The 57,671-nt window shown below is 61.9% G+C and carries 44 protein-coding genes and 1 pseudogene (2 of these 45 only partly in view); 20 read left to right on the top strand and 25 right to left on the bottom strand.

Features of this window, described 5'->3' with window-relative positions; all coding sequences use genetic code 11:
* The 4 genes from V474_RS09930 to V474_RS09915 form a co-directional block, all read right to left on the bottom strand.
* A protein-coding gene (locus V474_RS09930; RefSeq protein WP_236711092.1) for a polysaccharide deacetylase family protein crosses the window boundary here: on the bottom strand, nt 1–200 show its beginning. 703 nt of this gene lie to the left of the window's left edge; 200 of the gene's 903 nt are visible here — the first part of the coding sequence; the start codon lies at nt 198–200; the stop codon falls past the left edge of the window.
* On the bottom strand, nt 200–880 hold the full coding sequence (locus V474_RS09925) for an isochorismatase family protein (protein WP_201786019.1): 681 nt from the start codon (nt 878–880) through the stop codon (nt 200–202). The genes V474_RS09930 and V474_RS09925 overlap by 1 nt, the downstream gene beginning before the upstream one ends.
* Before the next feature lie 123 nt (nt 881–1,003).
* Entirely contained in the window at nt 1,004–3,226 is a 2,223-nt protein-coding gene (locus V474_RS09920) for a TonB-dependent receptor (RefSeq protein ID WP_059151329.1), read from the bottom strand.
* Between the two features lie 93 nt (nt 3,227–3,319).
* Entirely contained in the window at nt 3,320–4,585 is a 1,266-nt protein-coding gene (locus tag V474_RS09915) for an MFS transporter (RefSeq protein WP_059151328.1), read from the bottom strand.
* Between the two features lie 172 nt (nt 4,586–4,757).
* Here V474_RS09915 and V474_RS09910 point away from each other — a divergent pair, with 172 nt between their 5' ends.
* Nucleotides 4,758–5,051 carry a DUF1330 domain-containing protein gene (locus V474_RS09910; protein ID WP_059151327.1) on the top strand — a complete coding sequence of 98 codons (294 nt, stop codon included), beginning with the start codon at nt 4,758–4,760 and terminating at the stop codon, nt 5,049–5,051.
* Nucleotides 5,052–5,099: 48 nt separating this feature from the next.
* Here V474_RS09910 and V474_RS09905 read toward each other — a convergent pair whose 3' ends face one another.
* From V474_RS09905 to V474_RS09870, 8 genes are all read right to left on the bottom strand, one after another.
* Entirely contained in the window at nt 5,100–5,624 is a 525-nt protein-coding gene (locus tag V474_RS09905; protein ID WP_059151326.1) for a hypothetical protein, read from the bottom strand.
* 138 nt (nt 5,625–5,762) lie between these two features.
* Nucleotides 5,763–6,530, bottom strand: a complete 768-nt coding sequence (locus V474_RS09900) for an SDR family NAD(P)-dependent oxidoreductase (protein ID WP_059151325.1) — start codon at nt 6,528–6,530, stop codon at nt 5,763–5,765.
* Nucleotides 6,531–6,606: 76 nt separating this feature from the next.
* A complete protein-coding gene (locus tag V474_RS09895; RefSeq protein ID WP_059151324.1) occupies nt 6,607–8,736 on the bottom strand; it encodes a TonB-dependent receptor in 2,130 nt (709 codons plus the stop codon).
* Nucleotides 8,737–9,237: 501 nt separating this feature from the next.
* On the bottom strand, nt 9,238–11,688 hold the full coding sequence (locus V474_RS09890; protein ID WP_059151495.1) for a glycoside hydrolase family 3 protein: 2,451 nt from the start codon (nt 11,686–11,688) through the stop codon (nt 9,238–9,240).
* A gap of 53 nt (nt 11,689–11,741) precedes the next feature.
* Nucleotides 11,742–13,052, bottom strand: coding sequence for a cation:proton antiporter (locus V474_RS09885; RefSeq protein ID WP_059151323.1), 1,311 nt, complete (start codon nt 13,050–13,052; stop codon nt 11,742–11,744).
* Between the two features lie 19 nt (nt 13,053–13,071).
* Nucleotides 13,072–15,348 carry a beta-glucosidase gene (locus V474_RS09880; RefSeq protein ID WP_059151322.1) on the bottom strand — a complete coding sequence of 759 codons (2,277 nt, stop codon included), beginning with the start codon at nt 15,346–15,348 and terminating at the stop codon, nt 13,072–13,074.
* Nucleotides 15,345–16,907, bottom strand: coding sequence for a tryptophan halogenase family protein (locus tag V474_RS09875; protein WP_059151321.1), 1,563 nt, complete (start codon nt 16,905–16,907; stop codon nt 15,345–15,347). Before V474_RS09875 ends, V474_RS09880 begins: the two co-directional genes overlap by 4 nt.
* A gap of 24 nt (nt 16,908–16,931) precedes the next feature.
* Nucleotides 16,932–19,391, bottom strand: coding sequence for a TonB-dependent receptor (locus tag V474_RS09870; protein WP_059151494.1), 2,460 nt, complete (start codon nt 19,389–19,391; stop codon nt 16,932–16,934).
* Between the two features lie 150 nt (nt 19,392–19,541).
* Between V474_RS09870 and V474_RS09865 the strand changes: the two genes are divergently transcribed.
* From V474_RS09865 to V474_RS09850, 4 genes are all read left to right on the top strand, one after another.
* The gene (locus V474_RS09865) at nt 19,542–20,795 is read left to right on the top strand and encodes an MFS transporter (RefSeq protein WP_059151320.1); all 1,254 of its coding nucleotides are present in this window, start codon (nt 19,542–19,544) and stop codon (nt 20,793–20,795) included.
* On the top strand, nt 20,792–21,817 hold the full coding sequence (locus V474_RS09860; RefSeq protein ID WP_059151319.1) for a LacI family DNA-binding transcriptional regulator: 1,026 nt from the start codon (nt 20,792–20,794) through the stop codon (nt 21,815–21,817). The genes V474_RS09865 and V474_RS09860 overlap by 4 nt, the downstream gene beginning before the upstream one ends.
* Before the next feature lie 349 nt (nt 21,818–22,166).
* Complete coding sequence (locus V474_RS09855) at nt 22,167–24,521, top strand: mechanosensitive ion channel domain-containing protein (protein ID WP_169795055.1); 2,355 nt, start codon at nt 22,167–22,169, stop codon at nt 24,519–24,521.
* A gap of 54 nt (nt 24,522–24,575) precedes the next feature.
* Nucleotides 24,576–26,141 (top strand): EAL domain-containing protein, encoded by a 1,566-nt coding sequence (locus V474_RS09850; RefSeq protein WP_082699710.1) that lies wholly within the window; start codon nt 24,576–24,578, stop codon nt 26,139–26,141.
* A 73-nt stretch (nt 26,142–26,214) separates the two neighbouring features.
* On the opposite strand, the gene V474_RS09845 is transcribed toward V474_RS09850, so the two are convergent.
* From V474_RS09845 to V474_RS09835, 3 genes are all read right to left on the bottom strand, one after another.
* The gene (locus tag V474_RS09845) at nt 26,215–26,970 is read right to left on the bottom strand and encodes a CPBP family intramembrane glutamic endopeptidase (RefSeq protein ID WP_059151317.1); all 756 of its coding nucleotides are present in this window, start codon (nt 26,968–26,970) and stop codon (nt 26,215–26,217) included.
* Between the two features lie 127 nt (nt 26,971–27,097).
* The gene (gene proP / locus V474_RS09840; RefSeq protein WP_059151316.1) at nt 27,098–28,603 is read right to left on the bottom strand and encodes a glycine betaine/L-proline transporter ProP; all 1,506 of its coding nucleotides are present in this window, start codon (nt 28,601–28,603) and stop codon (nt 27,098–27,100) included.
* A 426-nt stretch (nt 28,604–29,029) separates the two neighbouring features.
* Complete coding sequence (locus V474_RS09835) at nt 29,030–29,905, bottom strand: LytTR family DNA-binding domain-containing protein (RefSeq protein ID WP_059151315.1); 876 nt, start codon at nt 29,903–29,905, stop codon at nt 29,030–29,032.
* A gap of 318 nt (nt 29,906–30,223) precedes the next feature.
* On the opposite strand from V474_RS09835, the gene V474_RS09830 reads away from it, so the two are divergent.
* On the top strand, nt 30,224–32,653 hold the full coding sequence (locus tag V474_RS09830) for a TonB-dependent receptor (RefSeq protein WP_059151314.1): 2,430 nt from the start codon (nt 30,224–30,226) through the stop codon (nt 32,651–32,653).
* Nucleotides 32,654–32,727: 74 nt separating this feature from the next.
* Entirely contained in the window at nt 32,728–34,215 is a 1,488-nt protein-coding gene (locus tag V474_RS09825; protein WP_059151313.1) for a flavin monoamine oxidase family protein, read from the top strand.
* Between the two features lie 762 nt (nt 34,216–34,977).
* On the opposite strand, the gene V474_RS09820 is transcribed toward V474_RS09825, so the two are convergent.
* Nucleotides 34,978–36,693, bottom strand: coding sequence for a chloride channel protein (locus tag V474_RS09820; protein WP_082699737.1), 1,716 nt, complete (start codon nt 36,691–36,693; stop codon nt 34,978–34,980).
* Between the two features lie 160 nt (nt 36,694–36,853).
* Between V474_RS09820 and V474_RS09815 the strand changes: the two genes are divergently transcribed.
* Together V474_RS09815 and V474_RS09810 are read left to right on the top strand one after the other, a co-directional pair.
* Nucleotides 36,854–37,261, top strand: coding sequence for a MarR family winged helix-turn-helix transcriptional regulator (locus tag V474_RS09815; protein WP_059151311.1), 408 nt, complete (start codon nt 36,854–36,856; stop codon nt 37,259–37,261).
* 419 nt (nt 37,262–37,680) lie between these two features.
* Complete coding sequence (locus V474_RS09810) at nt 37,681–38,034, top strand: DUF3060 domain-containing protein (RefSeq protein ID WP_082699709.1); 354 nt, start codon at nt 37,681–37,683, stop codon at nt 38,032–38,034.
* 529 nt (nt 38,035–38,563) lie between these two features.
* Here the strand turns inward: V474_RS09810 and V474_RS09805 are convergent.
* Both V474_RS09805 and V474_RS09800 read right to left on the bottom strand, forming a co-directional pair.
* Nucleotides 38,564–39,532 (bottom strand): magnesium and cobalt transport protein CorA, encoded by a 969-nt coding sequence (locus V474_RS09805; RefSeq protein WP_059151309.1) that lies wholly within the window; start codon nt 39,530–39,532, stop codon nt 38,564–38,566.
* 275 nt (nt 39,533–39,807) lie between these two features.
* On the bottom strand, nt 39,808–39,993 hold the full coding sequence (locus V474_RS09800) for a hypothetical protein (RefSeq protein WP_059151308.1): 186 nt from the start codon (nt 39,991–39,993) through the stop codon (nt 39,808–39,810).
* Between the two features lie 125 nt (nt 39,994–40,118).
* On the opposite strand from V474_RS09800, the gene V474_RS09795 reads away from it, so the two are divergent.
* Genes V474_RS09795 through V474_RS09785 form a run of 3 tightly spaced genes read left to right on the top strand, consistent with a single transcriptional unit; the run spans nt 40,119 to nt 43,213 of the window.
* A complete protein-coding gene (locus V474_RS09795) occupies nt 40,119–41,597 on the top strand; it encodes a tetratricopeptide repeat protein (protein WP_059151307.1) in 1,479 nt (492 codons plus the stop codon).
* Nucleotides 41,598–41,639: 42 nt separating this feature from the next.
* Nucleotides 41,640–42,227: a hypothetical protein gene (locus V474_RS09790; protein ID WP_059151306.1), complete on the top strand. Its 588-nt coding sequence runs from the start codon at nt 41,640–41,642 to the stop codon at nt 42,225–42,227.
* Complete coding sequence (locus V474_RS09785; protein WP_059151305.1) at nt 42,224–43,213, top strand: DUF4424 domain-containing protein; 990 nt, start codon at nt 42,224–42,226, stop codon at nt 43,211–43,213. The genes V474_RS09790 and V474_RS09785 overlap by 4 nt, the downstream gene beginning before the upstream one ends.
* A gap of 427 nt (nt 43,214–43,640) precedes the next feature.
* On the opposite strand, the gene V474_RS24910 is transcribed toward V474_RS09785, so the two are convergent.
* Nucleotides 43,641–43,961 carry a hypothetical protein gene (locus tag V474_RS24910; RefSeq protein WP_082699708.1) on the bottom strand — a complete coding sequence of 107 codons (321 nt, stop codon included), beginning with the start codon at nt 43,959–43,961 and terminating at the stop codon, nt 43,641–43,643.
* 195 nt (nt 43,962–44,156) lie between these two features.
* Nucleotides 44,157–44,987, bottom strand: a complete 831-nt coding sequence (locus V474_RS09780; RefSeq protein ID WP_059151304.1) for a 23S rRNA (adenine(2030)-N(6))-methyltransferase RlmJ — start codon at nt 44,985–44,987, stop codon at nt 44,157–44,159.
* 322 nt (nt 44,988–45,309) lie between these two features.
* Here V474_RS09780 and V474_RS24905 point away from each other — a divergent pair, with 322 nt between their 5' ends.
* Both V474_RS24905 and V474_RS09775 read left to right on the top strand, forming a co-directional pair.
* Nucleotides 45,310–45,459, top strand: coding sequence for a DUF2256 domain-containing protein (locus V474_RS24905; protein ID WP_082699707.1), 150 nt, complete (start codon nt 45,310–45,312; stop codon nt 45,457–45,459).
* Complete coding sequence (locus tag V474_RS09775) at nt 45,456–47,000, top strand: cryptochrome/photolyase family protein (protein WP_059151303.1); 1,545 nt, start codon at nt 45,456–45,458, stop codon at nt 46,998–47,000. The genes V474_RS24905 and V474_RS09775 overlap by 4 nt, the downstream gene beginning before the upstream one ends.
* 91 nt (nt 47,001–47,091) lie before the next feature.
* Here the strand turns inward: V474_RS09775 and V474_RS26805 are convergent, their stop codons facing one another.
* From V474_RS26805 to istA (V474_RS09755), 3 genes are all read right to left on the bottom strand, one after another.
* Nucleotides 47,092–47,217, bottom strand: coding sequence for a hypothetical protein (locus V474_RS26805; RefSeq protein ID WP_269085135.1), 126 nt, complete (start codon nt 47,215–47,217; stop codon nt 47,092–47,094).
* Nucleotides 47,218–47,842: 625 nt separating this feature from the next.
* Nucleotides 47,843–48,688 carry an IS21-like element helper ATPase IstB gene (gene istB / locus V474_RS09760; RefSeq protein WP_059150959.1) on the bottom strand — a complete coding sequence of 282 codons (846 nt, stop codon included), beginning with the start codon at nt 48,686–48,688 and terminating at the stop codon, nt 47,843–47,845.
* Nucleotides 48,685–49,998 (bottom strand): IS21 family transposase, encoded by a 1,314-nt coding sequence (gene istA, locus V474_RS09755; protein WP_148649349.1) that lies wholly within the window; start codon nt 49,996–49,998, stop codon nt 48,685–48,687. Before istA (V474_RS09755) ends, istB (V474_RS09760) begins: the two co-directional genes overlap by 4 nt.
* Between istA (V474_RS09755) and istA (V474_RS09750) the strand changes: the two are divergent.
* A pseudogene (istA, locus tag V474_RS09750) lies at nt 49,963–51,000 on the top strand (IS21 family transposase); the annotation flags it as partial. The gene istA (V474_RS09755) and the pseudogene istA (V474_RS09750) overlap by 36 nt on opposite strands.
* Nucleotides 50,990–51,769 carry an IS21-like element helper ATPase IstB gene (gene istB / locus V474_RS09745; protein ID WP_059151300.1) on the top strand — a complete coding sequence of 260 codons (780 nt, stop codon included), beginning with the start codon at nt 50,990–50,992 and terminating at the stop codon, nt 51,767–51,769. The pseudogene istA (V474_RS09750) and the gene istB (V474_RS09745), both read left to right, overlap by 11 nt.
* Before the next feature lie 223 nt (nt 51,770–51,992).
* On the opposite strand, the gene V474_RS09740 is transcribed toward istB (V474_RS09745), so the two are convergent.
* Complete coding sequence (locus V474_RS09740; protein WP_407938323.1) at nt 51,993–53,567, bottom strand: phospholipase D-like domain-containing protein; 1,575 nt, start codon at nt 53,565–53,567, stop codon at nt 51,993–51,995.
* 152 nt (nt 53,568–53,719) lie between these two features.
* A complete protein-coding gene (locus tag V474_RS09735; RefSeq protein WP_059151298.1) occupies nt 53,720–54,574 on the bottom strand; it encodes a transglutaminase family protein in 855 nt (284 codons plus the stop codon).
* A 477-nt stretch (nt 54,575–55,051) separates the two neighbouring features.
* Here V474_RS09735 and V474_RS09730 point away from each other — a divergent pair, with 477 nt between their 5' ends.
* From V474_RS09730 to V474_RS09715, 4 genes are all read left to right on the top strand, one after another.
* A complete protein-coding gene (locus V474_RS09730) occupies nt 55,052–55,339 on the top strand; it encodes a co-chaperone GroES (RefSeq protein WP_059151297.1) in 288 nt (95 codons plus the stop codon).
* Between the two features lie 61 nt (nt 55,340–55,400).
* Complete coding sequence (groL, locus tag V474_RS09725; RefSeq protein WP_059151296.1) at nt 55,401–57,002, top strand: chaperonin GroEL; 1,602 nt, start codon at nt 55,401–55,403, stop codon at nt 57,000–57,002.
* Nucleotides 57,003–57,038: 36 nt separating this feature from the next.
* Nucleotides 57,039–57,329 (top strand): hypothetical protein, encoded by a 291-nt coding sequence (locus V474_RS09720; RefSeq protein ID WP_059151295.1) that lies wholly within the window; start codon nt 57,039–57,041, stop codon nt 57,327–57,329.
* Nucleotides 57,330–57,512: 183 nt separating this feature from the next.
* Nucleotides 57,513–57,671: the 5' end (the start) of a response regulator gene (locus V474_RS09715; protein WP_059151294.1), read on the top strand. It continues 219 nt past the right edge of the window; the window shows 159 of its 378 coding nt (coding positions 1–159); the start codon lies at nt 57,513–57,515; its stop codon lies off the right edge, out of view.

Here is a 57,671-nt window from a genome sequence, read left to right as displayed (position 1 = left end):
CCCACCACGTCGGGGTGCGGCTTTGCCCAGGACTTGCGGTGCGGGTTCGCGGGGGGATCGATCTCGTAATATTCGAGATTGGGCGAAACCCAGACGGCCACCTTCTTGCCATCCGGCCAAGAAAATGGCGGGCGGTCCCGGTAAGGGCTGAAGTCGTAGAGGCCGGGGTCGGCCTGTCCTTCCTGCATTCCGGCGCGCATCAGCGGGCGTCCAGCCAGTCAATCACGGTCTGCACCGGCTCGACGTCCGCATACTTGAGCTGGAGGTCGGTCAGGTTGGCGAAGTGATAGCTTTCGTGCTTGTCGGCGCAGGTTTCGATCGGGACAATGGTGCGGTAGCCACGGCTGAGGCTATCCACCGCCGTTGCGCGGATGCAGCCAGAGGTCGAGCCGCCGGTAATGACCAGTGTATCGACCTTGTGCCAGATCAGCAGGCTCTGCAGCGGCGTCTCGAAGAATGCCGAGGGCATGCGTTTGTTGTAGACCATGTCGGCCGGGTCGATCTCGCACCGCTCGTCGAAAGCATGGCGGCGGCCGTCGTACTTGATGTTCTGCAGCGAATCCGGGGTGTTCGTGCGTGTCCCCCAGACGCCCGCATCGCTGGCATCCTCGGCGTAGGCGACATGGGTCCAGATCACCGGCATGCCCTTGGCGCGGGCGAGGGCCGAGATCGTATTGGTGTGCTCGATCTGGCGCGGATCGGTCTCGTAGGCGGTCTTGAACTCGTCGATCCGGGTATAGGCGTTCTGGAAATCCACGTTCACGATCGCCAGCTTCTCACCGAAGCCGAACTTGGTGCGGGCTGGATTTGCCATGACTTCCTCGAAGATCTGGCGGGCGGTCTTGCCGTCGCTGACCATCTTCGTACCGACGATGCTCATAGAATTCCTAACTCTGCTTGTCCTTGGGATGCGCGTCTAGACAGGAGGGCGATCCCGGCGCGGTGTCCGCTGGGAGGACAATCTTGTCCGACCTGCGAACACCGCGCCGGGATCATGCGGCGATCAGATCTTGAACTTCACGCGCATCGTGTACCGGCGCGGATCGCCGGGGAAGAGCGAGATGAAGTTCGCGGTGACGGTCTTCTGGTCGGTCAGGTTCGATACCTCGAACGAGATTTTCATGTTCTCGCTCATGGTGGTGTAGCTGACAGCCGCGTCGACGAAGTCTTCGGTCTGCGTCGTCGTGGTGTTGAGCAGTGCGACCCAGTAGGGCGAATTGTGCCGGTAGGTTACGCTGGCGCCCAGCATACCGTCCAGCGCCTCCACCGGAACCTCGTAAGCAGCGCCGCCACTGAACTGGAAGGTTGGCACGCGCACCGGCTTGAAAGCGGTGGTCAACGTGGTCGAAGTGGGTACGATGTAGGTATATTCGCCGTGCATGAACGAGGGGTTCGCGAAAAGGCTCAAATTGCCGAACTTCGCCGTGCTCTCGATTTCGATGCCATAGGCTTCGAACGTGCCGGCATTGAACGGTAGCTGCGCGATCGTGCCGGTGATCGGGCTGTTGACGGCTGCAGTGACCTGCAGGTCCTTGGTCCGGGCGAAGTAGCCGGTGGCGTTGAAGCGCAGCTTGCGGCCGAACAGTTCCGACTTGACGCCTCCTTCGAAAGACCAGGTCTTTTCCGGGTTGAACAGCACCGCGTTGGCGGGCGATGCGGTGCCGCCGTTCCAGCCGCCCGACTTGAAGCCGTTGGTGGCCGATGCGAAGATCATCACATCGGGGTTGATCTTGTAGTTGACCGCGACGCGCGGCGTGAACTTGCGGTAGGTCCGCTTGAGCGGGATGCCGAACGCAGCGACATCGCCGCTATCGTAGCCGAAGCCGGGGAATTCCTCGGACGCGAGGTAGCCCACCTTCTTGGTTTCGATCGTGTAGCGCCCGCCGGCAGTCAGGGTCAGCTGGTCAGTGACGTCGAAATCGGCCTGGGCATAGACAGCGCCCGTCTCGGTCTGCGGCAGCAGGTGCTGGTCCTGGATGAGCCGGAATGCGGTGGTACCGCCCGAGAAGCTGGTCTGGCGATCGTCGGACTTTTCCTTGAGGTAGTACAGGCCGGTGACGAGGTGGACGCGGTCATCCAGCAGGTCGGTGTTGTACTTCAGCTCGTGCGACCACTGTTCGTGGGTGCCGTTGTCGGTGATGATGTATCCGGCATACTTGTTGACCGCGCTGCCGTTGTATTCGCTGATGTAGCCCTGGTCGAGATGGCGGTAGCCGAAGATGTAGGTCAGCGAACCGTTGTCGAACGCATAGTTGACGTTGGCGCTCACGGCGATGTTTTCGGACAGGTTGCAGTTGCCCGCCTCGCTCGAAAGCAGGTTCTGCGCGTTGTTGTTGTTGCAGCTGGTCGAGGTCAGGCCCGAGGCGGACTCATAGAACACCGGGCGAGTGGTGGCCGTGGGAACGTAAGGATTGGTGCCGGGCACGTTGCGCAATCCCGCATAAGTACCTGAATTGCGGGTATATTCGGCCGCGACGTCGATGGTCAGGCGGTCGGTGGGCAGCAAGCGGACATCGCCGCGCACGCCGTAGCTGCTTTCGCCGTTGAGCCATTCGCCGGTGGTGATGTTCTTGAGATAGCCGCGATCCTGAACCGCGTACCCCGACAGCTTGGTCAGGATTTGCGAGGTGATCGGCAGGTCGGCGGTGGCCTTGACGGTGTAGCGGTCATACGATCCGCCGCTCATTTCCATCTTCATGCCGGCCGTATCGGAGGGCTTGCGCATGATGACCGCGATCGCGCCGCCAGTGGTGTTGCGGCCGAACAGCGTGCCCTGAGGTCCGCGCAGTACTTCGACGCGTTCTGTATCGAAAAAGGCGTAGTTGTTGGCGTTCTGACGCGCCACGTAGATATCGTCGACGTACGTGGTGACAGGTGCATCGAAGGTTGGTGTCGACTGGCTGTTGCCAAGTCCGCGCAGATAATAGGCGTTGGCCGAAGCAAGGCCCGCATTGTGCTGCGACACCATGCCTGGAACGAATTTCGATGTGGAAATCGCATCCTGCACGTTGAGCCGTTCCAGCATCGCATCGTTGAACGCGGTGACGGTGACCGGTACGTCCTGCAGCTTTTCCTGCCGGCGCTGCGAGGTGACGACGATGTCTTCGAGCCCGCCGGTCTGTGCGCCGGTTTCTGCGGGTGCTTCCTGGGTCTGAGCCTGCGCCTGCACGGAGGCGAGGCTGAGCGGTACGAGTATCGTGGAAAGGAGCAGTCGGTAGTCGGTCATGGCGATTCCCTCATGGAATGGCGACCAGTCGCCGAGGGGTATTGTTATATTCATATATCAATATGTCAATTTATTGACGTGGCCTTCAAAACCTCAGGAAAACCGCGGGTAACGGCCGAGAAACAGGAATCCGGCGGCGCTGATCGGCAGGATTATGGCGCAAGTCAGCAGGGCAGGAGAGAAATCGTGGGCGGCATCGCGAATCATCCCGAAGGCCAGCGGCGCGAAGCCCGCACCCACCGTAAAGCACACGTAAAAAAGTCCGTAGATTGCGGAGTAGGAGCGCATCCCGAAGTATTTGGCGGTAAGATAGGCGACCACGTCGAACTCCACGCCAAGCGCGAAGCCGATCAGGAAGATCGCGAGGCCGGCAGTGGCGGGCTGCAGGTTTCCGCCTGACAGTATCAGGCAGGATGCGATCGGCACGCTCAGGATCACGAAAGCCACCGCCGGCGCCCAGAAACGGTCTAGCAGGAAGCCGCCCGCCAGCCGTCCCGTGATCGAGGCAAGGCCGACCAAGGGTGTGAGCTTGATAATGGTGGCCGGATCGAGACCCTTGTCGCTCAAGATGGATTCGAGGTTGGGCGGTGTCCCGGCCAAGGCGAAAGACAGCGGTATCAGCAGCAAGGCAATCAGCCAGAAGCGCCACTGGCGCAGCGCCTCGCTGCGGGAAAAGCCGGTAAGCGGCGTGAGCGGGCTGCTGGCGGAGCGGACGTCGGCATCGGTGGGGTCGCGGAACAGCAGGAGGGTGACGGGCGTGGCGACCAGAAGCGGCAGCGCACCAAGCGCGGCATAAGCCGTGCGCCAACCGTAGTCCGCGATGACCCAGGCCAGCAGCGGCTTGCAGGCAATGCCGAACAGGCCGGTGCCCATCATGGCGATGCCCAGTGCCAGTCCCCGGTGGCGGTCGAACCAGCGGTTTACCGTGCGGGTGAACGTGATCGGCAGGGTGCCCGCGCCGACAGCCGAGGCTACCCCCCAAGTCACGTAATACCGCGTCAGCGACCCGTCGAGCGTGGCTAGCGAGATGTAGCACAGCCCGAACAGCGCAAGCGAGCAAGCCGAGACGAGCCGGGCGCCGTAACGCTCGCACAATACGCCGGCGACGGGCGCGGCGACCAGAAGCGCCAGTGTCGTGATCGTCAGCCCGGCCATGATCTCGCCCATCGACCAGCCGAAATCCCGGGCCAGATGCGGCGCGAAGATTCCGAACGTATAGAACGGCAAGGTGACCAGTCCGCTGCCGATGCCGATCAGCGAGGCCAGCAGGATCGTCCAGCCCCGCGTGAATTCTCCGCCCTCTGCCGTCGTGGAGGCGCGATGTTGCAACGAGGCCTTGTCGATCCGGTCTGCCTGCAAGTGTCTGCCTTCCGTGAAATGCGCCGAATTGCAGGGAGCCTGTTTCTGGTGCTTATGCCCAGCGCGGGGTGCGGCGGCATCCGCACAGCGGATAGCGGCGGGTGCGCGCTGGCCGGGCCGTGCAGGTTGGAGGGACTATCGCGCGGCAAACACCGATATGGAGAAGTCTATCATGGCCGCCTGGCTCGTCGTCACCGCCCACCTCAAGGATCGCGAGGCGTTCATGTCCTGCGGCTACGCGCAGGCTGCCGCAGATGCGCTGATCAATTACGGCGGAACCTACGTCGTGCGGGCGCCCGGCGGCACGGTCCTGGAAGGCGAAGGCAAGGATGGCGGCTCGGTCGTCGTTTCCGAATGGCCCGACCGCGCGGCCGCGCTGGCATTCTGGAATTCGCCTGAATACACGTCGGCCAAAGTGCTGCGCGAAGGCCTTGCGGACATCTCCGTCACGCTTGTCGGCGCCTGATGAGAAATACTCCTGCCGGTTGATCCGGCAGGAGTGCTGCGCGGCGTATCAGTTGTCTGGCGCGCCGTCGTTGGACCAGTTCTGCCAGTCGCGGCTGACGAAGACCTCGTCGATCAGCGTGCGCTGATAGCACTTGCCGTCACGGAACCACTGCCAGGTGCGCGCGCGGTTGGTGCGCTCGTCGTTGTTCTGGATCATCTCGTAGAGGTAGATGCCCGGCTCGTCGTGGCGGGTCCAGTTGAGGCAGGTGGAACGGTTGAAGTCGTCTGGCTGCATCGTCGCGGCCCAGCCCTTGATGAGGGCGTTGTCCCACCAGATGCGGCCATCCTTGTAGACGGCCGGGAAATCGCGCACTTCGACGCGGCCATCGTCCCAGTAATAGTGATTGGTCTGGTGATAGTGATCGACGCCGTCCTTATTGAACAGGCGGCAGATCAGGCGCGAACGATGCTGGTCGGTCAACTCCCCGGTTTTAGCGTCGTAGTAACGGTACCAGCCTTCCCAAACACCTTCATTGGAGGCGAGCAGCGGCATGGCTTCGCGCACGCCCGGTTCGTTGATCAGTTCTGTCATGACTTCTCCTCTGCATCTCGCTGCGGTAGCTTTGTTATGGAAAATCGGGACCGTCGCGGTCATGACGCATGTCTGCGGTAAAGCGGCCTGCGCGGCTGATGGCTGAACGAACATATCCGTCCTGCGGACAGGGGCGCGTTACGCCCCGGGGATGTTCCCGCCATCTACCGGCAGGTGCACGCCCGATATCGCGCGATTGGCGGGGTCTGAAAGGAACAGCACGGCGCGGGCGATGTCCTGGGGAGAAGCGAGGCGGCCAAGCGGGCTGAAACTTTCCATGCGGCGAAGGAAATCACCGTCATCCTCCCCGTCCTGAAGGTTGCCCATCAACATCGTGGTGGGCACCGCGCCGGGCAGTACGGCATTGACCGTGATGCCGTAGCGTCCGGCGGCGCGTGCAGCCGTACGCGTGGTCATCAGCGCGGCGGCCTTGGACGCGCTGTAGGCGGCGCCGGCGGGATTGGCGGTAATCGACATGCCCGAGCCCATGTTCACGATCGCCCCGCCCCCACGCCCCTTCATGCGCAGGATGGCATGCTTGCAGCCCAGAAACGTACCGTCCGAATTGATCGCGAAATGACGCCGCCAAGTGTCGAGCGGCATGTCCTCGAACGCGATATTGGGAACGTAAATGCCGGCATTGTTGATGAGGATGTCCAGCCCGCCAAGCTTCGCATCGACAAAGTCGAGCAGGTCGGTCCAGGCCGTTTCGTCAGTGACGTCGAGCCTGCGTTCGATCACGGGCCGAGAACTGGCCGCGCCCTGCGCATCGCCGTTTTCGCAGGAAAGATCGGCGCTCACCACGGCTGCGCCTTCCTGCGCGAACGCGGCGACGATGGCCGCGCCGATACCGCCGCGGCCTCCTGTCACCACCACGTTCAGGCCGGAAAAGCGGTCCGTCTGCATTGTCTGAATTCCCAAAGCCGCGCCGGCGCCTGTCAGCCAGGCTTCCCGTCAAGAATGGAAGCCCGGCCGGTAGTCTTTAGAAGCTGTACTTGACGGTGCCGAGCACTGTTCGCGGATTGGCCATCACGCGCGGGTTGATGACGGAGAACCCGAACCCGGTCGTCCAGTAGGTCTGGTTGGCGAGGTTCTTGCCCGCAACCTGGAAAGTCCAGGGGCCGACATCGTAGCCGACAGAGGCGTTGAACAACTGGGTCGCCTTGACGTGACCGACCTCCAGGTTATCCGGCGTCGAGAAATACTGGTCGCGGAAGGCGGCATCGGCGCCGATCTTGGCCGTGCCCGCTCCGACCGGCATCGAATAGTCCACGCCGATCGTGCCCTGGTACTTGGGCAGCGAAGGAGGATCGTTGTCGATCACTGACGCTACCACGGAGTCAGTGGAAAGGTATTTGCCCCAGTTGACCGAGCCGTTGCCCCAGATCTGCAGTCCGGTCACCGGGCGCCAGGCCAGTTCAGCCTCGATGCCCGCGATCCTGACGTTGTAGTTTTCGACCAGGAAGCCGCCGTCGTTGAGGTTCACCGTTTCCTGACGATCGGTGATCTTGTTTAGGAAGCCGGCAAGCGAACCGCGCAGGGTGCGGCCGATGTCGGCTTTGACGCCCGCTTCCCAAGCTTTCGTGGTTTCGGGCCGGTAAGCGCTGGCAAGCTGCGCGGCGGTCGAGGCGAGGCCGTTGTAGCCGCCCGACTTGAAGCCCACGGTGTAGGAACCATAAAGCAGGACGTCGGGCGAGGCCTTGAAGTTGATGCCGAACTTGGGCGTGAACTTCTTGTAGTGATCGCGGCTGACGGCGGGTGTGCCGGCAAGCGTGGCGTCGAGGCTCTTGTCCTCCAGCGTGTAGCGTCCCCCCGCCACAAGCGAGAGTTGGTCGGTGACGTTGAAGGTGAGCTGGCCATATCCCGCCCAGGCATCGGTCGCGGCATGGAACCGGGTCAAGGACGGTGCGAAGAAGATCGTCGAAGTCATGTCCTGATCGCCCTGCTCATGGAAGAAGTAGAGCCCGGCGACATAGTTCACGAGATCATCGGCGAGCGCGCCTGCGACCTGGGTTTCCTGGCTGACCTGCCAGGATTTCGACTTGCTCTCACGCACGAACAGCGCCAGCGGCGTATCGCCGGTGCTGCCGATCATCGATGGGTAGACACCGCCCGAGAAGTCTTCGCCCCAGGAATCCTTCAGGCGCGAGTAGGCGGTGATCGAGGTGATCGTGCCGCCCGGATAGTCTGCGGAAAGGCGCAGCGATCCACCCTTCTGCGTGACCGTGGTATAGGAAGGGAAGGGCGAGAGCACGGTGCGGTAGGAGCCCGAGAGCGGAACGATTTTCCCCTCGTCGTTAGTGACCGTGTTGCTGGCCCACTGCCCGTCGCTCTTGAGGTGGACGTAGAACAGGTTCAGGCGAGCCTTCACCGCATCGCCCTTGTAGGCGAGGTCGAACTGGCCGCCCTGGAAGTCTTCCTTGCCCACCTTGCGGTCGAGCGTGGCGTTGTACTGGCGGCCGCCGTCGCGCGCGCGGACGATGCCGTTGAGCGAGAATGCCCACTTGCCGTCCTTGCTGATCGGCACCGAAAGGTAGCCCTTCACGCGGCGCTCGTTCCAGGTGCCGTAGCCGACCTGCACGTTGCCGGTCAGGGTGTCTGCGGGCTGCTTGGTGATGATGTTGATGGCGCCGGCTGCGGCGTTGCGGCCATAAAGCACGCCCTGCGGGCCTCGCAGCACTTCGATGCGCTCGATCTCGGCGAAGTCGAGCAGGGCGGCCTGCATGCGGGCATTGTAGACATCGTTGACGTAGAGCGCGACTTCGGGCTCCGACATGATGTAGCCGCCATCGGTGACGCCGCCGCCGCGAATATAGGCGGTGAGGCCCGCGCTGCCGCCAGTCACGGCGGTGAGGTTCACGTTCGGCGCAAGGCGGCCGATGTCGGTCGGGGCAAGGACCTGGCGGGTCTCGATCTCGGCAGCGGTGATCGCGGTGACCGAGATGGGCACGTCCTGCAGCCGCTGCTCGATGCGCTGGGCACTGACCACGATATCGCCAAAGCCGCTCTGCGGAGCGTCGGCTTCAGGAGCGGCTTCCTGCGCCATGGTCATGGTCGGAAGCGCACTAATAGCTGTCGCGACCAGCAGCGTCCGCATCACAGACTTGTTCATTTGAAAACTCCGATTGAACCTGAACCTCGCCTTCCATCACCGGGTCGCCCTGCGTCGACTCTTCGGTGTGGCATCCCCTCCTGCGGATTGCAGGTGGGGTGTTCCCCTGCCTGCGGCGCCATTCTGCGGCCCTTGTGACCAAGGGATGCAGGAGCGATGTCCTTGGCCGGCAGCAATCCGCACGGATCACCGCTGGTCGGACACCGGCGGTGCGGAACCTGAATGTCGCGGTTGAGCCAAAAGGTCCACGGTGCGCAGCCCGTGCCGGAATGTTTTTTCCGGCACGGGATGGATCGGGTGGATAATGTTGTCCGGCCGGTCAGGCGCTTGGAGTGGGTGCAGCGGGGTGCACGGGCCGCTGCGAGCCCTGGGGCAAGGGCGGGTCTCCGCCGCTTACTTCATACCAAACCGATGGAGGGCCGAAAGGTACGCGACGCGGCGCGGCATGGCTGTCGCTGGTAGCAGGGCCTGCCCGGCAGGCTCCTCCTTAGTCGGGCCGGATCAGTCGCCGCAGGCGTTCATTGGCATGCCCACGTAGTCTAGCTTCACGTCCGACAGCGACAGGGCCAACGGAGCGTTCGCACTGAGCACGAAGGGTGCCGTGATCGCGGCCATGTTCGCGCCGCGGCTGGCGAAGCACTGCAGCGGCACGGCGATGCGGGCCCATTCGCCGGGAGCCGCGCGGATAAGAGTTGCTCCGATCGGCACCGAAGTGGTCTTGCCGCCGTTTTCGATGCCCAGCATCACCGGTCCGGTCGGCTTGGTATCGACGCGGTATTCGAAGACCAGGCTGATCTCGCCGTTGCTCTCTCGCGAGAGGTCGATGGCGCGCGGCGCGGTGATCGCGACCCGGCCGGTCTGGGGACCTGCGCCTGACCACGTGAAGCGCAGCGCATCTTCCTGCGTGCGGCGGTCGACGCCGATCCGGGTGACCGTCTGCGTGTCGATCGACCATCCTGCTGGAACGCGGCCCTTGCCGTAAAAGACACCCGGCGTCGCCTCGGCCATGCCGGCGGGGCGGGCCTCGTCCAGTTGCGCCACTTTGCCGGGCGCTGCGTAGGACAGGCCGTAGCCGAAGGCGAACAGCGGATCGTACCCGGCATCGCGGCGGTTGAGCACGTACTGGTCAGGCCGCTTGGGCCAGGAGAAGCTGAGCTTGCCCCGGAAGTCGTGGGCCGGTTTGCCGTCCGCCCCCGCGAACAGCACGTCGGCAACGCCGCCGCCCTCGCTGCCGGGGAGGAAGGCCGCCACGAAGGCGTCGGAGGCGTTCATTTCGGCATTCACCCATAGCGGACGGCCGGAGAGGAATACCGACACCACCGGGACGCCTGCTGCCTTGAGGCGGCGCAGCATTTCCAGATCGGACTTGTCGCCGGGGCTATATTCGAGGTTCGGAATGTCGCCCTTGAATTCGGCATAGGGCTGCTCCCCGAAAACGACGATGGCGGCGTCCGGCTTCGCGGTGAACTTGCCGTCCGGTGCATAAGTGGCGGTGCCGCCGCCGGTCTTCACGGTCTGCTCGATGCCCTTCCAGATCGAGGTGGCATTGGGGAAGGCGGAGTTTGGCAGATCCGCACCCTGCCACGTGATCGACCAGCCCCCCGCCTGCTGGCTGATGCTGTCCGCTGCGTTGCCGGCTACCAGAATGTTGGCCGCAGGCTTCAGGGGCAGCACCCCGTTGTTCTTGAGCAGCACCAGAGATTCGCGCACGGCCTCACGCGCGATCGCACGGTGCTGGGCAGAGGCGATTACGTCGAATTTGGCCGCGAAGGCGCGCGACGATGGCCGTCCGCGATCGAAGGTTCCGGCGCGCAGCTTCACCCGCAGGATGCGCCGCACTGCATCGTCGAGACGCGCGGCGGGGATGGTGCCCGCCTTGGCTTCGGCCAGAGTATTGTCGTAGAGTTGCTTCCAGCCGGGGCCGGAATACATGAACATGTCCAGCCCGGCATTGATCGCCTGCGGGCAATCCTCATTGCTGCACCCTTTGACCTGGCCGTGGCTGTTCCAGTCGCCGACGACGAAGCCGTCGAAGCCCATGCGCTCCTTCAGCACGCCGGTAAGCAGGCTTTTGTTACCGCTCATCTTCTCGCCGTTCCAGCTGGAGAAGCTGGCCATGACCGATTGCGTGCCCGCCTCGATCGCGGCCGGGTAGCCGCCAAGGTGAACGTCCCGCAGCACCGTTTCGGGCACGTGCGTATCGCCCTGATCGCGCCCGCCGGTGCCGCCGTCGCCCAGAAAATGCTTGGTCGTGGCGATGAGGTGGTTCGGGGCGAGGAAGTCCTTGGTGCCGACCTTGCCCTGCACACCCTCGATCATGGAGCCGGCATAGTCGGCGGCGATCTGCGGTTCCTCGGAATAGCTTTCGTAAGTCCGGCCCCAGCGGTCGTCCTGCACCACGGCGAGGGTGGGGGCGAAGGTCCAGTCCAGCCCGGCGGCGGCGGTTTCCAGCGCGGTCACTTCGCCGATCTGGCGGATCAGGTCGCGATTGCGCGCGGCGCCAAGGCCGATGTTGTGGGGAAACAGGGTGGCGCCAACGATGTTGTTGTTGCCGTGGACCGAATCCGTGCCCCAGATGATCGGGATCTTCGGCCGGCTGTCACTTCGGGTCATCGATGCGTCGTAGAATTCGTCCGCCAGCTGGAGCCACTTGGCTGGAGAGGCATATTCATCGTCATAGGGGCCGCTGTTGCCGCCGTTGAGGATCGAGCCCAGCTTGTATGTCACGATGTCGGCCGGCTTGACCGAGCCTATATCGACCTGGATGATCTGGCCGACCTTGTCCTCGATCGACATCGCTGCAAGCAGGGCGTCGATCTTCTTTTCGACCTTGGGATCGCGGCCGGGGCGGGCCCGGACTTTGGGCCAGATCCCGGGGTTGGCGATGGAAGATGCCGGCTGTTCTGTAGAGTGGTCTGTCAACGGGGCTTCGGCCAGACCGGCGCGAGGCATGGCCGTCAGCGTCAGGGCGAGGATCAGGAGGGAGGCGCTCGATGGGTTGGTTTTCATGGTCGCTCCTGTGCGCCGCAAAGCTGCGTCGGCGCCTGTGGGATGTGAGGGGGATGGGCGCGCATGTCATGCAGCGCGCGCAGGATCGGGCCGGTCATGACTGTCGTGACGACGGCCATGACGACCAGTGTCGTGAACATCGACCGGGGCAGGAAGCCAAGATCGTAGCCGACGTTGAGCACGATCAACTCCATCAACCCGCGTGTGTTCATCAGCGCGCCGAGGGTAATGCTTTCATGATGGGCAAGGCCGTTGGCGCGCCCGGCAAAGTAAACCGGGATGATCTTGGCCAGCACGGCGATCAGGCACACGGCGGCGAGCCACGCCAGTTCCAGCGCGGAGGAAAGGCCCAACAGGTTGGTGCGAAGGCCCGTGAACGTGAAGAAGATCGGCAGGAAGAACACCAGCACGAACTGCCCGACTTGCGCGTGCCAGGCCTCCACCAGCGGGCGGTTGCGATGAAACAGCAGGCCTGCTGCGAAACCGCCGAAGATCGCGAAGATACCCAGCGCGAACGTGCATAGCGCCAGCGCGAAGATCACGATCAGCAGGATCGCCAGCAAATGCGGTGGGATGGCACCATCTTTGAGCGGCAGGCGGGCGACGAGCCGGTCGCACAGGGGCGCCGCTACAAAGCGCAAGGCGAACAGGAACAGCGCAAGGCCGCCCAGATGCACGACCAGATAGGCGACGGAAAGCTGTGCGGCGGCGAACGCGGCGATCCCGGCCAGCAGTAACCAGCCGACCACATCGTTCACGGCAGCAGCGGAAATGGCGACTATGCCGACGTCGCTGCGGGTCAGTCCGTATTCGCCCAGGATACGCCCCAGGATCGGGACCGCGGTGATCGCCACCGCCACTCCGCAGAACAGGCTGTAGACGAGCGGGTCGATACCCGGGGCCAGACTGGCGGCCGATAGCTGGCCGATGCCGATCCCGGCAAGAAACGGCGCGAGGATCGAGGCGAGGGCTACGGCTATGGTCGCTCGTTGCAGCCGGGGCATTTTCAGGCGGTCGAATTCGAACTCGATGCCGATCTGGAACATCAGCAGGATCAAGCCGATCTGGCTCAGTACCGTAATTGCGGGCTCCGGCTTTGCCCCGAACAGGGCGAGCGAGACGCCGGGAAAGAAATACCCGAACAGCGACGGGCCAAGCAGCAGCCCGGCGACGATCTCACCCACCACGCCGGGCTGTCCCATGCGCCGGAACAACCCGTGCATCACTCGCGCCGCGCCGATCATCACGATCAGTTGCAGCAGCACCGTGAACAGCAGCAGCTCGTTTTGGTGGGTGGAACCGGTCATGGTGGATCAGCGCACGCGATCAGGGCCGCGCCGACTGGGCGTCTACCGTTGCCGTGCCCTTCAGCGCGGCATCGCCGGCGAAGTGGCCCACCACCACGGGATAGGCACCCGCATCGACCTTCCAGCCCGGCGCGGTCTCATCGAAGCGGGAGATCACGCGCGGATCGACGGTGACGGAAACATGGCGCATCTCACCCGGCGACAGGCTGACTTTCTCAAAGCCGGCAAGGCGGTAGGCGCGGGTTCCGGCTGCGCTTTTCGCCTCGACATAGACTTGCGGGACATCCGCGCCTGTGCGTTTGCCGGTGTTGGTGACGTCGAAGCCGACCGTCAGTTTGGCGCCGCCCTCGATTTTCAGGTTGGCGTAGGTAAAGCTGGTATAGGTCAGCCCGTAGCCGAAGGGGAACAGCGGTTTGCGCTGCTTTGCTGCGTACCAGCGATAGCCCACCTCGGCGCCTTCCAGGTAGTCGACGGTAAACGGCGCGACGCCGCCGCTCATGCCGTAAACAGTCTTGTCACCGGCGCTGCGGCGCGCATCGGCGGCGTGCAGTTCGGCAAGGCCTGCGGGTTCGCTGCGAGGGGCCTGGTCCACGCTTGCGGGGAAGGTGATCGGCAGGCGGCCGGAAGGATCGACTTCGCCAAACAGGATGCGCGCGATTGCCTCGCCGCCGCGCTGGCCCGGATACCAGGCTGACAGGATGGCGGGCACGCGGTCTACCCAGGGCATCAACACCGGCCCTCCGCTTTCGAGCACGACCAGTGTTTTCGCATTGGCGGCGGCGACGGCATCGATGAGCGCGTCCTGCTTGTCGGGCAGGGTCATGCTTTCGGGGTCCTGCGCCTCGGTTCGCCATGCCCAGGCGAATATGATCGCCATGTCAGCGCCGCGCACCGCCTCGGCCGCCGCTTTCGGATCGCTGCCGTCGAGGTAAGTCACGCTGGCCTGCGGCGCCAGCGCGCGGATCGCCTGAAGCGGCGAGGATGCGTGCCAGGTGATCCGCGCGAAGGATGCGGCCGCGCCTGTCGTCAGGGGGATCTCCACTGGAGCGCCGCCCACCGAGCGGACCTGCGAGGAGCCGCCGCCCGACAGCACGCCCACATCGGCATGGGCACCGATCAGGACGATCTTCTTCGCGGTTTTGGCCAGCGGCAAAATGTCGCCCTTGTTCTTGAGCAGGACGATGCCTTCCTCTGCCGCGCGCTGGGCGACCTGTGCATGCGCGGCATAGTCGATCGGCTGGGCGCTATCCGGCACGGGCTTGTCCATTAGCCCGCTATCGATCACCCCGAACAGGATGCGCCGGACCATGTCGTCCAGCCGCGCCATCGGCACGCTACCGTCCTTCACGGCGCTGGCCAAGGCCTTGTCGAAGTACATCGCATCGTCCAGTTCCTGCCCGGAATCTTGATCGAGGCCGTTCATCGCCGCTTTCTGCGTCGAATGGACGGCGCCCCAATCGGACATGACCCAGCCCTTGTAGCCCCAGTCCTGCTTGAGGACGGTGTTCAGCAGCCAGTCGTTCTCGCAGGCGTAGTCGCCGTTAACCTTGTTGTAGGCGCACATGACCGAGGCAGGCTTGCCGATTTCGGTGGCGATCTGGAATGCCAGCAGGTCGCTTTCGCGCAAGGCGGCCCTGTCGATCCGCGCGTCGAGTACGGTGCGCCCGGTTTCCTGCGAATTGAGCGCGAAGTGCTTGATGGTCGAGACGATGGCGTTGCTCTGCACGCCCTTGATATGTGCGCCCGCCATCACACCGGCGAGCAGGGGGTCTTCGCCCAGATATTCGAAATTGCGGCCGTTCCACGGATCGCGGGTCAGGTTGACGCCGCCTGCGAGCAGGACGTTGAAGGTCTTGGCGCGCGCCTCCGCACCGATCATCGCGCCGCCTTCATAGGCCAGGCGCGGGTTGAAGGTGGCGGCGGTAGCGATACTGGCGGGCAGGGCGGTGGCGACATCGCCCTTGCGCTGCTCCACCTGGTTGGCCACGCCGAGGCTGGCGTCGCTTTCGCGCAGGGTGGGGATGCCGAGGCGAGGAATGCCGGGGACGTGCCCGGCGGACGGGATCATCGCGATCGGCGGCTGCGGCTTGGCAAGGGGCGGGAAATAGCTGTGAACCAGTTGGAGCTTCTCCTCCAGCGTCATTGCCTTGACCAGTGCATCTGCCCGCGCTTCGGCCCCGGCTTGGGAAGATGCATGCGCGGGGGTGGCCGCCTGCTCCTTTGCAAAGACGGGCGCGGCAAGCGATGTCCCGGCCATCAGGACGGCGATCAGGGCGGCGTGCTGGGGAAATCTCATCGGGAAACCTTGCTGGACTGGATGCCGGTGCGGGCATGATAGTGGTTCAGGAGCGCGCGGTGATCGGGCAGGCCGCCGCGTGCGCCGGCATGAGCGCTGCGCACGCGGGCGAAAACCTCGCGCGCCTGCGCCGCGCCGGAATAGCGGGCATTTCCCAGGCTGGTCTCGAAACCCATGCCGTAGAGTATGTAGTGATAGCTGGGCGGCAGGAACGTCTCGAGATCGACCACGAAATCGAACCGCGAGGGCGGGCGATGGCGCCACTGCGCCAGCATGTCGCGCAGGGGCTCGGGAATGGTGGCGGGGTCTGCATTGTCGCGCCAGTAGGCGGTGTCGCTGCGCCGGGTGATGCAGTAATGCAGCTTGAGGAAATGGACGATCCGTTCGAAGCGCGCGCTCATCAGCCGGTTGAAGCTGCGCGCGGCGGCGTCGCGGGCATCGCGGGCGGCGCCTGCGAGAACATTGGGTACGAGAAATTCGCCGACCATCCGCAGCGCGGCTTCGATCAGCATGATCCCGGTCGATTCCAGCGGCTCGAAAAACCCGGCGGAGAGGCCCACGGCCACGCAGTTGCCGATCCACTGGCGCTGACGGTAACCGGTTTCGAAGCGTAGCTGGCGTGGGCTCAGCACATCGCCCTGCGGGCCGACATAGCGGCGCAGCGTCGCCTCGGCCTCGTCGTCCGAACAGTGGCGGCTGGAATAGACGTAGCCGACGCCGCGCCGCTCGGTCAGGCCGATGTCCCAAGTCCAGCCGGCTTCGTGCGCGGTTGCCAGCGTATAGGGGCGCACCGGGGCGCCCGGCTGGGCATAGGGCACCTGCATCGCCAGTGCGCGGTCGTTGAACAGGCTGCCTGCGCACGATGTAAAATCAGCGCCCAGTGTCTGCCCGATCAGCAGGGCGCGAAAGCCTGAGCAGTCGAGGAAGAAATCGCCCGGGACAATGCGGCCATTGGCCAGTTCCAGCGCGGCGATATCGCCATCGGCCTTGCGCTGTACAGCGGCGACTTTGCCGTCGATCCGCTCAACCCCGGCGGCGATGGAGATTTCGCGCAAGTAGTCGGCGAAGCGCGCCGCGTCGAAATGATAGGCGTAGTTCATTGGGCCGGAGAAGTCGGGGTCTTCGGGGCGCTTGGGCGCGCGCCCGGCGCGGATCACCTGCTCCTGTACGGTGACGGCGTCGGCCCAGGAGGGGCGCTGCGGGCTGGTATCGGCCAGCCAGTGCGGCAGGAGCGCTTCGTCCTCGCCGCCGATGGGTATGTTGAAGGGGTGAAAATAGGTGTCCTTGCCCGTGGCCCAGCCTTCGAACAGGACGCCCTGCTTGAAGGTGGCATCAGCACGCACGAGGAACTCCGCCTCGCTGATGCCCAGCCCCGCCAGGGTCGAACGGATGGTCGGGAACGTACCTTCCCCGACGCCGATGATGCCGATCTCGCTGGATTCGACCAGCGTGATGCCCGTCATCTTCAACGTGCGGGAAAGATAGGCGGCGGCCAGCCATCCGGCCGTGCCGCCGCCCAGTATGACGACACGACAGGAGGAGGGATTGTCGATCGTCATACCTTGCGCCTCTTTAGCTCAGGGTCAGAAGTTCGCGCGGGCGCGAACGCCCCAGGTACGCGGCGACTGCAGGTTGGACAGGAACACCGGGTCGTAGCGCGGTGCGCCGAATGCACTGGCATTCGTGCGGATCTTGCCGTTCTCGATGTTCTGGATGAACGCCTCGACCGTGTAGTTCTGGTCCGCCGACGTGAAACGCAGCGATGCGTCCGAACGGAAGTAGGCCTTCTGGCGATCCCAGTCCGTGCCATTGGTGCCGCGATCGGGCATGTTGTCCGCCGGATCGTTGGCGTTGACGAAGGGGTTGGAATCGCCGTTGAAGTAGCTCAGCCAGCTCTTGGTTTCATAGTGCGTGGTGAAGCGCGGGGTGATCGTGGCTCCGCTCGCCAGTTCGAAGTCGTGCTCGTAGCTGATGCTGGCCGAAAAGCGCGGGGCATGGGCCAGTTCGTTGCCCTGAAGCTGTGCGATCGAGGACGCCTTGCCGCCATCATAAAGCCGTCCGTCGACGCTCTCCAGAAATTCCAGCTTGGTCTTCTGGAGCGTGCCGGAAAATTGCAGGCGGTCGGCATTGGTCAGGTTGGCGTTGAGTTCCGCCTCAAGACCGTAAGCCTTTGCGCCCTGGGCGTTCTGGGTGACGATCTGGCTGCGCACCACGTTGCCCTCGGCGTCGCGGAAGGTGACGGCCTGGTTGACCTGATATCCCTTGAAGTCGGAATAATAGGCCGCCAGGTTCAGCGTGACGCGGCGATCGAGGAAGCGGGTCTTGAGGCCTACTTCGTAGTTGGTCAGCGTTTCCGGGTCGGTCAGGCCGGCGTTGTCTTGAATGTTGCCCGACTTGAAGCCGGTGGAAAGGCTGGCATAGCCAAGCGTGTCGGGTGCAAGGTCGGCGTCGACACGGGCGAGGTAGGTCAGTTTGTCCCACTTGCCCTTCACGTCGTTGTTGGAAATGCCGAAGCCGGGCAGCAGGGCGACCAGTTCGGCGGCGCTTGCGCCAGGATAGGCGCCGAAGATGCCGCCCTGGCAGGCGCCGCCGGGCGCGGAATCCGCCGCCGAGCAGCCATCACCCGAGAAGGTGACGTTGCGGCCGCCGATGTCCTGCTTCTTGTCCGAGGTGTAGCGCAGGCCGCCGGTCACGCGCAGCCAGTCGGTAGCGTGCCACACCGCCTGGCCGAACGCGGCGCGGCTGTCGATCTGGCGGTTGGCCTGGATGAAGCTGCCCGCCCAGCTGAAAGTGCCGTCGCGGTAGCCGTTGCGCTGGTCGATATCGAAGCGGATCTTGTTCTTTTCGTGGCTGTAGTAGGCGCCCAAAATCCAGTCGATGGCCTGTTCGCCGGTCGACTTCAGCTGGACCTCGTGGCTCTGGAAATCATAGCGCGAGGACAGCGTGCGGTTTTCGTTGAAGGCGCCCAGCGGCAGGTCGTTGCCATCGGCGTCCGCCAGCCCGGTCGGGGGCAGGGCGCCCGCATCGGCGTCGGTTCGGGTGCTGCCGCCGATGCGCGACCAACCAGCGATGTAGCTTAGCTGGATGCCGTCGGTGAGGTCGTAGTTCATCGTACTGCGGGCGGCGACCGAGTAGCGGTCAGTATCGGGCGCGGTGTCGGAAAGCGTCGACCAGCGCTTGGTGTCTGCGCGGGGCGTCTGCAGCAGGCCGATGACCGGCGCACCGTTATCGAGGAAACCTTCGCCCGAGAGGTTCCAGCTGAACCGGTCGCTAGGCTGCCACAGCATCGAGACGCGACCTGATTGCTGGTCGGCGGCATAATACTTTTTACCGGTGGTGACGAAGGCCGACCTGTTTATGCCCGCGATGTCCGGGGCGGGCTGGAAGTCGGCATACCCTTCGTGACGGTCGCTGACGAAGGCGACGCGGAAGGCCAGGGTGTCGGTCACAGGAATGTTGATCGCGCCGCGCACGCCGAAGCGGTCGTAATTACCGGCGGTCAGTTCGACGTTGCCCTCGAATTTGCCCAGCTTGGGCTTGGCCGAGATCAGGCTGAGCGCGCCGACGGTGGCGTTGCGTCCGAACAGCGTGCCCTGCGGGCCGCGCAGCACTTCGACGCGCTCCATATCGTACATCAGCACCGAGGCGCCCTGCGAGCGGGGCGAATAGATCCCGTCGATGTAGATGGCCACTTCGGGATCGGCGACTTCGGTATAGGCGCTGTCATTGCCGATGCCGCGCAAGGTCAGCAGCACTGCGGACTGGTCGCCCTGCTGGTTGAATTGGAGCGAAGGAACGAAGCGGGCGAGGTCGGTGACGTCCTTCACCTGGTTCTTGTTCAGCGTATCCTGACTGAACGCGGAAACCGCGATCGGAGTGGATTGCAGCGTGGTTTCGCGGCGTGTTGCGGTGACGATGATGTCATTGTCGGATGCAGCCTCTGGCGCGGCCGGCGGCATTGCTGCGTCCTGAGCGTAAGCTGCGGATACGGAAAATAGGCAAGTCGCAAGCGCTGTGCTCGCGACGAGTGCATGCCTCGTCATGGTCATCCTCCCAGATGCGTCGTGTTGTCGCAGTGCAAAGACCAAATCCTGACATCGTTGTCAACGTGTGATTTGACATCGATGTCAAAAACGGTGTTCTATCTGCTCCGGCCTTTTGCAAAGCGGGCAAGGGTGATCTAGGTGCTTTCCATGACCATTCCTCAGCCGTCGATTGTCTTGCGTAAGTCCTCGGAGTTGGTGGCAAAACGGCTGTTCTGGCTGTCGATCGGGGTGTTCTTCATTGGCGGTTTTCTAAGCTCCGCAGTAAGCCTGCTGGTGCCGCAACTGAAGGAAATCCTGACGCTGGACTACAAGGGGGCGTTGCTGATTCAACTGGCGTTTCACTCCAGTTATCTGTTTTTCGCGCTGCCTGCCGCGTTCGCGGTGGTACGAGTCGGCTATATGCGTGCGATTGCTTTCGGGCTTTCGGTCATGACCGCCGGTTGCCTCGCGCTGGCGATTGCCCAGGGCGCGCGGCAGTTCGTGCTGGTGCTGGGGGCGCTGCTGCTACTTTCGGCGGGGCAGACGGTTCTGCAGATCGCCTCGAATACGGTGGTTACTGTGATCGGCCCATCGCGCGGTGCGGCTTTCCGATTGACGCTTCTGCAGGGGTTCAATTCGCTCGGCACGGTGATGGGGCCGCTGCTGAGCGCGCCTTTCCTGCTGGCGGAAGTAGCCCCCGGCGGGGATGCGGCAGTCAGGGCGTCTTTGCCTTTCGTGTTTTCCGGGGCGGCGCTGGCGGCGCTTTCCACGTTCTATCTGGTGCAGCGCGGATTGCTGCACGATGCCGCTACCGCGCCGGACGGCTTGCCCGAGCGGTGGAGCCGGCAGATATTCGCCGTGCTGCGCGATCCACGCCTGCTATGGGGAACTGCCGCCATCTTCGTCTATGTCGGCGCGGAAGTGACGATCGGGACATTGATGACCAACGTATTGATGCTGCCCGAACGCCTGTCGCTATCTCCGGTCAGCGCAGGTCGGATGGTGAGCCTGTATTGGGCCGGGGCGATGGTGGGACGCTTCGCCGGGGCCTGGCTGATGACACGGGTGGGGGAAGCGGCGCTGCTGCTTTATGCAGCGCTGGGTGCGGTGCTGCTGACAGGCGCGGCGATCGTCCTGCCCGGCCTGACCGGTTCGGCCGCGCTGATTGCGGTGGGACTGTGCAATGCGATCATGTACCCGACCATCTTTGCGATGGCGATGCCGCGCGACTCACGGCTTGCTCCGCTGGCCTCGATGTGGCTGTGCATGGCGGTGGTGGGGGGCGCTGTCGTCCCCATGCTGACCGGGGTGCTGGCCGATGCGATAGGCCTTTTGCCCGCGCTGCTGCTGCCTGCACTATGCTATGTCGCCATTGCAGTGTTCGCGATTTTCTGTGCCTTTCCGCGCAGGGTGCCGGCATGAGTGTCATCACCATCAAGGACGTCGCGGCTCGCGCCGGGGTCTCTGCCAAGACCGTATCGCGCGTGATTAACGGCGAAGCGCATGTCCGCCCGGAACTGCGCGAGCGGGTGGAGCGCGTCGTCGCCGAACTGGATTACCGCCCCAATGCCTTCGCGCGCAGCCTGTCCAGTTCGCGGTCCTATCTGCTTGGCCTGTTCATCGACGACCCGGTCTCAGGCTATGCGGCCGATGTCCAGCATGGCGCGCTGATGCGCTGCCGTGAGCGCAGCTATCACCTTGTCGTCGAGCCGGTTGACCTTGGCGGCGCGAACTGGGCGGGTCAGGTGCGCTCCAGCATCGCCGCGCTGCGCCTTGACGGAGCGATCATCGCCCCGCCTATCTGCGACGAAGCGGCGCTGACCGCCCTATTCGCCGAGGCGGGGCTGCCGATGGTCCTTGTCGCCCCAAGTTCAAAGGCCCCGGCATCGGGCAGCGTGAGCATGGACGATCGCAGCGCAGCACGCGAGATGACCGATTATCTGCTGGGGCTGGGACATCGCCGCATCGCCTTCATTCAGGGGCCGGAGAGCCATCGTTCCTCGGCTCGGCGCGAGGATGGCTTTCGCGAGGCGATGGTGACGGCCGGTATCGCGGTGGATGAAAGCACAGTGCTGCGCGGCGATTTCACTTTTCGCGCCGGTCTGGAACTGGGCGAGCGGCTGCTGGCGGGGCCCGCGCGGCCGACCGCCATTTTCGCCGCGAACGACGATATGGCGCTGGGCGCCCTCATTACCGCGATGAAGCTGGGTATCGCCGTGCCCGAGGCGCTGTCGATCTGCGGATTCGACGATTCCGCATCTTCCCGCGCGGCTTGGCCGCAACTGACCACCATCCGTCAGCCCAAGGCAGAAATGGCCGGTGCGGCTGTCGATATATTGGTGAATCCGCAGTTCAGGAAACAGGCGGGCGGCGCGCAGTCGCATCTGCTCTTGCCGCACGAACTAATAGTCCGGGGCAGTACTGCAAGCGGGCCCGGAGCGTAACGGCGGTGCGGCGCTCGTTGTCGCAGGCGCCAGACAGCAGCGGACGAGTGCAAGTTCTGGCGCGCCAGTCAGGATTGCGCAGCTTCATTTCGTGAGACAAATTGCCATGCGAATTGGCGGGCAAGTCGACCTTTTCAAAAAATAACGTCACGCTCCAGCTCAGAAGCCAGGGCCCGGTCTGCCAAAATGGAACACCGCAATGGAAATGGTGGAGATTGGGACTGTCCCTAGTAAGCGGCCATAGCCGGGGAACAGTTGAGCCGGCATTGCCTTGCGATCCTCCTCAAAATAAGCGATGCCGGTCGATGCAGCATCGCATGACGTGGGGGTAGCATTGATTTCTCGCTTGATGCTCGCCCTTGCTGCAGTGCTGGCTCTGACCGTCGCGGCTTCGCCCGCCTGGTCGCAGGGCGCTCCTGATGACCGAACGGCGCTTAGTGACTGGCGCAGGACCGCCGCGGGGGCAGAAGCGCTGCTGGATCTTCCGCTGGCGCGTCGCGAAGGAGTAACTGCCGATCAGTGGCAGGATCTGCGCATCAAACTGACGATCCAACGAGAAGAGGGGCTTGAACTGGTCCAGCGCGGCACGCTGCGCGGGCGGATCGTCGGGGCGCAGATAGCCGAGCTTGCCGAACTGGATCATACTCCCGCAACGGGGCATGCACAGCCCGGTTGGGTCAAGACCAAGATTGCGGCGTTGAATGTAGACCTTGCGCGTGAGGAAGGCCCGGCCATCGCCGCGCGCGATATTCACGCGCAGGCTTCCGTGCTTATCGGCGACATAGACGAGATCCTGCGTGAGAAGCGGCGCGCCAAGCTGCTCGCGCACGACCGGTCGGTCCTGGGGCCGGGAACATGGGCGGCGGCTGGCGAGGAATTGCGTTCCGGCGCACTGGGCCGACCGGCCAAGGTATCGATCGCGGCAGCGCGGCCACCAGCGAGAGTGGAGGTCATGCCTCTGCCGTTTCGCCTCGCCCTGGCGGTGGTTTTGGGGTTGGGGGCGGTATGGGCGGCCTTCCGGTGCCGTGCGGCCTTGCGCTGCTTGCTGGAGGCGCGGCGGGGCGAAGCTTCGCCCCGCGGCAAGCTGGGCCTCGCATTTCTGCGCGACCTGCTTGATGTGGTAATCCCTGCGGCGGCGCTGCTGCTCGTGTTCGTCCTGATGCGGCTGGTGGATGCGGATATGCCGGTCTTGGCCTCGCTCGGCGGGAATATTGTCGGTGCGGGGATGACCGTCATTTATGCGCGTTGGCTGGCACGGAGCCTGTTCGCACCGGCATTTCCCCCGGCGCGGCTCATCCGGCTTCCCGATGGAGCAACGGCCCGCGCTCTGCGGTTGGCGACGGCGCTGGGCGTTTGCCTGGCCGCAGATTCGCTGCTCGACAATTTCGAGGAAATGCCGCGCAATCCGCCGGCGCTTTGCGCGCTTGCGGGCTTCGCGATCGTGGCGGCGACAGGTCTGTGCCTGTGGCGGCTGGCGCGTACCGTCAGCCATGGTCAGGGCGCCCGCAGCGCGAACAAGGCAGAGCATGCCCAAGATCCCGGACGCAGCATAGATGTCCTGCATCCGGCAGCGGCATTCATGACAACGGTGGCCGTGCTCTCGCCGTTGGCTGCGTTTGCCGGTTTCGTCCCTCTTTCACGCTATGTCCTTTTTGCGACGATTATCTCGCTTGCTATCATATGCACGGCACTGTTCCTGTTTCGCTCGCTGACCGAGGCGGCGGGCCTGCTTGTCGTGCGCGGTGCGCAGGCGGAATCGCGCTATTTTCAGTTGCTGCCGCTCCTGTTCGGCTTCCTGATTTTCATTGTCATTGTGCCACTTGTCGCGATCACGTGGGGGGCGAGCGCGGAAAGCATCGTCGATGGTATTTTGGCGATGAAGAACGGTGTCGCCTTCGGCGCAATCCGTGTCTCTTTCGGCAGCGTAATGACCTTCGGGCTGGTCTTCCTGATCGGCTACGCACTGACCCGCTGGTTGCAGCGCCTGCTCCATTATACGGTGCTCGACCGTCTGCGCGTGGATGTCGGCGCGCGTGCAGCGATCCTTACCGGGCTGGGATATATCGGCCTCACGCTTGCCGCCGTGGTGGCGATCACCGCCGCCGGTCTGGACCTTTCCAGTCTGGCCTTTGTCGCGGGCGCGCTATCGGTAGGCGTCGGGTTCGGTCTGCAGTCGGTCGTCGCCAATTTCGTAAGCGGCGTGATCCTGCTCATTGAGCGCCCGATCAAGGAGGGCGACTGGATCGAAGTTGCGGGTTTTTCAGGCCATGTGCGCAAGATCGCCTTCCGCTCCACCCATATCGAGACCCTCGACAAGCACGAACTGATCATTCCCAACTCGGAACTGGTGTCGGGAAGCGTTACCAACCTTACCTACGGCGGCAGCCAGGGACGCATTACCCTGCCGGTAGGCGTGGCCTACGGCAGCGACATGGCAAAGGTGAAGGCGGCGATGATCGAGGTTGCGTCTGCCCATGCCCGCGTCCTTGCCCATCCAGAGCCGAAGGTCGTGATGGACGGGCTTGGCGATAGCGCAATCAATCTCAAGCTGCTCTGCTTCGTGGACAACGTGAACGTGCGCCTTTCGGTGCGCTCTGACCTGTTCTTCGGAATCGTCGAGGCACTGGATGCCGCCCGAATTACCATCCCCTTTCCCCAGCGCGAATTGTGGGTCCACGATGCACGAACGGACATATCCGAATGAACCCACAAGACATCGGATAAATACTGATATAGTAAATCCTTAGACGCATCTTTGATGGAGGACTTCCTGCGCCGGTCACGCATTCTCATCGTCGGCTCTTTCCTGGCGGTCATCGGTGCACTCGTTCCCGTCGCCGGGATGCTCTGGATCACCTGGTCCCTTGCGGTCGAAGATGAACAGGCCGAGCTGCGGGCGGTTGCAGACCGGGTGCTGCTGCGGGCCCAGCGCTCTGCGATGCAGGCGCAAGCGGCTTTTATAGAGTTATCCGGCAACGATGCACCGGCCTGCTCGCCTCGGCATGTCGCCCTTATGCGGCGAGTGGTGTTCAATACGCCTGCGATCGAGGAAGTCGGCTATTTCGAGAGTGGCTTGCTGCGCTGTACGTCCTGGGGGCCGGTTGAGGGCACGGTGCCGGCGATCAAACCTGACTTTGCCATTGCCGGCGGTCTTCAGGTCACTCTGGCGATCCCTCCCCTGCTGAAGGGTGGAACCCGGAAACTTGCTTTCGGCTCGGGCCAATACAACGTGCTGCTGGACCCGGTGCGCTTCGTCGACGTGATCGCAGAGCCCCAGGTCAGGCTGGCCCTTTCGACCAACGATGGCCGTATGATCGCTGCCCTGAACGAGCCGGACGAGCAGCTTGTCCGCGCGTTCTCGCGGCGTCAGGGCAGTTTTACGCAAGGAGCGTTGTCAGTCAGCGTCGTGCGGTCCCGCAACTGGACTGCAATAGCGATGGAGCGCCGGCCTGCGGTTCTCGACACGCTGAGACGCGGGCAATTGCTACTGATACCCATCGCCCTGTTTCTCGCCGGGCTGATCGTCTCGATCGTGGTATGGGGATCGCGCCAGCGACTATCTTTTCGCGCGGAACTAGCCAGCGCGATACGCACCCGCGAATTCACCGTGCATTATCAGCCGATCATGAACCTCGCGACGTCGACGTGTATCGGCGCCGAAGCGCTCCTGCGTTGGCGTAGAGCTGACGGAAGATGGATCAGTCCCGAGCTGTTCGTGCCCGTGGCGGAACATGCCGGCATGATGTGGGACCTGACCGAACAGGTGATCGACCTTGTCGGCGCGGACCTCGGTCCGCTGCTGTCGCGCGACAGGTCGCTGCACATTGCCATCAACCTGTCGGCAGAGATGTTCGCCACCGACCGTATCCTTGCCTCGCTGGAGCGGCTGCACAAACTGCATGGCATAGAGCCCGGGCAAGTATGGCTAGAGGCGACGGAGCGGGCGTTCATGGACCAGGCCAGCGCGGGTGACACGATCTCGAAGGCACATGCGGTTGGCTACCGCGTGGCGATGGACGATTTCGGCACCGGCTATTCCAGCCTTGGCCACCTTCAGCAGATCGATTTCGATGCGCTCAAGATTGACAAGTCCTTCGTCGACACGATCGGTATCGCCTCGGCTAAAAGCGCGGTTATCGCGCATATCATAGACCTTGCGCAGGCGCTGAAGGTGGAGATAATCGCGGAGGGAGTGGAACATCAGGCGCAGGCCGATTACCTGCGGGACAAGGGCGTTCCCTTTGCGCAAGGTTGGCTGTTCTCACGCGCCCTGCCGGTCGAAGACTTCAAAACCTTCGTCGAGGAACAGGGGCAAGCAGTATAGTCTTTTAAAAATTGGCTTCATTCACGAATGAAGCATAACCAAAATAAATGCCCCCAACCACTCGACAATCACCTCACGCTGACAGGGTCATAGCGCGCACGACCATAAGAAAGGTGAACATGGTCCAATCGTTCAGGATGTGGGCAATAGTCGAAGTCCAGATGCTTTTGGTTTGCATGTAGGAGAGTGTCAGGACCAGCCGGACGGGGGCTATCAGCAACAATACCTGGGCCACGTTCCAGCCGTAGGTCGACAGGTGCATCGCCCCAAAGATAAGGGCAGAGCCGATCCAGGCGAGGAGAATTGCGCCGCCGCGCGAGAGCCCCATCACTTTCGCGCCCAGCCACATCAGAAAGAGAAACGGCAATATCGTGAACACTTCTTCGCCAAACAACTGGATGCCGGTGCTGATGTAGAACACGGCAGGCCCGCCGGCGATCTCGCCTCGGCTGATGCCGTCGCCCACGCCGTTGTCGACGAGATGCATATGGGACACTGCAAATGCCCCGATAGCATAGGTGAAGGCCAAGTTGATTATGCCAAAGAGTAGACCCCACCAAAGATAATTCCAGCGCCATAATTGGAAAATTGCTGTCCAATACTTTCCAAAGCGCCATGCGAAGGCGGCCATTGGAATACCCCCGAACAGGATCGATCGGAGCACGGTGTCCGCCGTCATGCTTAGCCATGCGAAGTGCGGTACTTGCACAAGCACGGCAAAGCCAAAGCATAGCGCCAGCAGCACGATGATCCAGTCGCGCCAGCTTATGCTGGTCGGGACATCGTTGTAATAGGGATAGTCCGGGATCGAATTACTATTTTTGAGCATGGCATTCCCGTTCGCTACTGCTGGCGGAACGGGATACCTATCCTGTTTTCAGTTCGATCGACAGGGCCGCATCGATCGTTGTTCGCAATCCTTGGCGGGCGGCGCTTACCTACGCAATATTGCCCGGTCAGATCAAGGCGTGGCGCGGCGTCGGCTTGAGCACCGGCGTTACGGCAGGGCTGTTCGAACCGGGTAGCACCCGGTCGACGGTGACGGGTTGATCGCCAGCCATCAGGGCACGCGCTTCCGCCTTTGTCTCGACCGCAGGGGGCGATCCGCGCAGGGGCATGCCGGCGGTTTCGCGTACCGTCAGCATTGTGAAAATGCCGATCGCTGCCGCCACCATGAGGTAATACGCCGGTACCAGCGGGTCGCCCGTCACATCCACCAGCCACGCCGTGAACAGCGGGGTCGTGCCGCCGAACAGCGATACCGACACGTTGAAAGCGATCGACAGCCCGCTGTAGCGCACCGGCGTATAGAACAGCGCCGGAAGCGTGGAGGGCATCGAACTGGTGAAGCACACCAGCGCCACGCCAAGCAGCATCAGCCCAAGGAAGATCAGCCAGTTATTTCCGGTGCCGATCAGCAGCATGCAGGGCACGGCAAGAACCAGCAGCGCGGTGCATGCGCCGATAATCATCGGCTTGCGGCCAAGACGGTCGCTGAAAATGCCGCCGACGATATTAAGCGGCATCATCACCAGCATGACCAGGATGATAAGCAGCAGCCCCTTGCTCTCCGCGTAACCCATGGTAACGCTGAGATAGCTCGGCATGTACGTGAGCAGCATGTAGTCGGTGACATTGAAGACCAGAACCAGACCGACGCACTTCAGTAGCTGGCGCCAGTGCACGCGGAACAGGTCACCCAGCCCGGGACGGTCCATTTCGCGCTTCTCCGCCTCTTCGGAATAGGCCTGGAACGCGGGTGTTTCTTCCAGTTTTAAGCGCATGTAAAGGCCCAGCAGGCCCAGTGGTCCCGCGATCAGGAATGGGAGGCGCCAGCCCCAGGCGAGCATGTCCGCATCGCTCAGCGACATCTGGAGGGCGGTCACCGTGCCGGCACCGGCGATGTAGCCGCCAAGAGTTCCGAACTCCAGCCAGCTGCCCATCAGGCCGCGCTTCTTATCCGTAGAATACTCGGCGATGAAGGTCGCTGCGCCGCCGTATTCGCCACCAGTTGAGAAGCCCTGGACCAGCCGCGCCGCCAGGAGCAGCGCCGGAGCGGCCATGCCGATGCTGTTGTAGCTGGGGATCAGCCCGATCGAGAATGTTCCGATGGCCATCATAATCATGGTGAATGCCAGCACCTTGTGGCGGCCGTAGCGGTCACCCAGCGGCCCGAAGACGATCCCGCCCAGCGGACGCACCAAGAACGCGGCGGTGAATGTCGCCAAGGTCGCGATCAACTGTGCGGTGGGGTTACCTGTGGGAAAGAACACCCGACCCAATGTGACGGCGATGTAGCCGTAGACGCCGAAGTCAAACCACTCCATCGCATTGCCCAGCGCCGCTGCACCTACCGCACGGTTGAGCGTCGATCGGTCGACCAGGGTGACGTCTTCGACTTTCATTTCGCGGCGACGTTTGAACCAGCCGAGATGCGCCTGGGGCGCTCGGATAGAGGACATGGGTATCTCCGATTCCGCCGGAAGCATGCGCGACAAGCGCGCCGCGGGACATGGCGGATAAGGCCTAATTTCGGCCGGCGATGAGGGGCGACGCCGAATTTGGCATCTAACGAATGCGCGCGCCATACACACAGTTTGCAACAAAGGGGACAGTAAGGGGCAGGGCGTGCAAGAGCAGCGATGGGGCGCGAGGTGGAGGCTATGAATTCCTCCGAGGTGCGCCCGGTCGGTTCGCGGTCGTATCGGGCCAGCTTGAACTTTAGCGGTTGATGAAACTGAAGGAAATTCTCCCGGCCCAGGCGCGCGTCGTGCTGCAATTGCGTCGTTTCGAATGCATGCTGTCGAAAGACATAGCGGTGAGCCTGGGGCTACGGGACGCCAAGGGAGGCTGCCAGCGGCTCCCAAGCGTACTTATTCCAGTCGTTTTCAAGCAGGGGCCAGTTGGAGGTATGAAGCTTGTTCAACGATCTTGCGGAAGGATCGGCTGACCGGAACTTCCAGTCCGTTATATAAGAGGAGAATTTGTGATGCGCTGCTCCGGAGCACTTTCACCACCGCTCCAGAGGAAACCCAGTAACTCCGGTGAACCTGCATGCCGCGTGCGCCGAGTTCGCGCATGGCGTCTGATAGTCGGTACAGGATCAGCGCCTCGCCCAAGCTGGTGTATACGCGAAGGTAATGTTGTTCGGCCGCCAGTGCAATCACCTCTCCTTGCAGCGAAATGGGCACTTTCGACATGAATGGCAGCACCGCTTTTGTACTCTCGGGCGGTTGGTCGTTCTCCTTGGGAGGCAGGTAGCCGAAACAAGGCATTTTCCATAAATGGAAAAGCACCAGATTGATCAATGGCCATTCGATGAAGCCATAGATGTGCGTTTTCAGGAAAAGTACGGGCTCCAAATGAATTTGCGGCAAGGGGCGGGTCATCGGAAGATCGGGGAACATCGCGAGATACGCGTGCACCCAAAGTTTCAGCGCCCCATCGGAGGGTAATGAAGCTACCACCACGCCGACCATCAAAGTACCCCGCAGGGGAATGCCCAACTCGCGCAGCCAGCCGGATAGCGCGCGCGTGACCATGTCGTTCGCCCACCATCCGCACATCGAAAGCCCGACCCAGAACAGGACGGCATGCTCTTTTGGCCAAGCTACCGTGCGCCCGGCCTGTGGCCAACCGGCTACGAAACCCAGGAACACGGGGATGCCGATGAAGTGCACGCACAGTTGCTTGAAGCTAAGCCCAAAAAGCAAAGGCTCTTTCGCAAGCCACCTGGACCTGATGAACACACGGTAACCTGCCATGCCGATTCCCCGAACTGACCGCTGAACGGAAAAGCGGTGCACCCCAGCAAGTTTCGGGGCGGCTGCTCCGTTCGTGCAACGCGAATGACGTTCACGGCGAACCGATCATGCATCAATGACATCGGTGAATTTTGATCGCCTATCGAGAACAGGCCATTGCGGCCGGGAGCATGGGCTGGCCAACCGTCCTGGGCACACCGGCCCGATCGCTCAAGCCTGGGTAGCTCGGGCGTCATCTCCCCATATGTTCGTTTGACAGGGAACTGATCCGAATAGCCGTGAAAAATCACGATTTTCGGCCAACTTGAGGGCTTAATCATGAACATTAACTGCCGTGTCCTAAGATTGACCACTGCACTGTCGACCGCGTTGCTAGGCTGGACTTCGCCAGCGGTAGCGCAAACGGCGCCGAGTGAACGGGCGAAGCTGGCCGAACCGCTTGGAGGCGACATCGTCGTGACCGCACGCAAGCGTGAGGAAAGTCTGCTCAAGACGCCGGTGACGGTCACCGCGATTACCTCCGAAATGCTGGAGGCCAAGGGTATCGTTTCGATGCAGTCGCTTGCCAGTTCCACGCCCGGGATCAACATCAACAATTCCTCCTCCGGGCACGCCGACCGCTCGTTCCAGCAGATCTCGCTGCGCGGCTTCACGCCGGTTTCGACTACGGCGACGACGACCTCGCTATTCGTTGATGGGGTGCCGGTCGCATCGCCTTCACCCTTCACCTCCATCAGCGATCCCGAGCGGATCGAAATCCTGAAGGGCCCACAGAGCGCTTACTTTGGCCGAAACACGTTTGCGGGCGCGATCAACTTCGTGAACAAGGTTCCGACCGACGAATGGCATGGACAAGTCACCGGCATGGTCGGTACGCGTGGCAACTGGCGCCTGCGTGGTTCGATCGAAGGACCGATCCTGGGCGACGCGCTGACGTTCCGCGTCACCGCCGACGGCTTCGACAAGAACGGGTCGTGGCGGAACAGCTACGACGGCAGCACACTGGGCGACGAATCGACCCGCAATGCCAGCGCGCTGATCGTTGCCAAGCCCACTGACAGGCTCACCATCAAAGCCTTTGCAATGTGGACGAAGGACGAGGACGGGGCTTCGGCCCAAACGCGCATCGTTGCCAAGGACATCACCACGCCAGGCGGCACTGTGGTTTACAAGAACCAGTCCAACTGCTTTACGGCCGCCGGCCGCGCGTTCATCTGCGGCACCACACCCGGCTTGATTAACCCGGTCGGCGCGAATACAGCCTTCACCAGCAAACTGCAGGACTGGCTCGCCAATCCCGCCGGCCGCCTGGTCTCGGCGGACGACACGGTCGATCATTACGGCCTGCTGCGCTACACTACCCATGCCCACCTGACCGCGGACTATGAGATCAACGACAACGTGTCGATCTCGCTGCTTGGTGGCCATAACACGGAAAAATGGACTACGCTGGTCGATCTCGACGGCTTTAATTCTTCGGCATTCACCGGCGCCAGCTACTACAATGGCGCCTATTACGACTTCCCCTACCTGATTGAGCGCAAGACGAGTGACTGGTCGGGCGAGGGCCGGGTGAACTACGAGTTCGGCGCTGCGCACGGCGTGGTCGGCGTCAGCTATCTCGAAGCGACGACCCAGACCGGCAGCGGCACGCCCATGTATGGCGGCCGTCCAGGGACCACTGGCAAGAACGGCAACAAGACCTACGGTGTCTTCGGCGGTTTGACTTACGACTTCACCAATCAGTTCTCGGTAAGCGTCGAGGGACGCTACCAAGTCGATAACATCACGGTCTTCGCTGGCCCCAACGGCCAGACGGTTCAAGGCTCGACTTACATCCCCGCTGGTTTCTATACGGCCAACAGCAAGCTGGTGGGCGGCAAGTTCAAGAACTTCACACCCCGGGTGATCGCCAATTTCCAGATCGACCCGGACCTGATGGTTTATGCCTCTTACTCGAAGGGCGTGAACCCCTCGCAGTTCAACAGCTTCATGATTGCCGCTACCACCACGGCCTCGCAGCAGGCGGCGGCGGCGGCGCTGGGTATTCCATTGACCGTCGATCCCGAAGAACTGACAAACTACGAGGCGGGTATCAAAGGCAAGACCTTGGGCGGTTCGCTGACCTACACAGCGGCCGTTTATTATGCACAGTGGAAGAAGCTGATCACCGCCTACAGCTTCATCCTCGACGGCACCCTGTTCAGCGGCGTGAACAATTCCGGCGCCACCGACCTTTACGGCGCCGAGTTCGAGACACACTGGAGGCTGTCCGACCTCGTCAGCATCGACGCTTCTGGCGCCTATACCGGGACCGACATAAACAAGTTCGTCAGTCCGTCTGTCAGCGCCTATTCGGGCATCACGAATTTCGACGGCAAGGAGATGGCGCGGACCTCGAAGTGGTCGGCCAACGTCGGGGTCCAGTTTGGCGGTGACATTCGTGGCTTCGAAGATGCTACCTGGTTCGCGCGGGGCGACTACAGCTTCAAATCGGGTGTCTGGGCGGATCAGGCGAACATAGTGAAGACGCAGGATCGCCACCTGGTGAACCTGCGCACGGGCTTGTCGAAGGGCAAGGCCTCGCTGGAGCTGTTCGTGAACAACGTCTTCAACAACAAGGCTTATACCAGCATCGACGACAACTGGGCTATCTCTCCGACCGAAAGCTTTGCGGTCTATAATGCCGTGCTGGTCGGCCTGCCCGAACTGCGAACGGCAGGCGTGCAGGTAAAGCTGGCTTTCTGACGACGTACTCCCCCGGGCGGCGGCGCCGTCCGGGGTGTGTTTCACCGTACATTCACGACTGGATACACTCCATCATGCTCACTCGTCGCACGTTACTTGGCACCGGCGCGCTCGGCGTCGCTTCGCTCGCCCTGCCGCGCATGACATTCGCCGCTGAGAAGGCCGATGTCGTCATCATCGGTGCGGGTCTTTCGGGCCTCCATTCGGCCGAACTGCTTCGCGAACTTGGCATGACCGTCATTCTGCTGGAGGCGAACGACCGCATTGGCGGGCGCGTCCAGACCGTGCAGACGGTCGATGGCCCGATAGATGTCGGCGCCAGCCAGATCGGTCGCAGCTATGCCCGCGTGCTCGACGCCTGCCAGCGCTACGATCTCAAGCTAATATCCGAAGACCGGGATCTGCTTTCTTTCGGCGGATATATCAAAGGCGCCTGGGTGGATCCCAAGACATGGGATACTAACCCGCTGAACAGGACCGTGGGCGACGAGCGCAAGATCAACCCGATTCTGATGGGCCAGGCAGTGACCGCGAAGTTCAATCCACTTAAGGAAGTGGACGAGTGGCTCGACCCGAAGTTTGCGCGGTACGATATCTCGCTTCGCCAACTGATGAAGCGCAACGGCTATTCCGACGCCGCGATCGAACTGGCGAGCTTCTCGGCACCGGGCATAGGCATCGATGAAACCTCGATGCTGCGCATGTGGCAGGAGGAGACGCGCGGCGGGGTGGATCGCCGCAACGGACCACCGCCGCCGGTCCAGCAAAGCCGCGATCATCCCTTTGGCGAGGCGAACGATCATAACCTGGTCGATGGCCTGGCCTCCACCAACAATATCGTCGGTGGGTGCCAAATGCTGCCATTGGCGATGGGCGCCAAGTTGGGCGAGGCGGTGCGCCTGAACCGCAAGGTCGGCCGGATCGAGATGACGGGCAAGGGCGCAACCGTAATCTGCACCGATGGCAGCGTGGTTTCGGCGCGCTTCGTGATTTCGGCAATCCCTTTCTCGGTGCTGCGCAAGGTCGAAATTATCGCCTCGAAGGACAATCCGCTACAGCGCAAGGCAATTGATACAATGCCATATGCCAATACCGCCCGCATGTACGTGACGGTCGAAAAGCCGTTCTGGAAGGAAGACGGACTGCCACCCTCGTTCTCCACCGACGGTCCGATCGGCATGTTCTGGGCCATCGACAACCACACCGGCGAAGGCCGCCACCGCGCGATGGTAGTCATGGTCGGGCTCGTAGCCCAAGCCATCTCCCGGATGGAGCATGGCGAAGCGGAGGCGTATATCCAGGCGGAACTGGTCCGCATGCGCCCCGCCGCCAAAGGGCTGATCAGGCTTGCGACTTACAAGGACTGGCTGCGCGATCCCAATCAACTCGGCTGCGGCTTCAGCCTCGCGCCGGGTCAGGTCAATGCGTTCGGCCGCACGCTGGCCAACCCTTGGCAGAACCTGCACTTCGCAGGAGAACATACCCGGCGGCTCGATTTCGGCATGGAATCGGCGATGGAAAGCGGCGAACGTACCGCGATGGAAATTGCCGCACTCGTATGAAGTGAGGTGGTGCCGTCCTCTTCGAAAGTTTGGAGGCTGAGGTCAGCGGCCGAGCGGACAATTGAGCCTCGCATCCCTTCCAGGAAAACTGGTTCAGGGCTGATTAGAATGTACTCTCCGGAACGAGCGAACAACGAATTGCATGGCTAAAAGTACCGGCAAGAGATAAAGCGCGGCCCTTGATACGGGGGATCCAGTTGCTCCATGCCAGAACGCCAACACTGCGATTATAGCAGCCACTACCAGAAGCGGGATTAGCTTACGCATCACGTTCACCTGCGAGTTTGCTTGAAGGGCTTCATATCGATATCCGGCGAATTCTCCAACTCCCGAACGGCCATTTACACCTCATTTGCGATGATCCGATCTGATAATAGCATCTGGTCCAAGACCGTATTTGGGATTGCAGTTGCCTTTGCATCCGTCCACCACCTGATGGGCTGCATGGGACAATGCACGCGTTCGTCACCACGACGAGAGCCCAGGCAACGGTAGCTGGCTGGAACAGTTTGGCTCTCAACCTGATCCGCAGCCTGCGGACATGGCTACCCGCATCGCTCGAGGGAACGGACCGGGAAGATAGGACCAAGATCGTGGATCCTCGCTCCTCGTGATACCGGCTCGCCAAGTAAGCCGGTCGCACGCGCGATCTGCAGGAATGCCGTTATCACCGTTGGATAGGCGAGCGGCGGGAAAAGCGCCTGTTTGTCAAATTGAACTACGCCGGCTAGAATTTTTAGAACTGCTTTTCGGCACGCAGCGCTACTGCACCTGCTTATGAAGCGGCGGTGCGCCGCGGCTGCGGGTAACCTCAGATCCACGGTGGACATGTCTGATCTTCAACAGGTCATGCCGCGTAAGGATCCCCACAACCTTGCCGGATACCGGCTCGACAATAGGGATGCGCCCCACTCCTGTCTCGACCATCAGATCCGCAAGGCGGGCAATCGGATCATTTGGACTGCCCTGGGATTGCGACACGTCTTCAAGGACTTGGGCAAGCGTGACGTCATCCCTAAATACACCCACGCGCCAGCAAAGAACATCGGAACGGGACACCAGACCTCGCAGTGCTCCTTCGTGATTGACGACGGGGTAGCTACGATGCCGCGCTTGGCCGCCGAAGAAAGCGATGGCCTCTGCGACGGTCATCTTTTCTGACAGCGTCTCCGGCCCCTCGGTCATCACCTGTGAGGCTTGTAGAAACTCAAATGGATCGACAGTGTACTCTTGGAGGATATGCCGCCCGCGCCGTGCGATCTTTTCCGTGAGGATGGACCGGGGCATGACGAGAACGCTGACGGCATAGGCTCCGACGGAGGCTGCAAGGGTGAGGGGAAGCATCGTGAAATCACCGGTCAGCTCAACGGCAAAGAGAGCGGCCATAAGAGGCGCACGCATCGCGCCGCTGAGAATGCCTGCCATGCCCGCCAATGCCCAAAGTGCGCTGCCGCCCGGGAGAAGCTGGCCCAAGAGGTATCCGAGCGAGCCCCCCAGCAGCAGCAACGGCGCCAGCACGCCTCCAGAGGTGCCCGAGCCCAGCGCGACCAACCAGACGGCCGCCTTGATTACCAGCAGTGCGATCGCCGCCCGCAGTGGCAGGGAACCGCTGAGGAGGCCCTGGATGCTGTCGTAGCCGGCGCCGAGCACATGCGCGTCGACAAGACCGCCAGTGCCTACGGCCAGACCGCCCACTGCCGGCCACCACATCCAGTGAAGCGGCAGCCGTACAAACTGGTCCTCGACTTTGTACAAAAGGCTGGAGAGCAGGGCTGCCTGGCTACCGGTCAGGATGCCGACAATGAGGGCGATGCCAAGGACCTCGGCGTCCAGAGCCAGGCTATGATGCGCCGGAAAAAGCGGCCCGACGTCGATAAGGAAGGGGCGCCAGAGCCAAGCAGTCAGCACGCCTACGACAACCGGCACAAAGCTGCGTGGTTTCCACTCGAAAAGCAGGACCTCGATGGCGAGTAGGATGGCTGCAATGGGCGTACCGAAGATTGCCGTCATGCCCGCTGCCGCACCGGTCACGAGGAGGCTTTTGCGCTCTGCAGCGCTCAAGTGGAACGCCTGCGCAAAAAGCGATCCGATCGCCCCGCCAGTCATGATGATCGGGCCTTCCGCGCCGAATGGCCCTCCGCTGCCTATGGAAATCGCGGAGGAAAGCGGTTTGAGCAGCGCAACCTTTAGCGAGAGCCGACTCTCCCCGTAGAGGATGGCCTCGATTGCTTCTGGAATGCCGTGGCCTCGGATTTTGTCAGAGCCAAACCGCGCCATCAGGCCGACAATCAGGCTACCAAGTATTGGCACCGCAACAAGCCAGAGCCCCAGCGCGTTATCGGTTATGGCCGCTGGCGACGCGGAAAGGCGCCCAAACCAGAACAAGTTAGTGGCAACGGCAATAGACTTGATAAGTACCCAAGCCCCGAGTGCCCCGCCGGTTCCGATAACCAGCGCAGCGGCCGCCAACAGAAGCATGCGTGTGTCTGCGCTATGGTCGGCAAGTGGGCGGGAGCGCCGAAGGAACGCGGGAAAGGTCATAAAGGCAACTCGTCACCAGTGGCAGATGGTGTCAAATATATCGTACTACGATATATATCAAGATTGACTCTCACATCTTGTCCCTGCGACTGGACTGATGCCTTCCCGTTTGACTGACGCCGATTATCAGGCCCTTGCAGAGTTCCGCTTCTCGTTGCGGCAGTTCCAGACATTCAGCGAGCAAAAAGCCGAGGAATGCGGCCTGACGCCGCAGCAGCATCAGGCTCTGCTGGTGATCCGTGCGGCTCCGGCCGGTACGGCTACGATCGGCTATGTGGCGGAGCGCCTTATTGTGAAGCCCCACAGCGCGACGGGGCTGGTCAACCGGCTCGTCGCCCTCGACTTTGTGAAGCGGGGCCGCTCTGACGGGGACAAGCGGCAGGCAGTGCTGAATTTGACAGAAGGTGGCCATCAGACACTGGCAGCCTTGAGCGCCACACATCAAGAAGAGATCCGTCGACTTGGCCCGCTTTTGATTGGATTGCTGGCGAAGGTACAGGATTAGGCAGTGCGATAAGCGTCGCACCCTCTTGGCCGTCTTTCGCGCTCCGAGCCTTGGCGAAGTTCCTGCATTACGCGCGCGCTTAATTCGCTCACACTGCGCGAGGAGCGCGTTTTACGCATGTGAATTGGCATCGGCACGATACCGCCCATATGCTCGAGGAAGCGAGGCAGCAGTTTTCCGTTACTTTGGGGCGCATCGGGCCATTAAATGCCAGGCGCTCAAGAAAATAAAGCATCCAAATTAGTCGGAGACGGCGAGATTTTTCTCGAATAGCAAGGAGGCGGCCACATGAGACCGGTGGTGGACGGAACCCGGCGCGAGGCCGCGGCTTTTGTCATCGAGCGGGCCGCAGAAGCAGAAGATATGGCTGGCGTTAAGAGGCTCTGGTTCATTGGAACCGGCGCTTCCAGTAATATCGGATGGAAAGGACGTTTATGCCGTTGGTTAGATACACCGTCGCTGCTTTAGCGTTTATCGCGGCAGTTCCCCTCAGCGCACAGAGTTCTTTCGAGGGCGCCGGCGAGACTTCAACCCTGGATTGTGACGGCGGGACGGCGGCTATCACCGGCGCCGGCAACACTATTATCGTGACAGGCGGATGCGCCGAGCTGGTGATTGAAGGAGCTGACAATCGGGTGCGCGTCGACCTTGCCCGCAAAGGATCCATCCGCATCACGGGCGCAAGTAATCGGGTCAGCTGGACGACGCCGGACGGGAGCAAACCCATTGTGAAAGTTGTTGGTGCCGGGAACAGCGTGTCGCGAGCAAAATAGGTCGGCTTGCACTCGTCCCGCGTCGCACCTGTGCCGTTCACGGAACGCGTCTCACCGCTAATTAGTGATACGAATCAGATAATGCTCGTGCCCGCTGATCAAGCCGGGTAAACCGGTGCGGCGATCGCGCAATTTTACAAAGCCTGATGTGTCAACATGTTAGCGCTTGGATATAACCCTTTGCGACCAGTGTGGCGCGCAGGCGAAAGGAACAAGTTACTTAATCAGCCCGTGACGATCAGCCCTTATTCCCAAGCTGAGGAAATCGATCAGGTTGCAGGAGGCGATCGGGCGGTTTTTCATACCGCTGGTGCCTCCGGCGCGGGATGGCCTTTACCGAGAACTGCCGCGCAGTGCCTGCTGAGGTCTTAGTCGGCGCTGATCGATTTGCCATGATCACGGAACGCGTGGAAGTGAGCGCAATCGCCACGCAGCGTTTTGCCCTCTAGCAGAGATTCGGTGCCGTGGTCGGCTTACCTTTGAAAGGCCAGCCCGCCGCCGCGTGACGATACCTAGCAAGTGGTGCGGGTCAAAGCCATTTCAGCTTCCTGAACCGGGTGTAAAGTAGCAAGCAGATGCAACTGATGATCATTAGGACAACGTAGTATCCGTAACGCGTTTCGAGTTCGGGCATGTTCTTGAAGTTCATCCCGTAGATGCCGGCGATGGCGGTTGGCACGGCTAGGATGGCCGCCCATGCGGCCAGCTGGCGGGTAATCGCGCCGGTACGTTGCTGCTCCAGAAGATTACTGAATTCGAAGACCGAGTTAAGGATTTCCTTGAGCCCGTCGGCCATGGCCTGGACCCGGAGGACGTGGTCATTGACGTCGCTGAAATAAGGCCGCGCATCCTGATCGATGCAGGGCAGCTCCGCCCTGACGAACTTGGCGGCGACTTCGCCCATCGGGATCAAAACACGCTGAAAGCGAATTATTTCTCGGCGCAGACTGAAGATCCGGATGACCTCGTCGCGTCCAAGAAAACTGTCGACCGTGCGTCGCTCCATCGCCAGGGTGTCCTCCTCGATCGTCTCTATAATCGGGAGGTAGCCGTCGACGATATAGTCGAGGATTGCGTGGAGGACGTAGTCTACCCCTTTCTGCAGCATTCCGGGGTCTTGCTCGAGCTGGCCTCGCAACCGGGTGAACTCGCGTTCGTGACCATGGCGAACGGTGATGATGTGGCTGTGCCCGACAAAGATCGAAACTTCACCATAACGGATCTCGTCGCCGACGAGTTCGGCGGTCCGCGCCGTCACGAACAGCTGATCCCGGTAGACGTCCACCTTGGGTATCTGTTTGCCGCTGATGGCGTCCTCAACCGCGAGAGGGTGCAGCCCATACTGCTCCTGTAGAGAACGCAGGTCTTTAGGCGTTGGATCGAGCAGACCGATCCATACGAATTCCGACCGATCGTCGGGGCAATGAACCTTTTCGGCCACATCGATATCCCGGACGCGCTGACCATTTCTGTAGAGAACCGCAGCAACCACACTCATTATTTCACTCCGCCGCCGAACTTCGAAGGGCGGGAGAGAAGCGCAGGTCGCGGCGATTTGCTCCTCATAAAATAGGAGCGGGCCGGCTTTTCCCAACAGGTTGTCCGGTGCGGCCGATGCAGAAGCTGGGCTGAAAGGCTGACCGGCCTGGGCCGGTCAGCATCGGCACAGATTGGTCCCTGTGTTACTGTGGGTTCAGATAAGGCGTTTGGCTGCATTGCGTTGAGCTTGGCTTCCTCCGCCGGTCTTGTATGCGCAAGCGGCCGCTGCGGCCTTCAGGATGCGCCTATGCCGTCTTCGCCGCTGATCGAAAAAGCGAACCCGTTGTACTCGGGGGCGGTGAGACGGCAGTTCAATGCGTCGATCACTCTGACGGTCTTGGCGTCGAAGGCGTCCTGGGCCAGGGATGGCGCTGCGCCGGCAAGCATAGCCATGACCAGCAAGGCCGCCGTGTCGATCATTGATAGTTTCATTATTTTCTTCTTGGCGCGCGATCGGTTGGGTCCATACGCATTAGTATCATCAAGGACATTTCCTTGCCCCTCGATGCGCCTGCTAACGCGATCTCATTGGTGATGTGAAACGGATGCGACACTATATCTGGCTCAAGGCGGCCGCGGCTGCAGTCACGTTGGCATCCGTCCCTGCGGGTGCATCCGAGTGGTGGTACGTCAACAGCGGGCCCGGCCGCGTCGTATACGTGGACGCGCAGTCGATCGAACGGCGCAAGGATGTCGCCAGCTATTGGGCGATGTATGTCATCCGTCCTGGCGAGCCTGAAGTCATGACCAAGTCGCACCGTCGGGTCCGTTGCGACACACGCCGTGTTGAAACCCTGGAGGTGCTGCGGTTCGACGAGCAGGGCCGGGAAATCGGCGATGGCAATTCGCGGCCCATGCCGATGCAGGCGGTTGCGCCCGATTCCCTGGGTGATGCGGAACTGCGCTTTGCATGCGGCGATGAAGGGCACCGGGTCGCCAATGACCTCTTTCCGTTGGCGATCGACGCAGTCGCCTTTGCCGAGGCGCTGATCGCACAGGGCAACAAGCCAGACGACGCCCACGATCTGCACGAGGCGATGTCTGTTCGGGAGGTGCAGAGCGTATCGCCTGTACCGTCGGAGGAAGAACCCGCCGCTGCTGCGCAGACAGCATTGCCCGATGAGGCATCGTCGGAGGTTGCCGTGACTTCGCCGGTTCAAGGCCTGGATGACGATGCGGCTGAGATCAAGCAGCTCGAGGATGCCTGCGTCGGCGAAACCGTTGGTTCCTGCGCCGAACTCGGCACCCGCTACGCCGAAGGCGACGGCGTGGACAAGGATCCGGTGCGCGCCGCCGTCTTCTATGACAAGGCTTGCGCTGGAGGAGACAGCGATAGCTGTACCTTCCTGGGGATCGCTTACCATTCGGGCAAGGGCGTGCCGTCTAATGCGGAGCGGGCGACCGCCTTGTTCGGCAGGGCCTGTGAACTTGGCGGGCCTTCCGATTGCGCCAACTTCGGCCTGGCGCTGGTGAAAGGCGAGGGGATCGCCAAGGACGTCGTGCGGGCCTTCCGCTATTTCGATGCGGCCTGCGATGCAGGCAACTTCGCGAGCTGCTCCAGCCTTGGCGCCGCTTACTCGCTGGGAGCCGGCGTCCCGGTCAGCAAGCAGCGCGCCAAGCGGCTATTCGAGAAGGCATGCGCGGGTGAAGATCCGGGCGGCTGCTACAACCTTGGCGTGGTCTACGACCAGGGCCTTGGCGTACGCAAAGACCCCAAGAGGGCGGCCGCGCTCTACATCGGAGCATGCGAGCACGACGATGGCTCGGCATGCGGCAACCTGGGTACGCTGGTCCAAAATGGCAGCGGCGTAGTCAAGGATGCGGTCCGGGCCGCGGAACTGTTTCGCAAGTCCTGCGAGTTGGACGATGCCGACGGCTGCCTTAATCTCGGCCGTGCCTACAACGCGGGAGCCGGCGTCGAACGTGACCGGGAACAAGCTGCGGCCGCTTACCGCCGTGCGCTGGAAATAGATCCCGACAAGGCGGACGCCCGTCGTGCGCTCACCGACCTGATGCCTGATTGAATGCGCGTAAGCTGGAAAGGGACGTGATTGAGAGGATCGGGTATGAAGCGGGCTGCGTTGTTCGCTGTCGTCCTGGCGAGCTGCATCGCCGCTTCACCATTGATGGCGGCGGCCGTTCGCCCCGACTTGCCGCCGCCGGCGCCAGAGATGCCGTACTCTCCCGTGTTCTGCGCGGCTCGCAATATCTCCGCGGGCTTTGGTGTCTTCGATGGAGTCCACACCGCTCGGCGCGGGGACTTGATCGTGCCTCCGCGTGACTATGCCAGCGGTCTTCACTCGCCCCAGGCACCGCGCCTCGATGAAGCCGGCATCTACGACATCGCGTTCCTCGGCATTGACGGCGAAGACATGATGCTGGAACTGCGCGACTATCTCAGTCCCGAAGCGCGGGAGCCGGTCGCAACGCGCATCTTCTCGTACCCTGCCGCCACCAGGTCGATCCAGCTTCGACACATCGTTCTTTCGATCCAGAGCGCCTCGGAACTAAGCATCGTGTACAGGTCGGCGATCGCGGCAGCTGTGGCCGATGACGCCGTAAGCACGGATGAAGATGGTCCGACGGAACAGGTGGTCAACGATTATTGCCGGCTCAACGGCATGCCGGCCATCGACGTGGCCGGGCCGCGATGAAGTACAAGGAGGAAAGCGTGAAGGCGGTGACATCGGGAGTACTCGGGCTGATTCTGGTGGCGGCAGCGCTGGCAGCAGGAGCCGCGCGAGCGAACGATTCCTCGGCGCAGCTCGCCGCGGGGGGGCTGGTACTCACCAAGAGCGATGCGATCGAGATGCAGTCCGAAGACCTTTACATATCGCGCGAGGCGGTTCGGGTGCGGTATCGGTTCCTGAACAGCAGCGGCCGCGATACGACCGTGCGTGTCGCATTTCCGATGCCGGATATCGGCGGGGAGGGCTTCTTCGAGGGGGACGTGTCGGTACCCGTCGACGCACCCGCCAACATCCTCGGCTTCACCACGCTGGCGGATGGCAAGCCGGTTCGGACGATACTGGAACAGAAAGCGATGGTCGGAGACATCGACCACAGCGCCTGGCTCGCGGCAAACCACATTCCGATGGCCGTCCACATAGGGGGCACCGACGCCGCGATAGCCCGATTGCCGGAATCGAAGCGGAGCGAGGCGAGGAAGCTCGGTCTCATCGGGGAAGACGACGAGGCGCTGTGGATATTGCGAACGACCTACCACTGGTTGCAGACGTTTCCGGCGGGAAAGCCAGTGACGATCGAACATCGTTACAAACCCTCGGTAGGCGGCACGGTCATGACGGGCATCGGCCAGGACGGGGAAAACGATGCGGTCAAAGTCTACTGCGTGGAGCCATCGATCCTGACAACCCTGCGCCGCTCGGCAAAAGGCGACAGCGGTCCGCGCTATTCGGAGAGCTGGATCGAATATATCCTCGTCACCGGTGGCAACTGGAAGAAGCCGATCGGTGATTTCCGGCTGGTCGTGGACAAAGGCACGCCGCAGACGTTGGTCAGCTTTTGCGGGGAAGGCGTGAGGAAGATTGGTCCAACGACGTTCGAAATGCGCAAGCGCGACTGGCGCCCGCAAAAGAATCTCTCGATTCTGTTTCTTAATCCGTTCGGGGCCGAATGACGATCGGAATATGCCGTATGACCGCCGACTTCCGCCGGCTTATGAGAAACGTTCAGTAAGCCCTGCGATCTGCATGATTACCTCGTTCCGAACGGACAATTAAATCGGGCCTCTAGGCCATGCTCAAAGACACCCAGCCCAGCAGGAACGCGGTGTTCGCATATCGCGGCCCACAGGTCGACGTTGCGGAAGATATCATGATGTACCGACCGAGCAGCCGACGCGCTTGGCCACTTCGCGCAGCTCATTGCGGCGGTGGTCGGATCGCTGCCCTTCAACACAAAAATCGGCCTCCATCGACACTCGCCGGGTAAGGACCTGCCGACTGAACCAGCGACGATGGCCACGAGATAGACAAACCCCATGGCCATCGGGACTTAGCTGATGTCTGTCGCCCAGATTGCGTTAGTGGACGATTTACGCCTGCTTAGTCACCGTTGGCATCAACCATGAAAACCGTGGGCTTGCCTCGCGACGCAGGATCCCATCCTGCCGATAATGCTGCTCGTACCCCTCGCAAAGCAATTGCATCGTTGATGTGCAAACGCCCTTTCGGCAAGCCTTTCATCAGGCGCTTGGGCGTGGGAAATTCCAGCACGGCTTCTCGCGGCATGTCTTTTTGACGTAGGGAGACGGTCATGCCCTTCCAGCCATCGGAAGAGGACAATTGAGGCTCGCTCAGGAGTTCCCAATGATATTTTGAACCGTCGATGTCGACAGTGCCGCTGCGGCCAGGTGCTTGAAACATGTCATACCCTTAGCATGTCAGCAGCGATACTCCATCCATGGTATCACTGGGTTTCTCGACGCCGTTAGTCGCCATTTCGAGCGAACAGGATCACGTGATCGAGCCCGTGGCCAACGGGCGCATAAACACAATCGTCTGGACCAAAGGCACCCAGCAATTCCCCTTTTGGAACCAGGGCGGGATGGGGACTTATCTTCAATCGCCCAACCAATCGGATATGATTTCGCCTTTATGCCCTTCGGGCGCTAACGTCGCGCGCAAAGCTTCCAGGAGTGGCGGCAGCGTCTGCGTGAAAGCGTACGGCGGATTGACGATAAAGAGGCCTGCGCCGTTATATATGCCGGGTTGCTCGCTATCGTAAAGCCAATGCTCCACTCGCAGCAATTTGGGGATGCCGAGCTTGCGTAATTGCTCCTTCCACCGCCAGTGCGTAGCGCCGTCTTTCAGCGGAAACCAGATCACCGTCACACCATGCGCCCATTTGCGGTGAGCGGCGGCGAGGGTGGCAGTGATGCGCGCGCGTTCGTCCGGCTGCTCGTAGGGCGGGTCGACCACCACCACGCCGCGTGCGGTGCGCGGCGGCAACATAGCCAGCCAAAGTTCGTAGGCGTCGCGTTCATGAACGGCCGCGCTGCTCCCCCGCATCACGCCGCGCAGGGCGTAGGCATCTTCCGGGTGCTTTTCGTTGAGGATCAGGAAATCCTGCGGGCGTAAAAGCTGCGCCAGAAACTGTGGCGAGCCGGGGTAAAGGTGCGGTTCTCCACCCCTATTCACCGCCTGCACGGCGGCGCGGTAATCGTCCAGCAAGGGGTTGGGGTCGGCGAAGGCCTGCAGCACGCCCCGCGTGGCCTCGCCAGTGCGTTTGGCTTCGTCGCCGTCAAGGTCGTACAGCCCGCGGCCCGCATGGGTGTCGATCAACGTCAGCCCGCCCTGCTTGTGCTGCAAGGTCTGCACCAAGGAGATCAGCAGGCTGTGCTTTACGACGTCGGCGCTATTGCCGGCATGGAAGGAATGGCGATAATTCATTGTGATTCAAATTCTGACTGTGTGCCCCTACATGAGTTGCTGGCCCTTCTGCAAAGCGAATTTTATGGCTGCGCAAAATTGCTGGATGCGTACGCAGAGCGCAAGGCGGAGCAACCAATCCGGTTGCTTGCATAGAGTCGGGCGGAAATGAACGGCCCTCGTCGGTCGCTCAGCGCTCGAGTTTCGCTCCCCAGGAGCGAACCGGCAGCTTTCCCATAGGCCTACCGGGAACGGCGAAAAGCTGCCGATCCGGTGCCTCGCCGAGATGAGACACGGGCGTTCAAAATTTGGCTCCGATCGGCTTTTGGTGCGTTAGCATGACATGCCGCATCACAAGCTGACCTTGCCGACCAAGATATGCCTCTCCTGCCTGCGGCCGTTCGCGTGGCGCAAGAAGTGGGCCCGCGACTGGGATGAGGTGAAGTTCTGCTCGCAGCGCTGCCGCGGCGTGGGGGTGAATCAGCAGCCATGACAACGCTGGTTCCCGTACTGGGCGACCAACTGTCGCTCGATCTCTCGTCGCTGCGCGCAGCAGAGCCCAGCGATGACGTCATACTGATGATGGAGGTTGCCGAAGAGACGACCTATGTTCGTCACCACAAGATCAAGCTTGCCTACATCTTCTCTGCGATGCGGCATCATGCCCTAGCGCTCGAGGCAGCAGGGTGGCGCGTCGATTACGTGCGACTGGACGATCCTGACAACACCGGGAATTTCACGGGCGAGATTGCTCGTGCGATCCAGCGGCACGACCCGGAACGGATTGTCGTCACGGAAGCGGGCGAATGGCGCGTCGCAGCCATGCTGGATATCTGGGAGACACTGTTCGGCCGGCCGGTCAAGATCTGTCCTGATACGCGATTCGTGTGCTCGCACTACGAGTTCGATGCATGGGCGAGCGGGCGGCGCGAACTGACGATGGAGTTCTTCTATCGCGACATGCGAAGGAAGACCGGCCTTTTGATGGATGATGGGAAGCCGGTCGGCGAGCGCTGGAATTTCGACAAGGACAATCGCAAGCCAGCGCAGGTCGACCTGCTGACGCCGCGTCCGCTCCGTTTCACGCCAGACCAGGTCACCCGCGATGTCATCGCCCTGGTGAACGACCGGTTCGCCGATCATCCCGGCGATCTGGAAGGCTTCGACTATGCCGTGACCGCTGCGGACGCCGAGCGACAAGCCGCCAGCTTTTTCGCGAACGCGCTGCCGCAATTCGGCGACTACGAAGACGCCATGCTGACCGGCGAGCGGTTCCTCTGGCACTCGATCCTGTCGCCCTACATCAATTCAGGGCTGCTCGATCCGCTCGACTTGTGCCGGCGCGCTGAAGCGGCATATCGCAGCGGCGGCGCCCCACTCAATTCGGTCGAGGGCTATATCCGCCAGATCATCGGGTGGCGCGAGTACATGCGCGGCATCTATTGGCGCGAAGGCCTCGGCTATGTCGATCGCAACTTCCTGGAGCATGGCAGGGTGCTTCCGAACTGGTACTGGACCGGCGATACCGACATGCATTGTCTGTCAGAAACGATCGGGCAGACGCTGGCGACAGCGCATGCGCACCATATCCAGCGGTTAATGGTGACAGGCAATTTCGCTCTGCTGATCGGCGCCGACCCCAAGCAGGTGCACCTGTGGTATCTGGAAGTCTATGTGGATGCCTATGAGTGGGTTGAACTGCCTAATACTCTGGGTATGAGCCAGTTTGGCGATGGCGGGCTGCTCGGGTCAAAACCCTATGTCTCGTCGGGCGCTTACATCAACCGGATGTCGGATTACTGCGGCAGCTGCCGCTACAACGTCAAGAAACGGATAGGCGACGACGCATGCCCGTTCAATGCACTCTATTGGGATTTTCTCGCCCGTCATCGGGATAAGCTCAAAGGCAACCGTCGACTGGCGATGCCGTACCGCACCTGGGATCGGCAATCGGAAGCGGATCAGCAGGCGACGTTGGAGCAGGCGGCCGCGTTTCTTCGCCGGCTCGATATAGACGGCGGCGTGTCGTATTGATGGCGCAGATGGCGGTAACGCCCATACCACAAGGTCGGGGTTTGTGAATAGTAGGTGGAGACGTCCGCTATCCCAGCACACGTAGACCAGTTCACCGCATTCGTCCGTCGGCCTTGCGCAGTGCCTGGATGAAGCCTTCGTTGTTGGTCATCGGAGCCACGCAGTCCCGCCCGCACAATTCCCGCGTGTCATTCGTTGCATCGCTTTCAAGCTGCATTGCAACGTCTTGGATCACAGCTCCAAACAACTGGCAATCAACCTGACGGCCCAACAGCCCAAGTCGGAAGCCGAACAGGAACCGTAACTCGAGATCCCTATCGGCAAAGAGCTCGAAAAAGAGGCAGGACAATGATCACGCTCATCTCCGCCACTGACCGCGGCAGCACTGAAGAAGCCGTCACTTGGCCTCTGCGCGCCTGATGCCTTGGGATGCTGGGTGGACTGACCTCACCACGTTTCGTTAATCGCCCTGACCTGCCCCCCCCGTCAGTGCCTCGATTGTTGATTGCCACTGAGATGTGACCCGGGGCGCCTATAAATTACCATTGAGAATTGACCCATGTTTTCCTCCCCTCCGGCTGCCAGTCGGAGGGTCTCGGAGTGATCGACATGGACTTACTCAGTGTGATCCGCCGGTGGCATTTCCGGCAGGAGATCTCCATTCGGGAGATCAAGCGGCGGACCGGCCTATCCCGCAACACCATCCGCAAATATCTGCGGTCCGATGCTGTTGAGCCCAGCTTCAAAGTTGTAGCGCGACATCGCCGGTGATTGGTCAGCGACACTGATGGTGATGTGTCAGCGGTGACGTTGAGGATAATGTCACACGAGGTTGGCCTGGATCAAGAGGCGTTGTCGCGCAGCGATGTCGCTGGAACGGTTTCGATGTCGCGGGGCGATGTCGCTGGATCAGGAGGACTGTCGCGGAGCGATGTCGCTGCGGCCAGTGCGGATCGCCTGCGATAGCTCTCGACGTTCATTTCCAGGATAGTGGCGTGGTGAACGAGCCTGTCGATGGCGGCGACAGTCATTGCCTTATCCAAAAAAATGGCATCCCAACCGCTGAATGGTTGGTTGGCGGTGATCATGATGGAGCGCCTTTCGTATCTGGCAGAGATGAGTTCGAACAGGACGCTGGTCTCGGCCTGGTCCTTGCGGACGTAGGACAGGTCATCGAGGATGAGCAGGTCGAAGCGGTCGAGCCTGGCGATCTCCTGGGTCAAGGTCAGGGCCTGACGTGCGGCCTGCAAACGCTGGACGAGATCGGTGGTCCGGGTGAAGAAGACCCGGTATCCGCGCGCCACAAGCTCGTTGCCGATGGCGGCCGCGGCGTGGCTCTTGCCGGCACCAGGCGGACCAAATGCCAGAAGATTGTGGCCAGCCTTGAGCCAGGTATCTCCTTGGGCCAGAGCCAAGACCTGGGCCTTGCTCAAGGTGGGAACGAGGCTGAAGTCGAAGGCATCCAGGGTCTTGCCGGGCGGCAGCCGTGCTTCTGTAAGATGGCGCTGGATCCGGCGTTGCTCGCGTTCGGCGAGTTCCAGTTCGGCCAGGGCTGCCAGCAGGCGCGAAGCCGGCCATCCCTCCTTGTCCGCTCGTGAACAAAAGTCTGGCCAGAGACGGGCAATGGTGGGCAGACGCAGCGTGCCCAGCAACATGGGCAGCTTGGCGGTGTCGACAGTGATGCTCATGCGGCCATCTCCCTGGCGGTGAGCAAATCGTCGTAAGTGTCAGGCTGGGGAATATCGACGACCACATCGACCGGTTCATTGCCGGGCCGTTGGAAGCGCTCCTGCAGATCCTTCAGATCAGGTAAGCCCTGGCCATCGAGTATGCCGGTCAGGGTCGCGGCGAGCTCAGCCTCGCAGGCCTGGTCATGCGCAAGCCACAGCAGCCCCACCATGATGCGGCATGCGGCGGCTTTGGGAAGCGCACCCTCCAGAGCATCCCAGCAGCGGCGATATTCGCTGCGAGGGAAGAGCTTGTTGCGATAGACAAGGTTTGCCAGCGCGTGGGGCTTGGTACGCAGGCTGTGGATCACGTGCCGATAATTGACGACGTGGTCATGACCGCCCCGCCCGCGATCGGGCGCCCGCCCGCGTGGCAGGGTCTCGATGGGCTGCCCGGCCAGATAGAGGTCGATCCGGTCATCGAAGATCCTGGCTCGCAGGCTATGGCCGATGAGCCGGGAAGGCACGGTGTAGAAGACCTTGCGCAGCACGAAGCCGCCCGATGAGGTGACGAGCACCGTAGCTTCATCATAATCGCAGCTACGGCGTGAAGGTAACGGCCGCAGGTGCTCAGCTTCGATGCGCAAGGCATCGCGCCGCCGCGCGTTGTGCCGGCCCACGACCTGGGCGAGGAACGTGCGCCAGTCCTCGATGGCGGCGAAGTCACGTGTCCCGCGCAACTGGAGTGCCTGATCGAGCCGATCCTTGAGGTGGCCATGACGGCTCTCGATGGACCCATTCTCATGGGCGATCCCGCGATTGTTGCGGGTGGGCTCCATCTGGTAATCGGCGCACAGGGCGGCATAGCGGGTCCGCAGATCTTCCTGGGCATCTTGCTCCAGGTTGGCGAACGCCGCGGAGAGGCTATCGGTGCGATGCTCGTGCGGCACGCCGCCAAGCTGCCACAGCGCATTCTGAAGGCCGCAGGCCAGCGCCGTGAAGCTTTCTCCTCCCAGCACGACCTCGGCATGCTCCCACCCGGAATAGACCAGCGCGAAGTGATAGATCAGGTGCGGGGTCGGATTGCCGGAGATGGTGACCTTCAGATCGCGGGCGTCAAAGAAATCCGACATGCCCTGTCGGCCAGGCGGATGGTTCTGCCGGAAGATGACCTCACGCTCTGGTCCATGCTCGGCCTTCCATAGCCGTATCCGGCGTTCCAGGGTTCTGCGGGCTGGCGTCAGATCGAGCCCGGGGTGGCGCTGCTCCAGCTCCCCAAGAATAGAGATGGGCTNGCCTTCATCGTGCGAGCCTATCTGCTCCAGACCCATGAGATGCTGTTCGACGCGCTGACACAGGCGTTCCGGGTGCTGGGCGGCGTGCCCCAGCGCGGGATCTTCGACAATATGCGAACCGCCGTCGACAAGATCGGGACTGGGAAGGCACGGCAGGTCAACGCAAGGTTTGCCGCCATGGCCAGCCACTATCTGTTCGAGTCCGATTTCTGCAATCCGGCCTCAGGCTGGGAGAAAGGGCAGGTCGAGAAGAACGTCCAGGACGCGCGGCGCCGGTTGTGGCAACCGATGCCGAGCTTCCCTGGCCTGGCCGAGCTGAACGCCTGGCTGGAAGAGCGATGCATCGCCCAATGGGGCGAGATCCAGCATGGTGTCATGCCCGGCACCGTGGCCGATGTGCATGCTGAGGAAGCTTCCTGCCTGATGCCGCTGGGCAGGCCCTTCGATGGTTTTGTCGAGCAGACCAAGCGCGTGTCGCCAACCTGCCTCATCGCCTTCGACCGCAACCGCTATTCCGTTCCGGCATCCTTCGCGAACCGGCCGGTCAGCCTCCGGGTCTATCCGGATCGCCTGGTCATTGCTGCCGAAGGCCAGATCGTGTGCGAACATGCCCGGCTCATCGACCGCTCCCATCACAAGCCGGGACGCACAATCTATGACTGGCGGCATTATCTGGCGGTGGTCCAACGCAAGCCCGGCGCTTTGCGTAATGGTGCCCCCTTCCTCGAGATGCCCGAAGCCTTCCGGCAATTACAGGGCCATCTCCTTAAGCGCCCAGGTGGCGACAGGGAGATGGTCGAGATCCTGTCTCTCGTTCTGCATCACGACGAGCAGGCCGTCTTGCATGCAGTCGAGTTGGCTCTGGAAGCAGGCGTCGCCACCAAGACCCACGTTCTCAACGTGCTGCATCGCCTTATTGACGGCAAGGCGCCGCCGGCAGCGCCGATTGATGCGCCTCAGGCCTTGCGCCTGACGCAGGAGCCCAGGGCCAATGTCGATCGCTACGATACACTCAGGGAGATTCGCCATGCGTCATGACCCTGCCAGCGCCGCGGTCGTTGTCATGCTGCGCGGCCTCAAGATGTTTGGCATGGCCCAGGCCGCCGGCGACCTGATCGAACAGGGCGCGCCGGCCTTCGACGCTTCCGTGCCAATGCTGTCGCAGCTGCTGAAGGCCGAGATGGCCGAGCGGGAGGTCAGGTCCATATCTTATCAGATCAAGGCGGCCCGCTTCCCAGCTTACAAAGACCTGGCAGGCTACGACTTTGCCGCCAGCGAGATCAACGAGCCACTCGTGCGCCAACTCCACCAGGGCGACTTCATGGAAAACGCCGACAACGTCGTGTTGATTGGCGGACCCGGTACCGGCAAAAGCCATATCGCCACTGCCCTGGGCGTCCAGGCCGTCGAGCATCACCGCAAGAAGGTCCGCTTCTTCTCCACGGTCGATCTGGTCAACGCGCTTGAGCAGGAGAAGACGGCGAACCGTTCCGGCCAACTGGCCGAACGTTTGCTGCGTCTCGACCTCCTCATCCTCGATGAGCTGGGCTATCTGCCCTTCAGCCCATCAGGAGGGGCCATGCTCTTCCATCTACTCAGCAAGCTGTACGAGCGCACCAGCGTCGTCATTACTACCAACCTGAGCTTCAGCGAATGGTCCGGCGTGTTCGGCGACGCCAAGATGACCACCGCGTTACTCGATCGCCTCACCCATCACTGCCACATCCTGGAAACCGGGAACGACAGCTTCCGCTTCCGCGCCAGCACCGCTGCGCCCAAGGCCAGAAAGGAGAAGCCAGCATCTTGAACCTGCCCGTCAACGGCAGCACATAACTAATACCCACCCGGGTCAATTCTCGACGGTAATCCCGGGTCACATCTCAGTGGCAATCAACACCTCGATCATAACGAGAATCTTGCGGTTGAATATTCCGGCAAGCTTGTGCAGGCGTTCGGTTTCCCAACGACGAGTGGGGCCGAACATGGGCTACCTCGAACACGGCCGCCGCTATGAGTTGCGATTGACTCTCCTATTTTCTGTTCGGGCCCCTAGAGACGAGCAAGCCGATCAAGGCGGCGCCGGCCGCGGCTCCGCCCACCATGGCGACGGTCCTGAAAGGAGACAGGCTGCCGTCGCTGCGGTGAATGTGGGGGCGCAGGCGTTTCAACAGAGATTTGCGTTTGGAAAGTGCTTCGAACATCTCTCCTGGCCCTTCTGGGTCAAGTATCTTGTTATCGGCTAGCCATTCGCGAACCGCGTCAAGTTCGGGCACTTCGTAGGGGCGCAGCGACCGGCCGGGCCCACGCAGTTGCTCGACCGTCTGAATGATTGATCCGGTCTCGGCGAGCAGCGCCGCGATCGTCTCGCAGTCGCTGTCGAGATGTTCGGCGAGCAGCGAGTTGCGAATGCCCGCGATCGTCTTGCATTCATCGGCATTGGCTGGCCGCCCAGCGCCGATTACGACGTCGCATTCGGTATCGAGCCTGAGCGAGCGATTGTTGAAGTTCGACGATCCGACCCGCAGCACGTCGTCATCTATCACCGTCACCTTGGCATGGACGTAGATCGCCTCACCGGCAGCGGTAAAGGGATGGTAGAGCCGCAGGCGACCGTGAGGGTCCTGCTCGTGCAGGGCCTCGACTAGACGGGCGCGCGCTGAATCCATGGCGATCGGTTCAAGCCAACCCTGCGCGGTGGTCGGATGGACAATCACGAATTCCGGACCGTCCGGCTCGGCCAGCCGCTTCGCAATCGCCTCTGCCACCTTGCGCGAGGCGAAATACTGGCTTTCAGCATAGACCCACCGTTTGGCACGCGCGATCAGGTCAACGTAGAGTTGCTCGATCTCGTGACGAGGTTCTTGGTCCGCCATTTCAGGGACGGTAAGGGCGATGCCGACCTCGATGTTGGTGAAGTCGGGTGCGACGTGACCGGGCCAGCAGTTGCCGTCATCGTTACCCTCGACCGGATCGAGGTTGCCACCTCCCGATACTTGCCAGCGCCGCCGGCACATATCACCCAGAGCGCGCGCAACGGGTCCCTGCAATATTGTCGTGGCATCGTGCCATGGTCCGTAGGGAGTGCCGTCCGGTTCGACACGGCGCGGCTCGTCGTCGGCATGGTCGCGCGTGTCCCAGCGATCCACGGTCATGTCGATGCCGCCGCAGAATGCGACGTCATCGTCGATCACGACTACTTTCTGATGGTGCGATCCGGCGGGTGGGTGATGGCCGTCCAGGCGAAGGTGAATCTGGGGGTCCTTGATCCACCGTGCGATCCGCATCAGCGTCTGCGCCTGGAAGATCGTCTTTATCGCGCCTGTGTCCCACCGCAGGATATGGACGTGCAGGCCCGGAGTGCGTTTCACCAGCCAGCTGAGAAATTCTCCGACCCGGTTCGGGCCGCCATCATCGACGTCTCCCCCGAAGCGGATACGTGCGTCGAAATCCCAGCCCACCAGCAATATCTGCTTCCTGGCATTCATCATCGCCGCACGCGCGGCTTTGAAATAGTCGTCCGCATCGACGATGACCGTGGCCCTGGTCGCAGGTTCGATTCGCCAGCAGTTTCTACCTGGCTCAAGCATGGCTATCTCATCAGTCATGCCGTGCCCATCGCAGGCTTGGGGCGATCTGCCAAGCGATCGTCAGCCATTGTCTGCGTTAATCCGGCATGATGCACCTCTAGGCCCTAGGGCGGCCGCTTCCAATTTTACTGGTGCGTCAGGGCGCGGGGCTAGAAGGCTGCCTTATCTGGCTATTCGCGCATGTGCACGGCAACGTCCATCGATACGAAATCCTCGGCAGCTCCTAGATATCCACCCGTAACTGGCATGATTTGACGGTTGAAGCGGGCAAACGCGACAGGCACGAGCCGTCCACTGCCAATACGTCGATGGGTCGGATCGAAGGCAATCCAACCGGCACCGGGGAGATAGACTTCCGCCCAGGCATGTGTGGAACCGGGATCGCCATCTTCCGGGCCGATATCGAGAAGATAGCCGGACACCGCTCGGGCCCCGAACCCGAGATGGCGTGCTGCTTCGATGAACAAGGCGGCAATATCACGACAGGATCCGCTTCCAAGGGCAAGGGTCTCGGCCGGAGATTGTGTGCCTTCTTCGTCGCGAATACGATAGCAAATGTCGCCGAGCACCCCGGAATTGATGTCCTTGAGCAGCGACAGCGTGTCGGTGTGGGTGCCCATCACGAACCGGCGTGCCCAATCGCTGACTGTGTCACCGCCAGGGGTTAGCCAATCCGGCTGCGCCAGTGCTCCAAGGTCGATAAGATCGTCCAGAGTGTAGGTGAACGGGTAAGTGTGGGCTGCCGGGTCGATTGCGAAAACCGGCCACTCGGGCGCCCTGTGGTCGACCACCGCCTGGCTGATGATGGTGAGTTCGTCCGAAGTTTGGGGAAAGGTCGCGGTTGCTATCAGGTTGCCATGGACATCCAGCGTCCACGATATGTCCGCTTCCGGCTCACAGCGAAGGGAGCGCTCCAAAGTAGTGAGGTCGCCGCTGTCGCGCGGCGTGACGACGAGCCGGTGCGCCTCCAGAGCGACCGGGCGGGCATAGCGATAGGTTGTACGGTGGTTGATCGTTAGGCGCATTTCAGTGTTCCGACATGCTATTAAAGCCCCGAAAAGGAGAACTGGGCAGCCCCACCGAAGGGCCTTATCGGAAGCGATATCAGAAAATAGAAATGGTGTACCCCACCCCACTCATCATAACTGAAAATCTCGAAACGATCATCGAAAATACCCTATCGTCTCAAGACTATAGCGATATAGATCAGCTGTCGTTAACGCTTGGGGCGCCCACAGGCGCGGGTTTTCCAGCGCGCCGCCTATTGCGAACCGGCACGGACTGAACGGCCTGCGCGTGACGGCGAGATGGTTATCGAACCCGCATAGGGAGGCACAGAGCTGTGTGCTTCCACAGAGGGCCGCCCTTGATTTGCCGGTACGCCCACCCATATCCCGAGAATTGGCACTCTTTCATTGAGACTGCCAAATCGCAATGCGCGGCGCTGGCCCCACTTGTGAAAGCGACGCCCCGTCGCGGCCCAGCGACAGGATCGCTCCTCCATGTCATTCCGCCCCCTGCACGACCGCGTTCTCGTGCGCCGGCTCGAAGCCCCCAAGAAAACCACCGGCGGGATCATCATTCCCGACAATGCCAGTGAAAAGCCGCAGGAAGGCGAAATCGTCTCGGTCGGCTCCGGCATCCGCGCGGAAGACGGGGTTATCACCGCGCCTGACGTCAAGACTGGCGACCGCATCCTGTTCGGCAAATGGTCGGGCACCGAAATCAAGGTGGCAGGTGAAGACCTCATCATCATGAAGGAAAGCGACGTACTCGGCATTCTGGGCTGAGTTGTTAGCGGGCCGGCGCCTCCCGGTGAAGCCGACATCTCCACCTTGAAGGAAAATGACGATGGCCGCCAAAGACGTACGATTTTCGCGCGACATCCGTGAAGCTCTAAGCCGGGGCGTCGACACTCTCGCCAATGCCGTCAAGGTGACGCTTGGACCCAAGGGCCGCAACGTGCTGCTGGACAAGAACTACGGCGCGCCGCGCATTACCAAGGACGGCGTCACGGTCGCCAAGGAAATCGACCTGGCCGACAAGTTCGAAAACATGGGCGCGCAGCTGATGCGCACCGTGGCATCGCGGACTAACGATCACGCGGGCGACGGGACGACCACGGCCACCGTGCTAGCGCAGGCGATCGTCCGCGAGGGCATGAAATCGGTCGCGGCGCAGTCCAATCCGATCGATCTGAAGCGCGGCATCGACATTGCGGTCAAGGCGGTGGTTGCCGAACTCAAGGCCCGGTCCAAGCCCGTGGCGGGTACAGACGAGATCGGCCAGGTCGGCACCATTTCGGCAAACGGCGATGAAATCGTCGGCCGCAAGATCGCCGAGGCTATGGAAAAAGTTGGCAAGGAAGGTGTTATCGCGGTCGAGGAAGGCTCTGGCGTCGAATTCGAACTCGATGTCGTCGAAGGTATGCAGTTCGACCGTGGCTACCTTTCGCCCTACTTCGTTACCGACACCGCGAAACTGACGGTGGAATTGGCCGACCCACATATCCTGATCTTCGAGAAGAAGCTCGGCGCACTTGCTCCGATCCTTCCCTTGCTCGAAGCCGTGGTCCAGTCTGGGCGGCCGCTGCTGATGATCGCCGAGGACGTCGAAGGCGAGGCGTTGGCTACGCTTGTCGTCAACAAGCTGCGCGGTAGCTTGAATGTCGCCGCGGTAAAGGCGCCGGGCTTCGGCGACCGCCGCAAAGCCATGCTTGAGGACATCGCGGTTCTGACAGGCAGCGAGGTCGTCTCCGAGGACCTCGGGATCAAGCTCGAAAACATCACACTGGCCATGCTGGGCACCGCCAAGAAGGTGACGATCGACAAGGATACCACCACTATCGTGGACGGCGCCGGCACCGCGGATGCGATCAAGGGACGCATCGAGGCAATCCGTGGACAGATCGAAAACACCGCCAGCGAATACGGCCAGGAAAAGCTTCAGGAGCGTCTGGCCAAACTCACCGGCGGCGTCGCCATCATAAGGGTTGGCGGCTCAAGCGAAGTCGAAGTGCGAGAGCGCAAGGACCGCGTCGACGACGCCCTCTTCGCAACGCGCGCCGCTGTGGAGGAAGGCGTCGTGCCGGGCGGCGGCACCGCACTGCTCTATGCCTCCAAAGTGCTCGCCGGGATGAAGGGCGGGAATGACGACCAGACCCGTGGCATCGAGATCGTGCGCCGCGCCTTGCAGGCACCGGTCCGCCAAATCGCGGAAAACGCCGGGCATGACGGCGGCGTCGTTGCCGGGCGGCTGCTCGACGGCGGCGACGAAAACATGGGCTTCAACGCCCAGACCGAAGTCTACGAGAACCTGTTCCAGTCCGGCGTCATCGATCCCACCAAGGTCGCGCGCTGCGCCATTCAGGATGCGGCATCGGTTGCGGGGATGGTGATCACCACCGAAGCAGGGATTGCCGATCTAATCGAAGAAAGCGCCTCAGCATTCTGATCGAGCGCCCGTTTTTCTCCTGCGAAAGGACACCCAATGGATCTTTCATCAGCCCTGTGCCGCGCCCAGGAAGCCGTCCAGCGAGAACGCGCTAATACGGCGTCTCTTGAAAATGTGCGAATTCAAGCAGGAAAGGCTGCGATCGCGTGGGGTCTTGAGGCAGCTGCGGCAGAAAAGCGTGAAGCCCGGCATGCGCAAAGGCTGACCGTCGCGGAACTGATGGCGCTACAAGACCTGCAACCCGATGGTGACGAGGATGAAGACGAATTTTCAATCGGCGAAAATACGGATCGCGCCGGGCCTGCGGACCCAACCAGTTCGATCTGATCAATCCCGACATTAGCGCGCCATCAGGCATGTACGCGGCTTTCCGCTCGACCTGGTAAGGTGTTTGACAGCATCCAAGCCCTCTGATGTGCATATACCCAGCGGCGATGCTTTCTTCTAAATAACAAGGAACCAAAGCATTCCGTGAGCCGCTTAGGTGGAAGCGAAATTTGGGAAATATGCATGGGCAATAGTTCCTCCGAGACGACGGTGCTGATTGTTGAGGACGAAATTTTCATCCGAATGATCGGTGTGGACATGCTGGAAGATTCCGGCTTTCGCGTCCTGGAAGCGAAAAATGCGGACGAGGCTCTGGAGATTCTCAAAAACGGCGCAGACGTC

The sequence above is a fragment of the Novosphingobium barchaimii LL02 genome, from assembly GCF_001046635.1.
In the GTDB taxonomy this organism is placed as follows: domain Bacteria; phylum Pseudomonadota; class Alphaproteobacteria; order Sphingomonadales; family Sphingomonadaceae; genus Novosphingobium; species Novosphingobium barchaimii.
This window is presented reverse-complemented; position numbering and strand designations above follow the sequence as displayed.

Coding starts and splice junctions, on each gene's coding strand:
- V474_RS09925 (WP_201786019.1), bottom strand. CDS start 880: ATGAGCATCGTCGGTACGAAGATGGTCAGCGACGGCAAGACCGCCCGC.
- V474_RS09920 (WP_059151329.1), bottom strand. CDS start 3,226: ATGACCGACTACCGACTGCTCCTTTCCACGATACTCGTACCGCTCAGC.
- V474_RS09910 (WP_059151327.1), top strand. CDS start 4,758: ATGGCCGCCTGGCTCGTCGTCACCGCCCACCTCAAGGATCGCGAGGCG.
- V474_RS09905 (WP_059151326.1), bottom strand. CDS start 5,624: ATGACAGAACTGATCAACGAACCGGGCGTGCGCGAAGCCATGCCGCTG.
- V474_RS09900 (WP_059151325.1), bottom strand. CDS start 6,530: ATGCAGACGGACCGCTTTTCCGGCCTGAACGTGGTGGTGACAGGAGGC.
- V474_RS09895 (WP_059151324.1), bottom strand. CDS start 8,736: ATGAACAAGTCTGTGATGCGGACGCTGCTGGTCGCGACAGCTATTAGT.
- V474_RS09890 (WP_059151495.1), bottom strand. CDS start 11,688: ATGCCTCGCGCCGGTCTGGCCGAAGCCCCGTTGACAGACCACTCTACA.
- V474_RS09885 (WP_059151323.1), bottom strand. CDS start 13,052: ATGACCGGTTCCACCCACCAAAACGAGCTGCTGCTGTTCACGGTGCTG.
- V474_RS09880 (WP_059151322.1), bottom strand. CDS start 15,348: ATGAGATTTCCCCAGCACGCCGCCCTGATCGCCGTCCTGATGGCCGGG.
- V474_RS09875 (WP_059151321.1), bottom strand. CDS start 16,907: ATGACGATCGACAATCCCTCCTCCTGTCGTGTCGTCATACTGGGCGGC.
- V474_RS09870 (WP_059151494.1), bottom strand. CDS start 19,391: ATGACGAGGCATGCACTCGTCGCGAGCACAGCGCTTGCGACTTGCCTA.
- V474_RS09865 (WP_059151320.1), top strand. CDS start 19,542: ATGACCATTCCTCAGCCGTCGATTGTCTTGCGTAAGTCCTCGGAGTTG.
- V474_RS09860 (WP_059151319.1), top strand. CDS start 20,792: ATGAGTGTCATCACCATCAAGGACGTCGCGGCTCGCGCCGGGGTCTCT.
- V474_RS09855 (WP_169795055.1), top strand. CDS start 22,167: ATGCTCGCCCTTGCTGCAGTGCTGGCTCTGACCGTCGCGGCTTCGCCC.
- V474_RS09850 (WP_082699710.1), top strand. CDS start 24,576: ATGGAGGACTTCCTGCGCCGGTCACGCATTCTCATCGTCGGCTCTTTC.
- V474_RS09845 (WP_059151317.1), bottom strand. CDS start 26,970: ATGCTCAAAAATAGTAATTCGATCCCGGACTATCCCTATTACAACGAT.
- proP (WP_059151316.1), bottom strand. CDS start 28,603: ATGTCCTCTATCCGAGCGCCCCAGGCGCATCTCGGCTGGTTCAAACGT.
- V474_RS09835 (WP_059151315.1), bottom strand. CDS start 29,905: ATGGCAGGTTACCGTGTGTTCATCAGGTCCAGGTGGCTTGCGAAAGAG.
- V474_RS09830 (WP_059151314.1), top strand. CDS start 30,224: ATGAACATTAACTGCCGTGTCCTAAGATTGACCACTGCACTGTCGACC.
- V474_RS09825 (WP_059151313.1), top strand. CDS start 32,728: ATGCTCACTCGTCGCACGTTACTTGGCACCGGCGCGCTCGGCGTCGCT.
- V474_RS09820 (WP_082699737.1), bottom strand. CDS start 36,693: ATGCTTCTGTTGGCGGCCGCTGCGCTGGTTATCGGAACCGGCGGGGCA.
- V474_RS09815 (WP_059151311.1), top strand. CDS start 36,854: ATGCCTTCCCGTTTGACTGACGCCGATTATCAGGCCCTTGCAGAGTTC.
- V474_RS09810 (WP_082699709.1), top strand. CDS start 37,681: ATGGAAAGGACGTTTATGCCGTTGGTTAGATACACCGTCGCTGCTTTA.
- V474_RS09805 (WP_059151309.1), bottom strand. CDS start 39,532: ATGAGTGTGGTTGCTGCGGTTCTCTACAGAAATGGTCAGCGCGTCCGG.
- V474_RS09800 (WP_059151308.1), bottom strand. CDS start 39,993: ATGATCGACACGGCGGCCTTGCTGGTCATGGCTATGCTTGCCGGCGCA.
- V474_RS09795 (WP_059151307.1), top strand. CDS start 40,119: ATGCGACACTATATCTGGCTCAAGGCGGCCGCGGCTGCAGTCACGTTG.
- V474_RS09790 (WP_059151306.1), top strand. CDS start 41,640: ATGAAGCGGGCTGCGTTGTTCGCTGTCGTCCTGGCGAGCTGCATCGCC.
- V474_RS09785 (WP_059151305.1), top strand. CDS start 42,224: ATGAAGTACAAGGAGGAAAGCGTGAAGGCGGTGACATCGGGAGTACTC.
- V474_RS24910 (WP_082699708.1), bottom strand. CDS start 43,961: ATGTTTCAAGCACCTGGCCGCAGCGGCACTGTCGACATCGACGGTTCA.
- V474_RS09780 (WP_059151304.1), bottom strand. CDS start 44,987: ATGAATTATCGCCATTCCTTCCATGCCGGCAATAGCGCCGACGTCGTA.
- V474_RS24905 (WP_082699707.1), top strand. CDS start 45,310: ATGCCGCATCACAAGCTGACCTTGCCGACCAAGATATGCCTCTCCTGC.
- V474_RS09775 (WP_059151303.1), top strand. CDS start 45,456: ATGACAACGCTGGTTCCCGTACTGGGCGACCAACTGTCGCTCGATCTC.
- V474_RS26805 (WP_269085135.1), bottom strand. CDS start 47,217: ATGCAGCTTGAAAGCGATGCAACGAATGACACGCGGGAATTGTGCGGG.
- istB (WP_059150959.1), bottom strand. CDS start 48,688: ATGAGCATCACTGTCGACACCGCCAAGCTGCCCATGTTGCTGGGCACG.
- istB (WP_059151300.1), top strand. CDS start 50,990: ATGCGTCATGACCCTGCCAGCGCCGCGGTCGTTGTCATGCTGCGCGGC.
- V474_RS09740 (WP_407938323.1), bottom strand. CDS start 53,567: ATGACTGATGAGATAGCCATGCTTGAGCCAGGTAGAAACTGCTGGCGA.
- V474_RS09735 (WP_059151298.1), bottom strand. CDS start 54,574: ATGCGCCTAACGATCAACCACCGTACAACCTATCGCTATGCCCGCCCG.
- V474_RS09730 (WP_059151297.1), top strand. CDS start 55,052: ATGTCATTCCGCCCCCTGCACGACCGCGTTCTCGTGCGCCGGCTCGAA.
- groL (WP_059151296.1), top strand. CDS start 55,401: ATGGCCGCCAAAGACGTACGATTTTCGCGCGACATCCGTGAAGCTCTA.
- V474_RS09720 (WP_059151295.1), top strand. CDS start 57,039: ATGGATCTTTCATCAGCCCTGTGCCGCGCCCAGGAAGCCGTCCAGCGA.